Genomic DNA, 57,377 nt, shown 5'->3' with positions numbered 1-57,377 from the left:
AAGCCGCCGCAAGCGTAGGAGCTGCGCGGCGGCCCCGTGCCGCCGTGGGTAGCCGAGGTCTGTTTTTGAGCGGCTACGTACCGGGCAGCCCGGCCGGCCCTTTCATGCAAGCGCCCGGCCTCCACTCTGGGAAACCGGGCACCGGATAGCAATAGGATAGCAGCAGGAGCGGCAACGGCCGCCGGGTTAGTTCAGCCCCAACGCGCCCGACTTGGCTTCGGAGGCCACGGCGGCGGGGCGGTGCTGGTTGAAGTACTTCTTATCGAAGTAAGTAGCGGCCTGCCCGGGGTGCTCATCGAAGACCAGGCCCAGGGTGCGGGCGTTGCGCGAGAGCTGCTTGGTGAGCAGGTCGCGCTCGGCGCGGGTGCCCACGCGGGCGTCGGCCTGGGCCTTCTTCTGCCCGGTCTGCTCCTTCAGGGCGGCCAGCAGTGCGTCGCGGTGCTGGGTGTAGGTGGCCTTGAAGTCGGCTTCGAACTTACTACCCAGCTCATCCAGGGCCTTATCGTAGCGCTCCAGCAGGCCCGGCCACTCGGGGTAGTCGGCTTGGTGGTACTCGGAAGCCCCGTTCGGATAGAACCGCAGGCGCAGGGCTTCGTCCTTGATTTTATACTTAACGTACTCGCGCCCGTCGGTCGTGAGCCACTTGCGCAGGTTCTCGCGGGCCCCCTCCAGCGTCAGCGTGTGCCCCTTGCCGGCGCTGTGGCCGGTACTAGCGTCGCTGCGGTAGCCGAAGTAGGCCGTAAAGCGGGCCTCGGTGGCAGTTAGCAGGGCATCGAAGCGCCCGGCCTCGTTGCCCTTGCGCAGGCGGTCTAGGTGGTCCCGGGTACCCGCTTCCAGGTCCTGGTTGCTGATGACTTCGTCGGCGAACCAGTCACCAAAAATTTTGTCGAACGACAACATAAAAAGATAGTTAGGGGTAGAAAAACTTTCTTCTAGCTACCATTTATCGTTGAGTTTTCCAACCCCGAAAACCTGGAATTCTCCGCCACACCTGTGCCGGACCACCCGAAGTTTCTCGGATGCCCCGCCACAGTCGTTCCGGACCATCCTACCTTTCTCGGGTGCCTCCCCACAGTCGTTCCGGACCGCCCCAAGTTTCTAGGACGCCCTGCCACACCTGTGCCGGACCACCCGAAGTTTCTAGGTCGGCCCGGTACAGGTGTGGCGGGCCACCCGAAGTTTCTCGGGCGCCCCGGAACGGTTGTGGCGGGGTGTCCGGAGTTTCTGGGGTGGATGGGGCCGGTACGGATTCTGTTAGAACGAACAACGCCGCCCGAGTTTCCTCGGGCGGCAAACCTTTTCTAAAGACCAATAGGTGTTGAAAGCTCATATTAATTATGAGCGCCGATATTATTACAACTAAATACAGTTATCAAAAATTATGTACTTAAACAAGTACCTACAACAGTAGAAAGGTGTAAAAACGACAACTCTAATGGTTTAGTTATGTCTATTACCACCGAACTCTTTACTTCTAGGCCTACTTCACGTATTCCAGAATGCAACCAATCAATTGCTTCTCTATAATCTACTGGGGTGGGAACACCAATTTCATTAGAAATACGTTCATGACGTTCGTAGTACGCTAACCCTTCTTTATCAACTCCGACGTTATAAGCTAAATAACTTGCAGACCTAGTACCTTTAGCATAAGCATCAATGACAGAACCCTTTACTCTTGCCAATTTGATAAACGTGCTAGCAAGACTTGAACAAACCATTTTTATGTCATCATCGGTTATAGATGATGGATTTAATGAATCTGATATTGAAAAACCTAAGAGAGCGGCCCCATTTAACACTTTTTCACGATCGGTACTTTCCTCGCTCTCCGAAATACTCCACTCATGAAAGAAGCTTCTTACATGGCTTATGTAATCCATCTTATCTGAAATATATTTATATTTCTCTCTAAACAAACTAATTGCCTGTTCATACTCTTTAGCCAATCTATACGTTTTGCCTAGAGTTGTTATAGGAATCAGACGCTCCTGATCATATTCCATAGCCGCTCTAGCTGCAGCTATAGCTATACTCTCACGCCGATTTTCAGCAAGTTCTGAGGGCAATCCTGTTAATATACGTGGTCCTGCATTCAGAATTACGCCGTATGATCTACTATCATAGTATACATCACGGCCAGCCTCAGCTGTCTGGCGCACTAAACGTGACCAAACTTCTGCGAAGTCTCGGCTTAAGGAATTTTCGGCTTCCACGATAATGGCAGCAGCTACTCTACTGTGGCGCGTAAAGACATGCCCACCACTGTCTACAGTACCTGCCTCGGCTCCTAAGGGCCGTACAACTCGGCTTTGTACCCAATCGCGTGGTACTCCAACTAAATCAGCAAGTACTCTGCCGTCTAACCCAGATACATTTGTTCCATGACATGCTGCAATATAAAGCAAAGCATCTAAGAGTGTACTTGAGTTTGTACTATCTTCTATTGCTATTCCGTCAAGTCTTTTTAAGAACTCAAGTACGTGACTTCGTAACCCATTATCCCCAAACCTTACTGCGAGCAGCCCGCCAAAAAATGAACCATCATATTGTTTGATCCATGGCAACCCTCCTTGCTCTTTTGCTTCATCCCACACTGCATCTATTAACCTCAACGCTCTTTCTGGCACCTTACTAATTGATGACAAGGCTCTTAAACCAGCAGGACCAAATTTACCCCAAGCTTTAACTATTAGTTTAGCATCATCAGAGCTGATACTTCGCAAGAAACAATCTGGCTTTCTAGTAAGCCATTGCCCCAGGGCTTTTTATCTCCTTTGGCACTTCGCCAATCTACGTCTCGAGCAGCTAATAGAAAATGAATGTGTGTCAACCCCAATTCATGTATGCGATTCGCAGCTTCAGCAAGCTGATCGACAATGTTATCAGCATCATCAGCAACTATAAGCCACTGATGATCTTTATTCAGCTTTTCCAGATCAGACAATGACAAACCTTCTGAAGAAGAATTTCTCCATATAACCTTCCATTTGCCAGAGCGAACTATTTCAACAGCGACCTGAAGCAACATAGTAGTTTTACCTTCTCCTCCTGCTGCTCTGATGAGTTGAAGATAGCTTCTATCATTAGTTGATGAGACTTCTACTAGAAAGCTGACAATATTCTTAACATCGCCCCTTTTAGGTATATCTTTTGAAGCAGCATGCCTCAGTGATGGAATAGCTCCATCGAAATAACGAACAGCCTCTTCGGAAGTAAGTTGATCAAGGCTATCTAAATACAAAGGAGTAAGCAGTTGCCAACCCAATAACGGAGAAACATTTTCATTATTGAGCGCAACGGAGCTATAGTTCTTTGAGTTAGCTATATTAGCTGCTATTTCTTCAAATATAGCATGACAATCTATGCCCCCATAAGCATTAAATCTACCTGATATAAGAAGAGGTGATATACGAGAAAATAAAGCAGGGTTACTGCGCTGGATATCTTCGATATTATCACCCCTGAAACACCATAAAACATTAATATCTGTAGCATTATCTTGAACAGCTTCAGCTAAAGCAGCAGCAAAAATATCATCCCATCCGCCGTATGCCACTACGACAAGTGTATGCTTATGCAATATTGATTTGAGCGATTCCTTTAACCGAGGACGAGGCGCAGTTAATTGACCGGGCGTATGCATTGTATCCGTTCCACGCCAATACCCGTGCAAATGTATTACTTCAGTTTGCCCTGCTTGCTTTACATTGTGTGTTAAATTACCATCTGTTAATATAACACGGAGAATAGGATTTCCTCCATTAGCAATAACTGCAAGAGATAATAATGGATCAAAATTAGTTGTCATCAATGGGCCAGGAAATTGCTCCTTGTATTGACATACAAGCCATGCTAATTGATGAATACCTGACGGTATATCCCAATCCTCGGGAACACCATCCTCATTAAACTCCTTCGTGCTTTTTGGTTTACGAGCTTGTAAAACTGCCCTTCTAATAACATTGTTTACAGCATCTTGAAGCAGATACCCTTGCACCCATACCATAGCTGCTTGATAAGCATCGCTACCAGACTTTCCAGATATTTCCGCTTCAAAATTATCCAGCTCCCAGGCCGCTGTTTCAAGAATTTCTTGCCTTATACAGTCAAGAATCTCACTAACACCAGGAACCCCAATACCATTTTCGTTAGATATAGGAGCACCAACCAAGAATGCTATGGGTTTTTTCGCAACCCTTGCTGCTGTAATTAAAGCACCTTTGTTAAAAATTTTCATTATTAGATTGAGGTAGGCTACAAAGAGAAAAGTTTCAAGTTTATATTAAGAAACTACCCCACCTCGGAATCTTCACACCGCATTCCTCGGCTACTTGCTGGACCAGCTAGTAACCCGCATCAGCAGGTCAGAAGACGCCCATGCCGGGGTCAATATGGCAAGCTACTGTTTCGAGACGAATGTCACCCTATTCTCAGAAACAAAAAGCGCCGCCCCGGATACTTGGGGCGGCACTGGAAGCTACTTGTAGCGGCCTGGTCTTAGCAAGGGTAGAAAAACTCTACTCGTTGCAGCTTGCCCTGCTTGAATATCAGGCTTAAAGCGCCTTCTATGGGGGCTCCTTTGTAGGAGTAGCCCAAACTCATTACTTCCCCCGGCTGGCTGGTAGAGGGCTTGTCGGCTTCCTTAGCCGATACCGGGTAGTAGCGGCGGACGTCCTCCAGGGTGGTGTTTTGGTTGAGCACGAGCTGGCCCACCCGGCCCTGGAACTTGCCCGTCGTCACGTCGAAGATAGTAAGGATGGCCTGGTCGCCGGCCACCTCGTAGGTGGTGTTGCCATAGTACCAGAAGTCGCCGTTGGTGTTGTCGGCGGTTTCCAGCTCCCCACCGCACTCCACGGCGCCCTTGGCAATGCTGTCGGGGCGGCCCATTTGGCTGGTCAGCAGCTTGGTGCTCAGCTCGGCCCGCGCCTTCCCGTTGACGGTAATCGTATTGGCTTCAATGTACTCCGGGTTGGCCGCCTCGGCAGCGGCTGAGGCGGGTGAGGCCTGCTCGGTAGTAGCCGGGGCCGGAGTGGCGGGTTCAGTAGTAGCTACGTCCGCATTGGGGGTACTTTGGCAGGAAGCCAGACTTAGCAATACAGGAGCTAGGAAAAGGTATTTCACGGGAATGAGTAAGGTGGTAAATACGGTAAATGAAAGAGTAAATAGAGCGGGAATCAGCTTTCTAGCCAGGCCCCGCCCCCACTGACTATTGCTGCCCGGGAATCTGCACCCCGCGCTCCTGGGCTACCTGCTGGGCCAGCTCGTAGCCCGCGTCGGCGTGACGGAAGACGCCCATACCGGGGTCGGTGGTGAGCACGCGGCGCAGGCGCTCGGCTTTTTCAGGGGTTCCTGTCGCTACTATCACCATGCCGGAGTGGGTGCTGTTGCCGATGCCCACGCCGCCGCCGTTGTGTAGGCTCACCCAGTCGGCGCCGGAGGCGGTGTTGGCCAGGGCGTTGAGCAGGGGCCAGTCGGCCACGGCGTCGGAGCCGTCCTTCATGCCCTCGGTTTCGCGGTTGGGCGAGGCCACCGAGCCGCAGTCGAGGTGGTCACGGCCGATAACGATGGGGGCCGAGACTTCGCCCCGGGCCACGAGGTCGTTGATAACCAGGCCGAACTTTTCCCGCTCGCCGTAGCCCAGCCAGCACACCCGGGCCGGCAAGCCGATGAAGGGCACCTTGGCCTGGGCCTTCTCAATCCAGCGGGCCAGCATCTTGTTGTCGGGGAAGGTTTCGAGCAGGGCCCGGTCTATGCGCAGGATGTCGGCAGGGTCGCCGCTGAGGGCGGCCCAGCGGAAGGGGCCTTTGCCCTCGCAGAACAGCGGGCGGATGTAGCCGGGTACAAAGCCGGGGTAGAGAAATTGTCCGTTTTCGTCGCGCACTTGCAGGCCGCCTTTTTCGGCCTGCCCGCGCAGGTTGTTGCCGTAGTCGAGGGCCACGGCCCCGCCGGCCTGCATGTCGATGATGGCCTGGCAGTGCTTCACGATGGACTGCAGGGCCTGGCGCTTGAACTCCTCGGGGTTGTTTTTGCGCAGCTCCAGCACCTGCGTAATGTCGCCCTCGGGAATGTAGTCCATCAGGTCGTGGGCCGAGGTCTGGTCCGTCACGATGTCGGCCTTGTAGCCGCGGGCCAGCAGCTCAGGCAGCACGGTGGCGGCGTTGCCGGTCAGGCCGATGCTCCAGCCTTTGCGCTCGGCTTTGTACTGCTCGCACAGCTCCAGGGCGTGGTTTAAGTCGCGGGCCTGCTCGTCGAGGTAGCCTTCCTGCACCTTCTGCTTCACGCGGGCATCGATGGGCTCGATGACCAGGCACACGCCGTCGTTCATGGTCACGGCCAGCGGCTGCGCGCCCGACATGCCGCCTAGGCCGGCGGTGATGGTGACGGTACCGGCCAGCGTACCGCCGAAGTGCTTGTCGGCCACGGCGGCGAAGGTTTCGTAGGTACCCTGCAGAATGCCCTGGGTGGCAATGTAAATCCAGGAGCCGGCCGTCATCTGCCCGTACATCATCAAACCCAGTTTATCCAGCTCGTCGAAGTACTCCTGGGTGCTCCAGGCGGGCACGATGTTGCTATTGGCAATGAGCACGCGCGGGGCGTGGGCCCAGGTGCGCAGCACGCCCACGGCCTTGCCCGACTGCACCAGCATGGTTTCGTCGGGCTCCAAGTTCTTGAGGGTCTTAACGATGGTCTGGTACTCCTTCCAGTTGCGGGCCGCGCGGCCGGCGCCCCCGTACACAATCAGCTCATCATACACCAAGCTCACGGCCGGGTCCAGGTTGTTTTCGAGCATGCGCAGGGCCGCTTCGGCTTCCCAAGTTTTGCAGCGCAGCTCCGGGCCGTGCTGAGCTTTGACGGTTTCCTCGGGCTTGTACTCGTAGTACATGGGCCGGGTGGCAGGCTGCTGGTTGGCCTCATCGGAAACGGAAGTGGCTTCGAGGTTGAGTTCGGGGGTATCGGTAGTGGCAGGATGCTGGGACATGGGTGGCAAGTCGGTTTAGCAAATTGGGTGGAGCGGCGAATATAGGATTTTCGGCGCGGGGCGGCGCAGTATTTCACCGGGACCGAATATTGGTTTTACGGCCTAGTCCGGCGGTGCATCTTTGGGGAACAGAAGCTCAAGACTAACTGCAGAAGTAAGCTCAACATTAGAATAGTCTTATCAGCGCTTCAAACAGATGAGCTTAATTATATATTATCAAAAAAATTTTATAAAAGCGGGTTACTAACCGTAGAAGCACAGTATAAAGCTTCCGATACCCCGTTTTGGGGAATTCGTCTCAACCACTCCACCTTACCAAAACCTTTATTCTATCATGAAAAAGACCTTGTTCTTCGCTCTGGCTGCGGCCTCGCTCACTTTCGCCTCCTGCGGCGGCAACAACTCAGAAGGCGGTGCCGGCGGCTCGACCAGCGGCTCGGGTACTGAAGGCACCGGCGCTTCGTCGGATGCTGCTGGCTCGGAAGCTGGGGCTAATTCCGACATGAGCGCCGACACCTCAATGAGCGGCGGCGCGGGTGGTACTACGGCTGGTACTGGCACCGGCACGATGTCGGGCAGCAGCACCGAAGGTAGCACCGGCGGCACCACGGGCTCGACGGGCGGCGGCAGCACCGCTGGCGGCACCGGCAGCACGGCTGGTGGTAGCACTTCCGGCAGCGGCATGGGCGGTTCGACGGCTGGCGGCGGTTCCACCGCTGGTGGCGGCACCACGGCTGGTGGCAGCACGGGCGGCGGCAGCACGGCTGGCGGCACGGGCTCGACCGGTGGCACCACGGGCGGCCTGTAAGCCAACCCCCTCGCCTATGAAGAAAGCCTCCCGTTTCGCGGGAGGCTTTTTTTGTGGCAGGCGCTGCTGTTTAGCTTGGGAAATATTCTTCCAAGGCAGCACGAAGCCCGAGCGTTACAACCGAAAAAATCCGGCAAGCCTATCCTCCGGCTGGAATTATGCGTAATCCTCTTTCCGTCCAATCAATTCGCCTGTTCCATGAAACAAGTAGCCCCTGGTATTCACCAGCTCACTATTCAACGCTTTGTCAATCTGTACTTCGTCGAAACCGGCCGGCCCGGTGAGTGGGTACTGGTTGATACGGGTCTGCCGGGCGCGGCCAAGGACATCATTGCCGCCGCCAACAAGCTGTTCTACCCCGGCACCCATCCCGAGGCCATTATTCTGACCCACGGCCACATGGACCACGCCGGCAATGCCCGCGAGCTGGCCGAGCACTGGAAAGTGCCGGTGCTGGCTCACCCGCTGGAGCTACCTTTCCTGACGGGCAAAGCGGTGTATCCACCCGCCGACCCCACCGTGGAGCGGGGCGGAACACTGGCCTTCGTAGCGCGGTTTTTCCCGCCCCAGTCGTTTCAGCTTAGCGACATCGTACAGGCCCTGCCTACCACCGACGCCGACCCGCCTTTTCTGCCCGATTGGCAGGTAATCCATGTACCGGGCCACGCCCCGGGACAGATTGCGCTGTTCCGCGAAAAAGACCGCACCCTGCTCGGGGCCGACGCTTTTGCCACGGCCAACCACGAATCGGTGCCCTCGCTGCTCATGCAGGTGCCGTGCATCAGCGTGGCCGGAGCCCCATTCAACTACAACTGGACCGAGGTGCGGGAGTCGGTGCAGAAGCTGGCGGCGCTACGGCCCGAGCATATCGGCTGCGGCCACGGCCCGGTGATGCAGGGCGTCGAAGCCACGGAAGGCCTGAGCGCCCTGGCCCGCGAATTTCCGATGCCAACCCGGGGCCGCTACGTGCAGCAACCGGCCCGCCTCGACGAAAACGGCGTGCAGTTTGTGCCCCCAGCCGCCGTCGATACGCTGCCCACGAAGCTGGCCTTCATCGGGGCCGGCGTGGGATTGGCCATTACCGCCGCGGCTCTGCTGGCAGGTAAGAACAAGAAGGGCAGGAAGGCAGGCCGCCGGAAGAAAAATACTGGCTACGGCTACGCCAACAGCTTCGAAAATGCCGATTCGTACAGCACCGGCTACGGTGAGCGGGAAGATGGCACCATCGTAGGCCCCGGCCCGAGCCGCCCGGAATGGCGCAAAGGTGGCGTCGGCGACTAACCGACGGGTAGTAGTTGCGGCCCAATAACTTCTTTATAAGACAAAGCCGTGCCAGCAGTTGCTGGCGCGGCTTTGTGCTTTTCAACTCGTAAGGTTTTACAGCTGGGTGAGCTTGATGCTACCCTTGGTGGTTACGGCTTTGAGCGGAGCCCCACCCTGACCGAGCGTAGCCGTTACCACTTTCTGGAGGGTGGCTGAGCTGGTGACGGGCAGCTTGCCGGCGCTGATGGTGCCAATGGTGGTGGCGGCAAACAGCCGGGCCGAGTAGTTTTTGGGCAGGTCCCAGGTGATGCTGCCGTTCTGGGTTTCTACGTCGAGGCCCTCTCCTACCCACTTGGGGCCGGCCAGCTTGATTTTCACCCCGCCGTTGACGGTGCGTCCCTTCACGCTGCCGCCCACGTTGACGAGCGAAATACCGCCGTTGGCCGCCTCAAAAGTAACCGGGCCCAGCAGGTCGCTCAGGTTGATGCCACCGTTGAGCGTGCGCAAGGTCAGGGGCATGGAGCGGGGCACGAATACCTCATAGCTCACGGCCCAGCCCAGCTCCCCGGGCTGGGAACTCTCGGCCCGCAGGGTGTAGTCTTTGGCCATAATCACGACGCTGCGGCCCAGCTGCCGGGCCTCCTCGTCGTTTTTGCCCCAGGCCAGAATCTTGGCCCGCACCCGGATGTCTTTGCCGTCCCAGCCCTTGACGGTGATGCCGCCATTGGCGCGCCCATCGATGGTAATGCCCTCGGCCGGGGCGGGCAGGATTTTGTCGCGGGTTTCGCAGAAGCGCTTACTGCTGCTGCTGGTGAAGGTGCCGTCGCCGCAGGTGGTGGTGAAGACGGGCGCGGTTTGGGCCTGGGCGGCGTAGGTAGCCACACTCAGGAGCAGGCCGAGAAACGGAATTTTCATGCGGGGCAAAGCGAAAAAAGCAGCGGCCAGCAGCAGGCCGTTTTGCCCACAAGCCGAATTGGGCGGGAATAGTTGCCGGCCGGGCTGATTTGGTGCTTATAAAAGCAAAAAGCGGCCCCAGCCGAAGCTAACGCCGCTTTGAAAGCCGGACGTACGGTACTATTCCCGGTTGACCTTGATGCCGCCGTTGACCGTTACGGCCCGCACCGGAGCACCGCCCTGGCCGAGGTTGGCCGCAATTTCCTTGTGCATAAAGCCCGACTTGGTAACCGTGAGGTTATCGGCTTTGATGGAACCCATAGTAGTGCTGGTGAACAGCTTGGCCGAGTAGTTTTTGGGCACGTCCCAGGTAATGCCGCCGTTGGTGGTTTCCACGTCGAGCCCCTCGCCGTTCCACTTGGTACCGGCCAGCTTGATGTGCAGGCCTCCGTTGACGGTGCTGCCCTTCACCTGCCCACCTACATTGCTCAGGTTTACGCCCCCGTTCACGGCCGAGAACTTAACGCTGGAATCCAGGTCCTGTAGGTTGATGCCGCCGTTGACGGTATTCAGGGCCAGGGCCGTGGTACGGGGAACAAATACCTCGTAGCTCACCGCCCAGCCCTGGTCGTTTTGGCTGGGGCCGTCGGCGCGCAGCTTGTTGCCTTCGGCCTTCACCGTAACTTTTTTGGCCAGCTGCTCGGCGTCGGCGTCGGTTTTGCTCCAGGTGCTCACCCTGGCCCGCACCAATACCTGGTTGCCGTCCCAACCCTTGACGGTAATGCCGCCGTTGGCCTCGCCATCAATAGTTAGGGTCTGCTTGCCGGGACTGGGCATGGTCAGGTCGCGGGTTTCGCAGTAGCGCTTGGTGCTGTTGGGACTGGTGTAGGTGCTGCCTTCTTTGCAGGTCGAGGTGAAGGCGGGCGTAGTTTGGGCGTAGGCTGACAAGGAGGCCAGGGTCAGCAGCAGGGCCGTGGAGAAAGATTTCATAGCTCAGAAACGTAACGTGGTGAACAAGTGAAGTAGCCGCCGGAGCGGCAGCAACATGGTAGAAGCAAGTCAGCGGCAAACCGTTGCCTGACCGGCTTGAAAAAGACGGGTTTACTCGGCGCGGCGCACCGAAATGCCGCCGTTGGTAGTCACGGCCTTTACCGGCACCCCGCCTTTGCCCAGGCGCACGGCAATGTCGCGCCCGATTTTGCCCGACACGGAGTTGCCAAAGTCGGTATCGACTCTGCCGTTGACGGTGCTGCTGATGAGCTGGGCAGAGTAGTCGGCGGGCAGCTTCCACCGAATGGAGCCGTTTTGGGTGGTCAGGTCCAGACCTTTGCCTTCCCACTTTTTGCCGGCCAGGGTGATGTTCAACGAGCCGTTCTGGGTGCGGCCTTTCACGTCGCCGCCCGAGCCACTGACCGTCACCGAGCCGTTCAGGGCCGCGAAAGTCACCGGGCCGCGCACGTCTTTGAGGCTGATGCTGCCGTTGTGGGTTTTCAGGTCAAGGGCCATTTTCTCGGGCACGAAAATTTCGTAGCTCACGGCCCAGGTGGTTTCGCCCTCGGTGGTGGGACCATTGGCCTGTAACCGGCTGTTGATAGTAGAAATCTGCACGTCGGCCGACTTGGCCTTGGCAGCGGCTTCATCGGGGCCCCAGGTCGTGACGCGGGCCCGCACCCGTACATCCTTGCCGGCCCAGCTTTTCACGCTGATGCTGCCGTTCTGCTGCCCATCCACTACCAGCGGCCCCGATTTCGGCGCGGCCACTACCAGGTCACGGGTTTCGCAGTACCGCTCCTGCCCGCTGTTGTAGTACTTACCGTCGCTGCAAGTGGAGGTGAACGTGGGGGCCGTTTGGGCAGTGGCCGTCAGGGAAGCGGCGCTGAGCCAGAGGATGGGTAGGAGCTTTTTCATGGTGCGGAAGGTGGTTGAAAGTTGATGCAGTGCCCAAAGGACGAGGCCCGAAGGGCAACCGCTGCGCAACCAACGAAATATTTCGTAGTTAAACACGAATTATTTCGTACTTCTCGCGAATAAAATCACAACTATCTAATAAACAGCGGCCAAAAACTAACAGATATCTACTTTTCTTTCGCCACGCCGGTCAGGAACGCAGTAATGATGGTAGCAGCCAGGCGAGCCGTCTGGTTGTCGCGGTCAAACACCGGGTTCAGCTCTACTACTTCGAATAAGCGCACCTGAGTTTGGCAGCCGGCCAAAAAAGCCGCTTCCACAGCCTGTCGGGGCGTAAATCCATCGGCGCTGGGCGCCGACACGGCCGGGGCAAAGGCTTCGGCGCACCCATCAATGTCGAAGCTGACGAAGGCCGGCCCCTGGGCAATAGCCCGCTGCAGGGCCCGCTCCATAAACAGCGGCATGCCATTTTGCTGCACGTGGGCCAGGGGCACAATGGTAGCGTGCTGCTGGTGCAGAAAGTCGATATCTTCCTTGGTATTGAGGTTGGAATGCAGCCCCAGCTCGGTGAAGCGCGGGCCGGCCAGCACGTTTTCCCGCAGGAGCTTGCCGAAGGGTGTGCCGCTGCTGATAACGGCGGGCTTGTCTTTCACGTCGGCGTGGGCATCGAGGTTGATGCCGCCCACGGGCTGGGAGCCGGTGGCGTCGAAAAGGCCGCGCACGGTGCTGTAGGTGCCATCGTGGCTTCCGCCTAGCACCACGACCCGCGGGTACTGCGCCAGCAGCTCGCCCAGGCGCTGCCGGATGGTGGCGTGGTTCGCGGTATGGTCCGGCTCGTGCAAGCCCAGGTTGCCGGCATCGGCGATACGCAGGCCGGAAAGGTCCACGTTGTGCTCCAGGTTGTAGGTTTTGTGGTAGCGGCGTAGCTCCCGCCGAATGGCGTCGGGGGCGTGAACGGCTCCGGCCCGGCCGCCTTCCAGCACGGTACCAAAGTCGAGGGGCAGACCTACCAGGCAGACATCGGCTTGGGGCAGCTCGGTGGCGGGGCGGATTAATTCGCGCAAAAACGTGGGCATGGCAGCGGGCAAATTGGGTAAGCAACGGGGTAGAAAACGGCGAAATGTAGCTTGATCTTTGCATTTGCGCCCGACTTGCTGCCCTGGCGCGGCCTCACCTTCCGTTGTATCTTGCCCCAATGATGTACCGTTTTCTTTTGCTCGGCGCTACTACCCTGCTGCTGCTCAGCGGCCCGGCCGCCCGGGCCCAGCAGCCCGCGCCGGCTCCGGCCGCGGCCAAGCCTCCCGTGCTCAGCGCCTCGTTTTTCACGTCCTACACCTACCTCTCCTACTCCATCGTCGACAAGGAAACCAGCGCCAAGCCCATGGAAGCCAAGGGCGTGGGTGGCACCCTGACCCTGCACCCCGACGGCACCTACCAGAAACGCCTGCAGCTCTCGGGCAACGGCGGGGTGATAAACTTCAACCAGGATGGCCGCTTCACCTTCTCCGGCGACCAAATCACCTTTAGCTACACCGACAGCAAAGGCCAGCCCCGCGTGGACCAGGGCGCTTTCCGCTTCCAGCCCAAAGCCCGCACCCTGACGCTCACACTCATCGGCTACCCAGCCGGCAACAAGGGCATCTACACGCTACGGGCGGATTAGATAGTGAAATGATGAGTTTGTGAAATGGTGAGTTTGCGACTTGCAGTAGTTTCCGGGCTACCCATTTACCTACTTCACTAATTGCGCCCGGCCGCCCTTTCTGCTAACTTGCGGCCCCTTTCTGAGCCTAGGCTCACCCAACAACAACTCACCACATCACCATTTCACAATTTCACATAGATGGGAAGAGCATTTGAATTCCGCAAAGGCCGGAAGATGAAGCGCTGGGACAAGATGTCCAAGGACTTTACCCGCATCGGCCGGGAAATCGTGATGGCCGTGAAGGAATCGGGCCCTAACCCGGATACCAACTCCCGCCTGCGCACGGCCATGCAGAACGCCAAGGGCGTCAACATGCCCAAGGACCGCGTGGAAGCCGCCATCAAGCGGGCTAGCAGCAAGGAGGAAAAAGACTACCAGGAAGTGGTGTACGAGGGCTACGCGCCCCACGGCGTGGCCGTCGTAATCGAAACCGCCACCGACAACCCGACCCGCACCGTAGCCAACGTGCGCATGTACTTCAACCGCGGCAACGGCGCCCTGGGTACGGCCGGCTCCTCCGACTACACCTTCACCCGCAAGGGCGTGTTCCGCCTCGCCGCCGAGGGCCTCGACCTCGACGAGCTGGAGCTGGAGCTCATTGATGCCGGCGCCGAAGACGTGTACGCCGACCAGGAGGAAGACGAGCACGGTGCCGTAAAAGACTTCATCGTGGTGGAAACCGCCTTCACCGACTTCGGCCAGATGCAGAAAGCCCTGGAAGAAAAAGGTCTCAACGTGGTATCGGCCAACCTGCAGCGCATCCCCAACACGACCGTAACCCTGGAAGGCGAGCAGCTGGAAGAGGTGATGAACCTGATTGAGAAGTTCGAAGAGGACGACGATGTGCAGGCCGTGTACCACACGCTGGGCTAGACCACGGATTGGTTACGCCGGCCTTCGTTTCGACGGATGCTGAGGACTAGTCAGATTTCGTAGCCGATTCGCAGTTCTGTACGTGCGGGCCGCCCCAGTTGGGGCGGCCCGCTGTGCTTTTTGGCTACCTTCGGCTTCCGGTCAGCATTCCGTCTACTTACTCCTTATGCAGCTCCAGGCCACGATTACCGAAATCAGGGAAAGTCTAACCACCACCTTTGCTAGCCTGAGCCAGTGGTTTGACAAACCAGCCGAGCTGCGCGCCTACCGCCCGCAACACGGCGGCTGGACCATAAACGAAATACTGGAGCACATCGGGCTGACCAATCATTACCTGCTCATTCTTATTACCAAAGCCACCCGCAAAGCCCTGCTCAATGCCCCCGGCGCCGACTTGGCAGCCGAGGTGGGCAGTCACGTTTTTCAGCGGGAAAAGCTGGCCGATATTGGCCGGCACCAGTCCTTTGCCTGGGTGCGGCCCGAGCACATGGAACCCACCGGCACCCGGCCGCTGCCGGAAGTGCGCGCTCAGCTACAGGAGCAACTGAGCCAGTGCCTGACTAGCCTCGACCAGCTAAAAAATGGGGAGGGCGTGCTGTACAAAACCACTATGTCGGTCAATGACCTGGGCAAAATCAACGTGTATGAGTACCTCTATTTCCTGGCCCAGCACGGCCAGCGCCACCTGACGCAGATGGCAAAGAACGAAGTGGAATTTGCGGCTCAGCCCCACTAGCCTAGCTTGGTTGCCACCTCACTTGCCCTAACCCGCTGCCCCGGATGCTGCCCGTTCTGCTGCTTGCGCTGCTTATCTACCTGGTAGGCGGCATCGTTTACTTCGGTTTTCGGCGGCCGGGCTACTCGCACCTGCGCCACACCATCAGTGAGTTGGGCGAAGATGGGGCCCTACACCGCCGGGCTGTAAGCTGGGGGCTGTTTTTTCCGGTCGGAGCGGGCCTGGTGCTGGGCGCCTTGCTGGCCGATACTGCCGCATTGGGGGGCCTGCTGCTGTGTCTGGGTATTGGCTACGTGGTAGCGGCGGTATTTCCCTGCGACGTTGGCTCACCTTCCAGCGGCTCGGCCAAGCAGGCCGTGCACAACCTGGGCGGGGCGGTGGAATATATCGGCGGCATTTTCTTTCTGCATCAAACCCAAAGCGCACTGCTCTTTCAGGCCGTGGTGCCGGCCAACGTGCAGCTCGGCCTGCTCATTGGCTGCCTGCTGGCTTTGTCGGTGCCGGGCTTTCCCGGGCGCGGCCTGGTGCAGCGCGTAGCCGAAGTGCTGCTCTTTGGACAGGCTCTTTGGCTTAGCTTCCACTAATATTGTCCTTTACTATCCTTATTACCCCGGGCCCGAGTGGCTGCTTATGAAAACTCTCCTCACGCTGGCGTTTCTGCTTTGTTCCTTCATTGCCACGGCCCAGCAAGCCGAGCTGCAAGCCCTGCTCAAGCGTGAAAACGTCACCGGCCTGCAGCTGATCTACACCAAAAAGAGTGAAACCAAGCAATACAGCATTGGGTTGCGCCAAGCCGGCACCGCCCAGGATATGACGGCTACGACTACTATGCAGGCCGCTTCCCTGGGAAAAGTTGTGCTGGCCTACACCGCTCTGCGCCTCCACGACCAGGGTCGCTTCGACCTCGACAAGCCTTTGCTGACCTACGCTCCCTATCCGCGGGTAGCAGACGAGCCTCGGGCTGCCAAGATTACGGCGCGCATGGTGCTGGGCCACACCACCGGCCTGCCCAACTGGGCCGACTACCCCCTAGCCGAGAGCTGGAAAAACTCCAAGCTCACCCTGAAATTTGCGCCCGACAGCTGCTGGAGCTACTCCGGCGAAGGCTATGTGTGGCTGCAGCGTACCCTGGAGCACATTACCGGCAAAACCCTCGACCAGCTGGCCCAGCAGGAAGTATTCGGCCCGCTGAAAATGCCCCACAGCTCCTTTACCTGGCAGGCCCGCTTCGACCAGAATGCCGCCTTCGGCCACGATAAAGCCGGTAAGCCCACCGACATCAAGCGGTTCCCGGCGCCCAATGGCGGCTTCAGTCTGCTCACCACCGCCGCCGACTACAGCCGCTTCGTGCGGGCCCTGATGAGCGGGCAGGGGCTGAAACCGGCTACGGCCAAGCTGCTCACCACTGCCGCCAACCCCGCCACCCGCTGCACCACCCCCCTTACCCCTACCGATGCCAATATTGCGTGGGCCTGGGGCCTGGGGTTGGCCACCACCAGCCACGGCCCGGCCCAGTGGCACTGGGGCGACAACGGCGACTTCCGCGGCTTCTTCATGACCTTCCCCGAAACCAAGGAAACCCTGCTCCTGCTCACCAACAGCGCCAACGGCCTCAAGCTCGTTGATGAAGTGCTCCGGCTGTTCGTGGGCCCCGGCCAGTACCAGGCCATGCAGTGGCTAGCCGAGGAGAACTAGCGCCGGTAGCGCGAAGCTCCGGCTTCGCGCTACTTCCCCCAACTTTACTCACTATGCTTGCCGAACAAGAAATAGAATCTGACGAAGTCGTTGCCCACCGCCACTTTATCGTCCACAAGCCTTTTGGCTACATGAGCCAGTTTGTGTGCGAGCTGAAAAAGAAGAAGCTGCTGGGTTTGCTCCACGACTTTCCCGTCGGCACCATGTCCATCGGCCGCCTCGACGAAGCCAGTGAGGGCCTGCTGCTGCTCACCACCGATGGCAAAGTCAGCGAACGAATCCGGGCCAAATCGGTGGAGAAGGAATACTACGCCCAGGTCGACGGCCTGATAACCGATGAGGCCGTAACCCAGCTCCAGCAGGGCGTTGAAATCGGGCTGCACGGCGACAAGTACCAGACCCTGCCCTGCCGGGCCTTCCGCCTCGAAACGGCACCCAACCTGGGGGCCCGGGGCCGCAAAATTCGCGACGACCGGCACGGGCCCACCAGCTGGGTTTCCATCATCGTCACCGAGGGCAAATTCCGGCAGGTGCGCAAGATGACGGCCGCCGTGGGCTTCCCCACGCTGCGCCTGGTGCGGGTCCGCATCGGCGACATTCACCTCGGCGAGCTGCCCGCCGGCGAAGTGCGCGAAGTCGCGGGCTTTTTCACCGACGCGCCCGTGCCCACCGTCGTGCCGCTGTAGCGCCCAAAGTCAGCCTTACCGCTACTTCAGGCCTGGCTATTAACTTCCGTACGCTACATTCGCCTTTCGCCTTAGCACGAATAATCTCTTATAGCTATGAAGACTATTGGCCTCATCGGCGGCATGTCGTGGGAAAGCTCGGCGGTGTACTACCAGATTATCAACCAGCGGGTACAGGCCCATCTGGGCGGCGTGCATTCGGCCCAAATCCTGCTCTACTCGGTTGATTTCGGCGAAATAGCGCAGTTGCAGCACGCCGGCAACTGGGAGCAGCTCACCGAACTCCTACTAGACGCCGCGCACCGGCTGGAGCGGGGCGGCGCCGACTTTCTGGTTTTGTGCACCAACACCATGCACAAGCTGGCCGCACGCCTGCAGGAACGCAGCTCCCTGCCCCTGCTCCACATCGCCGACGCCACCGCTGCAGCCGTCCGCCAGCGGGGCCTGCGCAAGGTGGGTCTGCTGGGCACCCGCTTCACGATGGAAGAGGAATTTCTGCGCGGCCGCCTGAATCTGCATCAGCTCGACGTACTGGTTCCCGACGAGCCCGACCGCACCATCATCCACAATGTCATTTACGAGGAGCTGGTCAAAGGCAGCATCCGGGAAGAGTCGCGCCGGGAATACGTGCGCATCATCGGCGCGCTGACGGCGGCTGGGGCCGAAGGCATCATCCTGGGCTGCACCGAAATCGGCCTGCTCGTCACGGCCCAACACACTGACGCGATTCTGTTTGACACGACCCTGATCCACGCCGAACAGGCGGCCGCTCTGGCCCTGGCCGACGCCAATGTCTACGCCCGGCACTGGGCCTCCGCCCCGGTTTCTTAGCCCATTCTACTTCTCACCCAGCCTTTCCTACCATGTCACCGCTTTCACGCTTCTTTCGCACTGGCTTATTGCTCCTAAGTCTGGGCAGCTTCGCCTGCACCCAGCAGGCTAAAAACGACTCTACGGCCTCCGCTTCCGCCACGTCATCGGCTACTGCTACTTACTTCCAAAGCCAGGAAGAAGGCGTGCAGGATGGCGGCGTCAAGGTTATTCCCATTACCACACCCAAAGGCCAGTTCAACGTCTGGACCAAGCGCTTCGGCAACAACCCGCGCATGAAAGTGCTGTTACTCAACGGCGGGCCCGGCGCCACCCACGAGTACTTCGAGTGCATGGAAAACTTCCTGCCCAAGGAAGGCATCGAGTTTATCTACTACGACCAGCTCGGCTGCGGCCTGTCCGATAACCCCAAGGACACCAGCATGTGGAGCCTGCCGCGCTACGTGGAGGAAGTCGAGCAGGTGCGCAAGGCCCTGAACCTGAGCAAGGATAACTTCTACCTGCTGGGCCACAGCTGGGGCGGCATCCTGGCCGCCGAATATGCCTTCAAGTACCAGCAAAACCTCAAAGGCCTCATCATTTCCAACATGATGATGAGCTGCCCCGACTACGGCCGCTACGCCGACGAGGTGCTGGCCAAGCAGATGAAGCCCGAAGTGCTGGCCGAAATCCGCCAGATCGAGGCCAAGAAGGACTTCAGCAACCCGCGCTACATGGGCCTGCTCGAACCCAATTTCTACGCCCAGCACCTGTGCCGCGTCGTGCCCAACCCCGAGCCCGTGACCCGTGCCATGAGCAAGATCAACCAGTCGCTCTACGTCACCATGCAGGGTCCCAGCGAGTTTGGCATTTCCGGCAAGCTCACCACCTGGGACCGGGTCCGTGACCTGCCCAAGCTCTCGGTACCCGTCCTGAGCATCGGCGGCAAGTATGACACCATGGACCCCGAACACATGCGCATGGTAGCCCAGAAAGTGCAACACGGTACCGCCCTTATTTGCCCCGAAGGCAGCCACATGAGCATGTACGACGACCAGCAAACCTACATGAGCGGCCTGGTCAAGTTCATCCTCGGCGTGGACAAGGGCGAGAAAAAGGTGGCACTGTAGATACTAAGTCTATTCCTTACCGACTACTATTTCTAGCTGTTATGAGGTATATGTTAAGCCTATCGATGCTGTTTCTAATGGGTTGTCAGCCAACAGCCAATTCCGTTGCAGACGCCGCGCTGGGGAATTTACGCCAGGAAATTGCCCGCAAGAATGACAGCCTAGTATTGCTTACCAGCCAGCTCGCCCAAGCCCAGGCACTGACACCCACTACAACATCAGTTGTAGCCGCAGCAGCGGTTCCAGTAACTGCAGTTGCTGACGATCAGCCCACGCCGCAGCTGTACCGGCAGCCGGTAATAACGCCTCTCTCTACCGAATTGGCGGAAGTACTAAGCCTAATTGACTCCACTACTACGTTCGCAGCCGACAACTACAGCATCAGGGCCTCCCGCGCCTGCAACGGTCCCAGCGACCAAGAGCTGGATTACTGTAACTGCTCCAATTTCATCTACCTTTCCCTCGATACCTACAACATGCCCTACGAATATAAGGCTTACCGTATCGGCCCCTTTTACGAGGCAGAATTCAAGGGTTGGAAGGGCACCAAAGCGCGGGCTGACCTTCAAATTTCCCACAACGTGAAGGGCCAAAAGCGGGTGAACACTTTCCGGATTTCCTGGGCCGGTGTCCAACAGCTTTAAGCAGAGCCGGCTCCAAACAGCATACCTTGCGGCTTGCTACGAGGCTTTGGCCCAGCGAGCCGCTTTGTATTAGTTACTACTTGCCGCCAGTTGCGTATCCATTTCCCCCAACCAAGATGTCCGTTCCCTACCGTACCCTCTTCTTCCTCGACAACGCCACGACCAGCATCGTCGAAATCAAGCGCCTCGACCTGCCCGACGAAGCCGACCGGAGTGAAATCTACGCCTGGCTCTTCTTCGACAAAGCCGCCCGCACCCTCACCAAGCTCGAATTCCTCTCCATGAACTCCTTGCCCCAGGCCGAGGAGCGCGAGTTTGAGCAAGGCAGCCTCCGCTTCGACCAGCACACCGGCATCTACACCAGCGCCACCACCCGCGCCACCCAGCAGCTGGCCGCCAGCCGCCACGCCGAGCTGCCCCAGTCCCTGGCCACCGCCGTCAGCAGCTATTTGCAGGGCCTGTAGCACCCTGCCCCCCCCAACTCCCGCCCTAAGGCAAAACACCTCCGCCTTAACCCAAAACACTCCCGCCCGGACTCGAAACACCCCCGCCCCAACCCAAAATACCCCCGCCCTAACCCGAAACACTTCCGCCCGAATCGAAAACACTTCCGCCCTAACCCGAAACACCCCGGACCTGAGGAAAAATACCTCCGCCCTAACCCGAAACACTTCCGCCCCAAGGCAAAACACCTCCCTCCCAATTCCCGCGCTCCACGCCACCTGCCAGCCCGCTTCTGCGTAACTTGCAGGCCCGCTTGCCACCTCGGCCGGCGGTTACACCTTTGTTGCCCGTTGCCTTATGCCTAGTTCCGACACTACCCGCCTCAATAAATACATCAGTGAAAGCGGGGTCTGCTCCCGCCGCGAGGCCGACCGCTTCATCGAGCAGGGTACCGTCTTCGTCAACGGCAAGCGCGCCACCATCGGCACCCAGGTCAGCAGCAAGGACAAGGTCGTCGTCAACGGCAACCTCATCGAGCCCCGCGCCCCCGAAGACGCCATCTACATTGCCTTCAACAAGCCCCCGGGCATCACCAGCACCACCGAAACGAGCGTCAAGGACAACATCATCCGCTACATCAAGCACAGCGAGCGGATTTTCCCCATCGGCCGCCTCGACAAAGACTCCCAGGGCCTGATTCTGCTGACCAGTAATGGCGACATCGTCAACAAGATCCTGCGCGCCGGCAACCGCCACGAAAAGGAGTACATCGTGATGGTCGACAAGCCCATTACCGACCAGTTTATCGAGGGCATGCGCAACGGGGTGCCCATCATGGGCATCATGACCCAGAAGTGCGAGGTCAGCAAAGAAACCAACTACATCTTCCGCATCACCCTCATCCAGGGCATGAACCGCCAGATTCGGCGCATGTGCGAGCATTTCGGTTACGAAGTGGTGCAGCTGGAGCGCATCCGGGTCATGAACATCAGCATCAAGGGCCTCGGCGTGGGCGACTGGCGCGAACTGACCGATAAAGAACTGGCCGGCATCATGGAAATGACCGCCAAGTCGTCGGGCACCAAGGAAGCCTCCCTGCCCAAGAAGCGCGTGGGCTCACCGGCCACCAAGTGGAGCAGCCGCCCCGCCCGCTTCAGCGAAGACTTCGACGGCGACGCTCCCAAGCCCGCGAAGCCCGGCCGCAAGCCCACTGGAGCCGCCCGCCCCGGCCGCCCCACTACCGGCGGCGCCAAACCCGTGCGCAAGCTGGCCAATGGCAAGCCCGCCTTCGAGGGCGACAAACCCTTTAAGTCGGCCAGCCGCCCCACCGGCCCGGGCTCCAAGCGCAAGCCCGCCGCCAAAACCCTGAACCGCGCCCCCAAAGGCAACTCCGGCAGTCGGGGCAGCAGCCGCACCAAGCGCTAAAGATGCCCCACTGTGGCGGCTTCATCCGTCACAGCAGCCCGGCTCAATAACAGCAATTTTCTATGTTCAAAAAGTCCGTTGGAGCACTGGCTTCAACGGACTTTTTTTGTTATCAAAAGTCTATTTACACGCATTAGAGCAGGTTTTCCACAACTTCTGACAGAAAAACAGGGCGCTTTGAACCTCGTTTCAAAACTCTAATTATGCGCGAAAATACTGCTGTGCCTGCCAACGAGGCAGCAAACTTATGAGTAGGTTTGAATGCCTTAGTTGGCAAATCAACCTCTTTATTCTTCTACCTATTCTCCTTTTTGCAATGAACTCAAAACCCTCCAATGCCTTTATCGGCGCCTCCTGGGTGGCCCTGCTCGCCGGTATGGTGGCCTACAACGTGGGCCTGTGGAACGCCACGATGCCGCTCAACGAAAAAGGCTACTACTTCACCATTCTGCTCTACGGGCTGTTTGCCGCCGTGTCGCTGCAAAAGACTGTGCGCGACCAGCTTGAAGGTATTCCCATTACTAACATCTACTACGGTTTGTGCTGGTTTGCTACTCTCTCGGCCGTACTCCTGCTAACCGTAGGTTTGTGGAATGCCACGCTCACGCTCAGCGAAAAGGGCTTCTACGCCATGGCCTTTATGCTAAGCCTGTTTGCCGCCATTGCCGTGCAGAAAAACACCCGCGACAGTCGGCTAGGCGGCTCCACAGCAGATACCGCAGCTGAGTCGCCACTGCCCCGCCTGGAGTAACCGGCCCGGCATGTCACAATAAAAGCAACTATGACCTAGGATTCTATATTCAGCTTTCCTTATCATTGCCGCATCCATTCACTTATTTCAATTCTCAATCTTACCTATTATGAAAAAGTTAGCTGTTTTCGCGCTTCTCCTATTCGCCGGTACTTCCTGCTCGAAAGAAACTGCCGCTCCGGCCCCCGTAACCACCCAGGCCAGCGCCAACGCCAAAGGTGACGACTACCAGTGTCTCGACGTGTACGACCCGGTGTGTGCCAACGGCGTAACCTACTCCAACGCCTGCTATGCCGCCAAAGCCGGCGTGACGACCTACACCCGCGGCGCCTGCGGCGGTGGCGGCGAAATCTAGTCCCCTTGCTTTCAGACCATAAAAAAGGCCCCGCCGGTATCGGCGGGGCCTTTTTTATTAAACGAGCAGCGGGTCGAGGGAGTCTTACTTCACGTTCACGAGCAGGCCCAGGTAGGCCAGGCGCCCAATCTGCGGACCGCCGATGATCTGGGTGTTATTCGTGTCGAAGAGGTTCGACACCCCGGCTTGCAGCGTAGTAGCCAGTTTGGGCAGGGTGTAGCCCAGGTAGGCATCGGTGGAGCTATAGGTGCGCACGAAGCCGCGGGCGAAGGGCAGTTCCTGGTCGTGGCCTTGTACCCAGCGGTAATTCACAGAGTAGCTCAGGTTGTGCAGCACGGTGCCGCCCACGTTGAGGTTGTACTTGTGCTTGGGCGTGTTGAAGTACGTGCGGAAATTGGCGGGCAGGTTGCTGCGGTCCAGCACGTTGAGCGAGTAGTTGCCGCCAATGTTCAGCCCTTTGTGCAGGTAGTAGGTGATGCCCAGCGTGGCCCCCTGCGTCCGGACTTCCTGGCTGTTGTTGTGCGCGGCAAAGATGATGCGGGTCGGTGAAGCGCTGGCGTCGGTGAAGTTGGAAGCCAGACCGGCATTTACCTGGGCCGAAGTAGGACGGGTGCCATCCACGTTGCCCAGGAAGGCCATGCCCCCGATAAAGTCGTTGTAGCGCGAGCGGAAGTAGCTGGCATCCACGTACACATTCGGGATAATAGCGCCTTTGTAGCCTACCTCATAAGTACTGACCTTTTCCAGCTTGAGCTTGTGCACACTCAACTCGTAGCCGGACAGCGAGGTGCCGGGGGTGTACGACTTACCGTTGGCATCAGTGAAGTTGTAGCCCTCGAAGCCGTTCAGGTTGCCCAGCAGGATAAAGGTCCGCACGTCGGAGTTCAGGTACTGGTCGGTTTGAGAAGGGCTACGGAAGGCCTGCCCGTACGAAGCGCGGAAGTTATGCTTCTTGTCTTCCCCGAAGGAATACACGGCCGAAGCGCGGGGCGAAAACGACGGGTCAAAGTTCTTGAACATATCGACGCGGGCCGCTAAAGCCAGCTTGAGGTGGTCCTGCAACAGCGTCTGGGTCAGCTGGGAATAGGCCCCGTACTCGTAGTTGCGGATGCGCTGCCCGTCGGTGTCCGAGAACAACTTGCCGCCCGAGCCCAGGCGGTATTCGCGGTATGCCCCGCCCACAATCAGGTCAGTACCGGCATCCGATATGCGGAAGCTACGCTGGGCGCTGATGTCGTTCAGAAACGAGTTGAAGTTCTGCTGGGCGCCGCGGCCCGGCTGGTCGTCGGCAATAATCTGGTTGCGCAGCTGCGTGAAGCGCGGGTCCGAGGACTTGAGCTGGATAGCATCCGCCGCGGCCTTGGCGGCAATCTGGGCATCCGCCACGCTGAGCTTATTCACCTCCCGCGCCTGGGTGTAGGCCTGGTTGAAGGTGTAGAAATACAACTGGCTATAGCGCGTGGTGCCTCCTTCCGTGGTCGGCGAATTCTGCAGCAGGCCGCTGAGCTGGGTAAGCTCGTAGCTGTTGCCGGTGAAGTCCTCGGTGGAATAGGCCCGGATAAAGCCCTTGGCGCTTTTCAGCTCGGCCCGGTACTGGTTCGTGCCCAGGCCCTTGATGCGGAAGCGGCTCTGGTTCTGATAGGTAGAAGTTCCTTCGCCACGCTTGGCTTCCAGGGTCAGCTTCAGGTCATCCTTAATCAGGTACGACAACGCGCCCTGTACCCGGTAGGACTTGGTTTTCTGGTCGGGGCCAATGAGTTCCTGCTCCGTGAAGCCGGGCATGTACACCGTCTTGCCGTAGAGTTCAGAGTTAACCTTGTAGGCCGGCGTGGTGCCGGTGGCTGGCCGGTTCTGGAAAGGCGAATACAGGTTGCTCAGCTCGCCGTAGCTGCTGACGGCATCGTAGCCCAGGGGGGAGTCGGCCGCGTTGGTCGAGAAGCTGGCCGCCGCGCGGTTGTCGGCAATCCAGTCGTTGGCCTGGAAGGCACTGGCGTTGAGCTTCAGGGCCCACTTGTCGCCCAGCTTGTGGGCGTAGCGCACTTGCCCGTCGAGCAGGCGGCGCTGCCCGCCGCGCAGGCGCACGCTCAGCCCCTCGTAGACAAACGGGTCCTTGCTGTTGAACAAGACCACCCCGCTCAAGGCATTGGCCCCGTACAACGCCGAGGCCGGGCCGTGGATGAGCTCGATGCTTTCCATGTCCAGCTCGGGTATACCCACCAGGTTGCCCGGGCTCAGGTTCAGGCTCGGCAGGGCCGTGTCCATGTAGTCCACCAGCTGGATGACACGTTCACTCTTGGCCGTGTTGAAGCCGCGGGTGCTGACGCTGGTAAACAGCATCGAGGCCGAGTTCACGTCTACTCCGGGCAGCTGCCCCAGCCCGGCCAGCACCTCCGGCGTGCTGAGCCGCTCAATCTGCCGGCTCGTAACCTTGTCGATGGTCACGGGGGCGCGCAGGATGTTTTCTTCCACTCGCGAGGCCGATACTACGGTTTCATTCAGCAGCAGCGTGGCGCTGGGCGCCATTACGACGCTCAGCAGGTTGTCGCCCTTGGCGAGCTTAATCAGCTGGCTTTCGTAGCCTACGTAGGCCACCAGCAGCTCCACCGGGCCGTTGTCGAAGGTAGCGTTCAGGCTAAACTTGCCGAGCTGGTCGGTGCTGGTGCCAATGAAGGTGCCCTTGATAAAGATGGTGGCGCCGGGCAGCGGTTCGCCGGTGTTGGTGAGCACCACGCCCCCCACGGTAGCTTCGGCCGGGTCGGGTGCGTTGGTGAGGGGTTTGGGAGCGGCGGACTTGCGCTTGGCCGTCGCTTTGGTAGTTGCAGGGCGGTGCGGCGTTTCGCCCCCGGTTGGGGTGGCCGTAGCGGGTGTGGCGGGCAGCAGGGCGGCCGCCAGCAGAACGGGATAAATTTGTTGCATTCGGTGAGGAGAACTGTAGATCAGAAAGATCAAACCTACTGCCGGAGCGGGCCCCGGAAGGCAGCCATTGGACGAAGGGCGCGGTTTTACTGGCTGAACAGTAGTCTTCCCTAGCTGAACGGAAATCAGCGGGCGGGCAAAACGGCGGGATTTTGCGGCGCTGGGCCCGTCGCGGCGCGGATAATCGGCTTCTCGCGTAACTTGCGGCCCCAAGCGCCACTTTTCACCGGCTTACCACTGCCCATTCGGGCCCGCCTTTCTCTCCCCATCCAACCGAACTTTCCCGCCATGCTCCGTACCGACTGGACCCTCGACGAAGTAAAAGCTATTTATTATCAACCCGTTCTGGAACTTGTGACCCAGGCCGCAGCGGTACACCAGCAGCACCAGGCCACCGGCGAAGTGCAGGTCTGCACCCTGCTCAGCGTCAAGACCGGCGGCTGCCCTGAAGACTGCGCCTACTGCCCTCAGGCGGCCCGCTACCACACCGGCGTGCAAGCTCACAAACTGCTGCCCGACGCCGAGGTACTAGCCGCTGCCCAGCGCGCCAAGAATTCGGGCTCGACCCGCTTCTGCATGGGCGCCGCCTGGCGCGAAATCCGCGACAATCGTGACTTCGACCGGGTGCTAGGCATGGTGGAGCAGGTAAACGAGCTGGGCCTGGAGGTGTGCTGCACCCTAGGCATGCTCAATGAGTACCAGGCCGAGCGCCTCAAGCAGGCCGGCCTCTACGCCTACAATCACAACCTGGATACCAGCGCCGAGCACTACTCCGAAATCATTACGACCCGCACCTACGACGACCGGCTCAACACCCTGGAGCACGTGCGCAAAGCCGGCATTTCGGTGTGCTCCGGCGGCATCATTGGCCTGGGCGAAACCGACGAGGACCGAATTGCCATGCTCCACACCCTGGCTACGCTGCCCGCTCACCCCGAAAGCGTGCCGGTGAATGCCCTGGTGCCGGTGGAAGGCACGCCCCTGGCCGAGCAGCCCCGCGTGAGCGTGTGGGAAATGCTGCGCATGATTGCCACAGCCCGCATCCTGATGCCCGGCACGATGGTGCGCCTTTCGGCCGGCCGCCAGGAAATGCCGGTGAGCGAGCAGGCCCTGTGCTTTTTGGCCGGTGCCAACTCCATCTTCTCGGGTGAAAAGCTGCTGACCACGCCCAACCCCGACTTCGACGCCGACCGCCAGATGTTCGACCTGCTGGGCCTCAAGCCCCGCAAAGCCTTCAAGGATGTGCCCGAAGGGGCTACCGTGCTGGGCAAGCAGCTGGCGTAATCATTGGACCATCATTTTGACTAGCGGGAGACATCTCGCGTGCAGTAGTAATCAGGTTACTCTGCCAACGTCAGCACGCAGGATGTCTCCCGCTAGTCGAAATGATGGTCTGTTTTAATACAACGAAGCAATAAAGAACCTTCGGCTGCACCGACGCTATACCGAAGCCAGTCATTTCGCCTCGACGCACTGTCGCCTTTTTACTTCAGCCCTTTCCCCAATGAACATCCAATTCGACCTAAACCTTGACCATGCCTACGCCGAAGCCCTGCGGGAGCAGCATGGCTCCATCAAGGCCCAGGACCTGATTACCGAGCTGGAAGACCAGATTGGATCGGCCGTAAACCTGGTGGTGCAACGCCACGGGGTGCTGCCCGCCGTGGGCGACCGGGTTGAGGTCGACTTTGAGTGGGTCGTCATTACGGGCCGCACTTTTGGGCAGGACGGCACGGTATGGCTGTCAGCCGACCGGTTTTCAGTTTAGCATCAAGGTTTCCCATTGATGGCTGCTTCTGCTTCGCCCCTGCTCACGCGCCTGGCCCAGCATCTGGCCCAGCGGGCGGCTGAAGGCACTCGGCGGCAGCTCACGGTAGCCCCGCCCGGCCGCGTCGACTTTAGCTCCAACGACTACCTGGGTCTGGCCCGTTCCGGCGCCTTGCACGCGGCCCTGCGCCAGATGCTGGCGAACGAAAGCCGACTGGCCGGCAGTACCGGCAGCCGCCTGCTCACCGGCAACTCGGCCGCTACGGAGGCGCTGGAAATCCAGTTGGCCCGCTTCCACCGGGCCGAGGCGGCGTTGCTGTTCAACTCGGGCTACTCGGCCAACCTGGGCTTTTTCCAGGCCGTGCCCCAGCGCGGCGACACGATTCTCTACGACTCGGCCAGTCACGCCTCGGTCAAGGACGGTATCCGGAGCAGCTTTGCCAGCAGCTACAGCTTCCGCCACAACGACCTGGCCGACCTGGAAAAGCGCCTGAACCGCGCCACGGGCGAAGTTTTCGTAGCTGTAGAAGCTCTGTACTCCATGGACGGCGACCAGGCCCCGCTGCCGGAGCTGGCAGCTTTCTGCACGGCGCGCAGCTTGCATTTGGTCGTCGATGAGGCGCATACCAACGGAATCTACGGGCCCAACGGGGAAGGCTTAGTGGCGGAGTTGGGCCTCGAAAACCAGGTTTTTGCCCGCATTGTCACTTTTGGCAAAGCCCTGGGCAGCCAGGGGGCGGCGGTGGTGGGCCCCGAGGTGCTGCGCGACTTTCTGCTCAATACCAGCCGGCCCTTCATGTTTACCACGGCCCTGGCTCCGTTGTCCATTGCCACGCTGCAAGCCGCCTACGACCTGCTCCCAACCCTGCAGGCTGAGCGGCAACAGCTGTTTCACTTATCCAACCTGCTCAAAGCCAAGCTGGACGCCGTGCCCGGCGTGCGCGTCGGGGCCCACAGCCACGTCATTCACCCCCTTTTTCTCTCCGAAGCCGGCCCCGAGCGGGTGCGAGCCGTAGCCGTGGCCGTGCAGCAGGCGGGCTTCGATTTACGGCCCATCGTGGCGCCCACCGTACCCAGCGGCACTGAGCGGCTGCGCCTGATTTTGCACAGCTACAACACTGAGGCCGAGTTGGATGCCCTGGCGCAGTGCCTGATGCAGGTAGGGCCGAGCTGAAGATTATGGCTTCCGGGCCTAAACAAGCGGCCCGTCAGCCGGTATTTCCTGATTGTATGAGTTCTTTTCCTACCCTATCCCAGCGGCTGTTTGTCACCGGTATTGGCACCGATGTGGGCAAAACCGTAGCGGCGGCCATTCTCACCGAAGCCCTGCAGGCCGACTACTGGAAACCCGTGCAGGCCGGCCTCGAACCGACTACCGACACGGCCACGGTCCGCAGCCTGGTGCGTAACCCCAACTCGGTTTTCCACCCCGAAACCTACCGGTTGCACCTGCCCGCCTCGCCCCACGCGGCGGCGGCGGCCGAGCAGGTAACGATTCGGGCAGCGGCCTTCCAGCTGCCGCGTACCGATAATCACCTGGTCGTGGAAGGAGCCGGCGGTCTGCTCGTGCCCCTGGCTTCCGGCCTGCTGCTGGTTGATGTAATTCAGCAGCTCGGCTTGGAGGTCGTCGTCGTGTCGCGCAACTACCTGGGCAGCATTAACCACACCCTGCTCACCCTGGAAGCCCTGCGGCAGCGCGGCATCCGGGTGCGCGGTCTGCTCTTCAACGGGGAGCCCACCCCAGCCACCGAGGACTTTATTGCCCAGCACACCGGCGTGCCCGTTATGCCCCGTCTGCGAACCGAAAGCGTGGTTTCAGCCGAAACGGTCAGTCGCTACGCCGCCGAATTCCGCCAGTGGTTTGGCCTCTAGTTTCCTTGCGCGGCCATTCCGCGCAGCAAGCGGCATCAACCCGTCCTGGGCGCAGCACGACCCATTCTGACCCCACAAAGCCCTTTTCGCCAGTAGTAACAGGGCTTGTCACCAAAGAGAGCAACGCACATTTCAGCGGACGGATTGCTTTGCGCTGCGCCTCGTAAGGCCAGCCAATTAGTGCATTACCCACCTTAGCACATCAGCCCATCAAATATGAGTCTAGCCGAACGAGACCACGCCGTGCTCTGGCACCCTTACACCCAGATGCAGACCGCGCCCCTGCCCATTCCGATTGTGCAGGGCGAAGCCAGCTGGCTGATAGCCGAAGACGGTACCCGCTACCTCGACGGTATTTCTTCCTGGTGGGTCAACCTGCACGGGCATGCGCATCCGCACATTGCGGCCCGCGTGGGCGAGCAGCTCCGCACCCTGGAGCACGTGCTGTTTGCTGGCTTCACCCACCCTGCGGCCGTCGAGCTGGCCGAGCAGCTGCTGACCCTACTGCCCACCAACCAGGCCCGGGTATTCTACTCCGACAATGGCTCGACGGCCGTGGAAGTGGCCCTGAAAATGGTGCTGCAATACTTCCACAACCTGGGCCAGCCCGAGCGCCGCACCTTTCTCTGCTTCCAGAACTCCTACCACGGCGACACCTTTGGGGCCATGGCCGTGAGCAGCCGCGGGGCCTTCACTCAGCCCTTTTGGCCCCTGCTCTTCGATGTTGAATTCCTCGACGTGCCCGTGCCCGGCCACGAAGCCAAAACCCTGGCCCAGCTCGACGCCCTGCTGCAGCGCCCCGACGTGGCCGGCTTCATCTTCGAGCCCCTGGTGCTGGGCACGGCTGGCATGGTGATGTATGAGCCCGAAATCCTGAGCGAAATGCTGCGCCGCTGCCACCAGCATGGCATATTGGCTATTTCGGATGAAGTCATGACGGGCTTTGGGCGCACCGGGCCGCTGTTTGCCTCCGAGCTGCTCAGCGAGCAGCCCGACATCATGTGCTTTTCCAAGGGCCTCACCGGGGGCACCCTGGCCATGGGCCTGACGACGTGCTCGGCGCCCATTTACGAGGCATTCCTGAGCCAGGACAAGATGCGCGCCCTCTTCCACGGCCATTCTTACACCGCCAACCCCGTAGCCTGCGCCGCCGCTCTGGCTAGTTTGGAGCTGACCCGGGCCGAGCTCTGCACCGAGCAGCGCCAGCGCATTGCCCGGGCCCACGCCGCTTTTTGCCACGAAATCGAGGGCCAGCCGGGTATTCGGGCGGTGCGGCACCGGGGCACCATTCTGGCCGTGGAGTACGACCCGGGCGAGGGTACGAGCTACTTCAGCCGCCTGCGCGACGCCTTCTACCAGCTGGCCCTCGACCACCACGTCGTGCTACGCCCCCTGGGCAACGTGGTCTACCTGCTGCCGCCCTACTGCACCACCGACGCCGAGCTGGAGTTGCTCTACACCGTGCTGCGTCGGATGCGCGAGCTGGTCCTCGACTTTACGCCTGCTCCCAATCTGCCCGAAATCCTACATGACTAGCGCCCCTTCCGATTCCCTGATTATCATTCGCGGTCGGGGCCGGGTGTCGGCTCTGGGCACGGCTCTACCCAACCCCGAGCCGCTGGAATCACCGTTCCAAACCCGGGAGCTGCAAGACCGCCTAGTGGCCGTGGGCAGTGTGCCACCCGCCGTGGAGGATGCCCTGCAGCACCTACGCCGCCACGACGCTCCCTACCGCCAGCTCGACCGCACCGTGCTGCTGGCCCTGCTGGCTGCCCGCCAAGCCACGGCCGAAGCTGGCTGGCTACCGCAGCCCGGCAGCCCGGCTTCTTCCCTGACAGCTGACAACCAACCACCAGCACCTACCCTCTCGGTCAGCATCGGGTCCTCCCGCGGGGCCACGGGCCGCCTGGAGCAGTTTCACGAGGAATTTCTGAGCGGGGGTGCCGTGGCCGCTGCTGCTTCACCCCTCACTACGCTGGGCAACGTCGCCAGTTGGGTAGCCTACGACGCGGGCACGACCAGCGGCGGCGCCCTAAGCCATTCCAGCACCTGCAGCAGCGCCTTTCAGGCCCTGGGCAACGCCGTAGCCTGGCTGCGGGCCGGTATGGCCGAGCGGTTTCTGGCCGGCGGCACCGAGGCTCCTCTCACCGACTTTACCCTGGCTCAGATGCAGGCCCTGGGCATTTATTCCCCCTTCGCCGCCGCCGAGTTTCCCTGCCGGCCCGGTGCCGGCCGCCCATCCACCTTCGTGCTGGGCGAGGGCGCAGCGGTATTTGCGCTGGAAAAAATCTGCCGGTCCGCTCTGGCTGCGGAACGGGCTGGTCAACCCCATGCGCCCGTTTTCTGTCTGGAAGGCGTGGGCTTTGGCTTCGAAGCCATTGGCAGCAAAACCGGGCTTTCCCCCGACGGTCAGCACTTCCAAACTGCCATGCGCGAGGCCCTGCGCCAAGCCAACGTAGCGGCCGAAACGGTAGACGCCGTGGTGTTGCACAGCCCCGGCACTCCCGCCGGCGACGCGGCCGAGCGGCAAGCCTTGCGGGCCGTATTCGGCCAGAATCTTCCTGACCTGGTATCCAACAAGTGGTGCCTTGGGCATACACTGGGTGCCTCGGCGGCCCTTAGCCTGGACTTTGCCTGCCACATTCTCACTACCCAGGTCTGGCCGGCCCCGTCCTTCGCCACCGACCTCACACCGACCCCTTCCCGGCCCATCCGGCGGGTGCTGATTAATGCGGCGGGCTTCGGAGGCAACGCGGCCAGCGCCTTGGTGTCTGTGGTGTAAGTTTTCGGCTCCCGGCCGTTTTTAAGCACCAGGGCCGTACTTTTCGTACTGAATTTCCACCGCGGCTATTTCGCCCTGTTCTGCTTTTGCCTTTCCGCTCCATGAATCTACGTTTCGCGCTCTTGCTGGCCGCCAGCCTTACTCCTGCCTTCGTTTCTGCCCAAACCAGTTCTGCGCCGACGCCGGCGCCCGACCCAGCCATCAAGCAGATGGTGGAAGCCATTTCGGCTAAAAACCTGGAAGAAGACATCCGTAAGATGGTTTCCTTCGGCACCCGCCACACCCTGAGCGACACCAAAAGCAAGAAGCGCGGCATCGGGGCGGCCCGCAACTGGGTTGAAAGTGAGTTTCGCAAGTACAGCAAGGCCAGCGGAGGCCGCCTCAAAGTGGAGCAGGATACCTTCCTGGTGAAGCCCGACGGCCGCCGCATCGACAAGCCCGTCATCATGGCCAATGTCATGGCCACCCTGCCCGGCACCGACCCCACCGATACTCGTGTGTTCATCGTCAGCGGCCACCTCGACTCCCGCGTGACGGACGTCATGAACGCCACGGCCGACGCGCCCGGCGCCAACGACGACGCCTCAGGCGTGGCCCTGGTTATGGAAATGGCCCGCGTCATGTCGCAGAAGCAGTTTCCCTGCACTCTAATTTTCGTGGCCGTGCAGGGCGAAGAGCAGGGCCTTTACGGCTCGACCCACTTGGCCAAGCGGGCCAAAAAGGAAAACTGGAACCTGGTGGGCATGCTCAACAACGACATCGTAGGCAACTCGAAAGGCTACGACCCGGAGATTTCCGACAACAAGCACATCCGCATCTTCAGCGAAGGAGTGCCCGCCACCGAAACCAGCGACGAGGCCAAGCTGCGCCGCACCCTGAGCAGTGAAAACGACGCGCCGAGCCGGCAGCTGGCCCGCTACAGCAAAACCGCCTGCGAGCAGTACGTGCCCGACTTTGGCGTGCTGCTGGAGTACCGCCCCGACCGTTTCCTACGTGGCGGCGACCATACGCCCTTCAACCAGCAGGGCTTTGCAGCGGTGCGCTACACGGAGGTCAACGAGAACTTCAACCACCAGCATCAGGATTTGCGCACAGAAAACGGCATCCAGTACGGCGACCTGCCCGAGTTTGTCGATTACGAGTACCTGCGCAAAAACACCGGCGTCAACTTGGCTACCATGGCCAGCCTAGCCCTGGCTCCCAGTGCCCCCGAAAATGTGGGCGTGCTCACGGCCAAGCTCACCAACCGTACCGAGCTGAAGTGGGACGCGCCCAAGGTGGGTGAAAAGCCGGCTGGCTACGTGGTATTGATGCGCGAAACTTCCTCGCCAGTGTGGCAGCAGCGCTTCCCCGTCACGACTACCACCGCCGACTTGCCCCACAGCAAGGACAACTACATTTTCGGAGTTGTGGCCGTAGATGCCGAAGGCCACGAGAGCCTACCGGTGATTCCCAAGCCCGTGCGGTAAGGACAAGCTGGGTTGAGCAATTTCATGAGCAAGATTCTTTCTTTGCTGGTACTCACCGCAGTTTTCAGCTGCAACGGCCCTACCCAGCCGCCGGAAACCGCGGCCCCGGCGGCTACCCCGCCGCGCGCCGCCGCCGCTGACACGGCCACCGGGCCGGTTCGAACGGCCCGGCGCTACGTGAGCTGGTACGCGGCCCACTACAAGGATTTGTCCAACGGCTTTATTCTGAATGACGACGGGCAAGACAGCACCAAGTTCTACACCGTCGACTTCCCGGATACCGAGGACTGGCTGCGCCGGGTGCAGAGCAGCGGCACTGTGTCGGCAGTATACCTGGCGGGGTGGCGCACCTATTTCCGCCGCTACGACGACACCTTGCGCCTGCACCCGCAAAACGACGGCCCACCCGCCGGCTTCGACTACGACTTTCTGATGCTTTCCCAGGAGCCCGACACCAAGGTAGCCGACCTGCAGGTCGGCACCTTCACCATGACCCGGCGGCAGGGCTCCTACGCCCACGTGCAGGCCCGCGGACCCAAGCACGAAACCTGGCAGGAAGGCCTGGACTTCGACCTGACGCAGCAAGCCGACGGGCGCTGGCTGATTGATAAAGTTGCCGTGCCTGACCCTGCTCTGTAACCCTTGCAAAAGCCCGGACGCATCCTGCATTCGGGCTTTTTTGTGAGTTTTTGGTTACTCGTTCGGTAGTAAAGAGCAACGCATCAGCCGTTCCCGCAAGGCTGCTGCCGACCAGCTTTCTACCTCCAGCAGGGCTTCGTACGGATTGCCAGTTAGCCCTAACAGCTGGGCAAAGGCCGGCTCCGTCTTTATTCCCTGCTGCTTTAGCTGCTTTACCGCCACCCGCCACGCCTCGCCACCAGCCGCCAAAATGGCGTGCTCAATCACCAGGTGCCGCACCGCATTTTGCCGCGCCGTGGGCAGATTCTGGCCAAACACTTCCACCGCCACCCCCGCCGCCCGGAAGCCGCAGACAATGGACTCCTGGCCGCCTACCAGATGCTGACGCAAGGCATACTCCGGCAGCCGGCCGTAGTGCTGCTCCAGCAGGGCGCGGAACTGCCCCTGCGCTTCGGGCCTGACTTCACAGATAATATCCAAGTCACTATCCGGCAGATCAATAGCCAACGGCACCGTACCGGCCAGCACCGGGTCGAATTCGTTCAGCACCGACCAGATACCTAGTTCCTGCAGCACGACGTAAGCACGTTGCTGGCGGCTGTTACCGGCCAGTAGGTACTGCGGATTTTTCCAATCGGGCGTCGAACCAAGCAGCATGTAGGGAGTTCCGGCACCGGGTTTAGGTTGGGCCAAAGTGCGGTTAAAACAAAGCTAGCAGCGAAATGAGAAATTGACTTGCAAGCTCGGTAAAGAAATTTTGCGGCCCGAATGCTGGTAATTTCCAATTCCTGCCCGTACTTGCAGCCGCAAACTCCCGCCCCTGGCACGTTGCCGGGGCTTCCTTTCGCACATGCAGACGTCTGGTTTCGGTTTTTCTTCGACATTTTCGGTGGCTTCGGCTGGCCGTACCGTCGTGACCAAACCCTTGGCCGCTAATTTCATGATGCTGAAGAAATGCTTCAAACGGCCCTCGACCTGACCGTCGCACTTCTTCATGCTCCTTCCCCATAAGCATCAAGCGCCGGTCCTCCCCAGACCGGCGCTTTTTGTTGGTGGTTTTGTTCCAGCCTCTCCGCCCCGTTCATTTTTTGGTTAACCCCATTTTTCACTGATGAAAGTTTTAAAGTTTGGCGGCACTTCCGTCGGTTCGGCCGAGCGCATGCGCGCTTTGCCCGCACTCATTCAGGGCTCCGAGCCCCGCATCGTGGTTTTGTCGGCCATGTCCGGCACGACCAATGCTCTGGTCAACATTGCCAAGCTGCTGTATGAGGGCGAAACCACGGCGGCCACGTACCAGACCGAGATTCTGCGCCAGCACTACCTGATTGTGGCCCGGGAGCTGCTCACCGAGCCGGAAGTAGCCGCCGAGGCCATCACCCACCTCGACTCGGCTTTCAAAACCATCTTCAATCTGACCCGTCACCCGCTGTCGGCCTCCGGCGAGCGGGTGATTCTGGCCCAGGGCGAGCTGCTGAGCACCTTGCTGTTTCACCGCTACTACACCCGCATGCTGGGCGAAGAGGCGGTGCTATTGCCCGCGCTGGACTTCATGCGCCTCGACAAAAACGACGAGCCCGACGCTGATTTTATCGAAGCCCACCTGGCCCAAACCCTGGCCCCGCACGCCGGCCAGCAGCTCTTTATCACCCAGGGCTACATCTGCCGCAACGCCAACGGCGATATCGACAACCTCAAGCGCGGGGGCTCCGACTATTCCGCTTCGCTGATTGGGGCCGCCGCCCACGCCGAGGAAATCCAGATCTGGACCGACATCGACGGGCTGCACAACAACGACCCGCGGGTGGTGGAAGGCACCTACCCGATTCGGGAACTGTCGTTTGATGAGGCCGCCGAGCTGGCGTATTTCGGGGCCAAGATTCTGCACCCTAGCTCCATTTTGCCCGCCGCCAAGCACGGCATTCCGGTGCGCCTGCTCAACACGATGCAGCCCGAAGCGCCCGGCACGCTGATTTCGACCCGCACCGGCGACGAGGCCATCAAGGCGGTAGCGGCCAAGGACGGGCTGGTAGCCATCAAGATTAAATCGAGTCGGATGCTGCTGGCCCACGGCTTTTTGCGCAGCGTGTTCGAGGTTTTCGAACGGTACCGCACGCCTATCGACATGATTACCACTTCGGAAGTAGCGGTGTCCTTAACCATCGACGACTCCACTCACCTGGCCGAAATCCTAGAGGAGCTGCGCAGCTTTGGCACCGTAGAAGTGGATGAGCAGCAGACTATTGTGTGCCTGGTCGGCAACCTGATTCAGGAAAACAACGGCTCAGCCTGGCTGGTATTCAACGCCCTGAAGGACATTCCGCTGCGCATGATTTCCTACGGCGGCTCGCCCAACAACATCAGCATCCTGATTCACACCAGCAACAAGCAGCGGGCCTTGCAGGCGCTGAACGAGGGTCTGTTTCAGCAGCAACGCGCCGTGGCGCAGTAGTTTTTCACGCAGGGCCCGGCCGTGAAAAATCACCGGCTCCGCAGTGGCTTTTTAATATCTGATACATGAGTTTTGCCCTTCCGGCCGATGCCGCTTCCCGGTCGACGCCTTTTTACCTTTACGACCTGGCCTTGCTAGACCGTACCCTGACGGCCGTGCAGCAGGCCGCCCGCCCGCGCGCCATTCACGTGCATTACGCCCTGAAAGCCAATGCCAACGCCCCGATTCTGGAGCGGATCCGGCAGCACGGCCTGGGCGCCGACTGCGTGAGCGGCCCCGAAGTGCAGCGCGCCCTGGACACTGGCTTTGCGCCCCAGGATATTGTGTTCGCCGGCGTAGGCAAGTCGGATGCGGAAATAAACCTGGCTTTGGCCGCCGACATCTGGTGCTTCAATGCCGAGTCGGTGGAGGAGCTGGCCGTGCTCAACGAGCTGGCCGGTGCTCAGGGCCAGCGGGCCCGGGTGGCGCTGCGCATCAACCCCAACGTGGATGCCCACACCCACCACTACATTACCACCGGCCTGGAAGCTAACAAGTTCGGTATTGGCCTCAACGACCTGGGCGGCGTTATCGACCAGTTCGGCAGCCTGCCCAACCTGGAATTGGTGGGCTTGCACGCTCACATTGGCTCTCAGATTACCAACCTGAGCGTGTTTGGGGAGTTGAGCCGCAAGCTTAATGAGCTGCAAACCTGGCTCGAAGGCCGCGGCCACTACCTGCCCCACCTCAACGTGGGCGGCGGCCTGGGCATCGACTACCACAACCCCGACACCCAGGCTATTCCCGACTTTGAGGCCTACTTCCGCATGTTTGAGCAGCACCTTGTGCGGCGGCCGGGTCAGCAGGTACACGTGGAGCTGGGCCGCTCCATCGTGGCCCAGTGCGGGGCGCTGGTAAGCAAGGTGCTGTACGTCAAGCGCAGCCAGCAAACCAACTTTGCCATTCTCGACGCGGGCATGACCGAGCTGATCCGGCCGGCCCTCTACGGCAGCTACCACCAGATTCAGAACGTGAGCAGCCAGGGTTCCAAGCAGCTCTACGACGTGGTGGGGCCGATCTGCGAGTCGTCGGATACCTTCGGGCGGGAAGTAGCCATGCCCGAAACCCAGCGCGGCGACCTGGTCGTGATTCGCTCGGCCGGGGCGTATGGCGAGGTCATGGCCTCGAACTACAACCTGCGCGAAAAAGCCGCCGCAGTGTACGTGGGATAAGCTTTTCTTTGCAAATAAAAACGTCATGTCTCCCGCTGGTCGACATGACGTTTTTATTTGCCCTACTACCAGCTCCGGTAATAAATCGTCCAGGGGCCGAAGTGCTCCTGTTGGGGAAAGTAGGGCAGCATCCAGGCCCGGTAATCTTCCAGCTCACCGCGCACGACCAGCACCGGATTTTCCCGCAGTAGCCGCCGCACGTACACCTGCCGGCTGGAATCATTGGCGTTAACGAGCACCTGTTGCCAGCTGGAATCGGCTTCAAACTGCGTTTCCCGCTTCAAGTCGTCGTTGTCGTGGACCAGGGTGATGGGCATGCGGTTGAGCTCAAAAGCCAGGGAAGGAAGCATTTCGTCGTAAACCAGCACCGGGCGCTGGTCGAGTCGATGGGCGCGCAGCCACTCGGCCAAGGGCCGCATACTGCCGCCAGCCAGCTGGTTTTGGTGCAGAATAGGCTTGGCCGTGAGCAGCAGCGTGAGGGCAAAAATAACGGTGAGGGCCAGCAGCCGGGGAGCGACCCGCACCTGGGTCCAGAGCACCTGTTGCAGCACCAGGGCCACGATGCCGGCCGCGGGCCACAGGGATGTCAGCGGGCTGATTTCGGCGGCAATGCCCAACGGCCCGGCCAGGGCAGGCAAGAGGCAAAGTCCGGCCATCAGCAAGGCCAGCACGGCGCTCATCACCACGTACCAGCGGTAAAGCACGGCGTCGGTGAGCTGACCCAGGTAGTATACCGTGAGCAAGGCCAGACCAGGGAAAATAGGCAGCAGGTAGAGCAGCAGCTTGGATTTGGCCAAAGAGAAAAATACCAGCGGCACTACCACCCAGAAAAGCAGCACGTTGCGCCACTGCTGCGGCAGGGCGGCCCAGCGCGTCCGGATGCCCTGCACCAGCAAGGCAACCACCCACGGCAGACTCCCCACGGGCACCAGGGCCAGGTAAAACCACCACGGCTTAGCCCGCTTGAAGGCGTCGGCGTTGGCAAACCGCTCAGCCGTTTGCTTCCACAGGAAATAGTCGAGAAACGCCTTGTTTTCGGCCACCAGGTACACGTACCAGCTCAGGCCGATGCCCAGCAGCAGCCCCAGGCCCAGCAGATGGTGAATCGTGAAGGGCCGCCGGGGCTGGGATTGGCGGAAATAATGACCGGCCACCACCATCAGCGGCAGCACCGCCCCTACCGGGCCCTTGGTCAGAAAAGCCAACCCCAGACTCACCCAAAACAAGTAAAACCACCGCCAACCGCCCCCGTGCAGGTAGCGCAAGATGCCGTAAGCCGCCGCCAGCTCCCAAAGCATCAGGTAGGCGTCGGTGGTAACGTTGAGGGCCGAAATCAGCACCACTGGGAAAGTGCCATAGAGAATGGCGGCGGCCAGGGCGTGGCGCGCATCGCCGCGGAACAGCAGCTTGCCCAGCCCAAACACCAGCACTACCTGAGCCAGCACGGCCAGCACGGCCGGAACCCGGACCCCGATGGGCGTGGGACCAAAGGCGGCAATGCCGGCCGCCGTCAGCCAGTACGTCACCGGGGGCTTGTGAAAATGCTGGATCCCGAGCAGGCGCGGGTGCAGCCAGTCACCGGAGGCCAGCATTTCCCGACTGATTTCGGCGTAGCGGGCCTCACTGCTTTCTACCACGCCCCAGCTACTTAGCCCCACCAGCAGCCCCGCACCTAGCGCCAGAACAAACAACCAAAGCCAGGTACGGGAGGAAAGCAAAGCGGACATAACGCGGCACAGAAGAAAAGCAGGAATTACAAAGGTAGCCGGAAAGGCCGGGGCCGCTAGCGTTAACTAAAGCTGACGGCCGGGGTTGTAGTAGCGTATTCCCGCTCCCTCTTAGCCCCGCCCTATGAAAATCCTGCTCACTGGTGCCAACGGCTACATCGGCCGCCGCCTGTTGCCCTTGCTGGTAGAAGCCGGCCACGACGTGGTATGCCTGGTGCGCGACCCACGCCGCTTCGAGCTGCCCGAGTGGCTGCGGGCCAAGGTCCAGGTGGCGTCCGGCGACCTGCTGCAGCCCGAAAGTCTGCGTGAGTTGCCCCGCGACATCGACGCAGCTTACTACCTGGTACACTCCATGAGCGGGCACGACCATGACTTTTTCCGGGCCGAGCAGCTTTCTGCCCAGCATTTCACCGACTACCTCGACCAGACCACGGCCCGGCAGGTAATTTACCTCAGCGGCATTGCCAACGACCGGAATTTGTCGGCCCACCTTCGCTCCCGCAAGGCCGTGGAGAAAAACCTGCGAAAGGCCCAGCACGCCGCCGTGACGGTGCTGCGGGCCAGCATTATCATCGGCTCGGGCTCGGCTTCGTTCGAGATTATCCGGGATTTGGTTGAGAAGCTGCCGGTGATGATTACCCCGCGTTGGCTTAACTCGCGCTGCCAGCCCATCGGTGTCCGCGACGTGATGCACTACCTCACGGCCGTACTCGACCACCCCGACTGCCTGGATGAAACCTTCGACATCGGCGGGCCCGACGTGCTGACCTACAAGCAGATGCTGCTGGGCCTGGCCGCCGAGCGGGGCTACCGGCGCTACATCGTCACGGTGCCGGTACTCACGCCGCGGCTTTCGTCGTGGTGGCTGTTTCTGGTGACGCGCACCACGTTTTCTTTGGCCCAGAGCCTGGTAGAAAGCCTGCGCAACGACACGATTGTCTCGCTTAAACGCAGCATCACGCAGGTACTGCCGCACCAGTGCATGAGCTACCGGGCGGCCCTGGCGCTGGCCTTTAGCCGCATCGAGCAGAACGAGGTAATCAGCAGCTGGAGCGACGCGGTGAGCAGCGGCGTTGTCGAGAAAAACTACATGGACTTCGTCCAGATTCCGCAGCACGGCATGCTCACCGACCGCCAAACGCTGCGCTTTACCCGTGCCCCGGAGGAAGTACTGCAGAACGTCTGGAGCATCGGCGGGCAGCGGGGCTGGTACAAGGTCGACTGGCTCTGGCGCATCCGGGGGCTGATGGACAAGGCCGTGGGCGGCGTGGGCTTGCGCCGGGGCCGCCGCTCCCCGACGCGTCTGCGCCCCGGCGACCCGCTCGACTTCTGGCGGGTGCTGGTGGCCGACCGCGCCGGGCGCCGCCTCTTGCTGTACGCCGAAATGAAGCTACCCGGCGAGGCCTGGCTGCAGTTCCGCATCCTCGACAACCCCGACGGCTCGCACACGCTCGAACAGCTGGCCGCTTTTCGTCCCGAAGGGCTGGCGGGCCGCCTGTACTGGTATTCGCTGGTGCCCTTTCACTTCGTGATTTTCAAAGGCATGATTGAGAACATCGTGCAGTATGGCAGCGCAGCTGCTCCGGGCCCAGCGCAGCCGGAGGAATTACCGGCGGCCAGGGGTTGATATCAGAGCACTTTGTGCGAATTTTTCCTGGGCTCAAAAGTCAAAATCACGCATTATAATTATTTTAAAAACAGGTACTTATCACCAAAAAAACTTAATTACTATAGTCTATTATTTCCTAAAGTTCGGTAGGCTTGGGGCCGGTGACCCTCTATGTTAGCAGCAGTAAGCAGCGTTGCTTGCTACCATCTACCTACTATCGACTGATTATGCATCGTTTATCCCAACTTTCCTGGGGCTTGCTAACGGCCTTGCTACTTACCGGCGCGGCCCAGGCTGCTACGCCTGACTCGGTGCGTACAGCTCCCGCGCGCCAGCCTACCACGACCCTTATTATAGGCGGCTTAGCGGGTACCTCCCGGCAGTACTACGATTTTTCTTCTTACGCCCGTCCCTCGGTAGACCAGCCGGGCACGTACCGGCAGCGCTACCAAATGGCAGCGGTTGGCGTGGCCCGCACCTGGCCGATTCTGAAGCACAGTGTGCTCACGCTGGAACTACAGGCCGCCGTGGGCAACACCCGGTTTTCGGAAGCTACCATTGAGGCCACTACCTCCCCGCTTTACGCTTTCAGCCCCTATCTGGAAATCAGCCAACCCCGCTACTTCCGCTTCGGGCTGGGTGCCGATTTGGGCAACGTCGGCTACGATTTTGTGTACCGCCCCATGGATTTAGGCCGCACGCGCCCGAAAGTATTGCTGGAAGCGGGAAGCCTGTCCCGGCTTTATCTCCACCTTAGCTACGGCCACAATATGCTCGGCTTGGGCAATGGTACCGGCATTCTGGGGCTGGGCTCAGGCTTCGGCAATGAGCGGCAGCGGCTGGTGCTGGGCGCCGCTATGGTCAACAGTGAAGTCAATGCGGGCCTGCTGACCCGCACTACCTCTTCCTTTATTCCGGTGGTGCAGGCCCAGGTGTGGGTTGGTCCCAACTGGCTGCTGGAGCCCCACCTGGCCAGCAACTTTGAGAATGTGCACCAGCTTCGGCTTCAGGCCCGCTACCGCCTGCCCGACCGCACCCGCTAAGCGCCTGGTCGCTGCTTCTTTCGCCTTTGGCTTTCCTACTTATGCCCTCTGATTTACTCTCGACTATCCTGCTGCCGTCACCGCTGGCGCACGATTATTACTCGTTGTTTTATTTGCTGGGCTTCGCCGTGGCGGGGGCACTGCTGGTCTGGGAAGGCTGGCGGCGCCAGTATCCGCTGCGGCCCTGGCTGCTGGTAGTAGCCGGCTCTTCGCTGCTGCTGATTGTGGGCACCAAGCTCATTACCCTTTCCGGCCCCGACTGGCAGCATCTCTGGCAGCATGGGCTGAGCCAGAGCCAGGGGCAACGCTCGGTGCTGGGCGGCTTGGTGGGCGCTACGCTGGCCCTGGCTGGGCTGCGGCGCTGGCTCGGGTTTGGCCGCGGTATCTTCGATGCCTTTGCCCTGCCTTTTATCATCGGGCTGGCCGTGCAGGGCGTGGGCTGCCTGCTTACGGGCTGCTGCTTCGGCACGGCTGCCCCCGAGCACCTGCCGTGGGCTGTGGCCTACGCGCCCGGTACCCTGGCCTTCCTGCTGCAGGTCGACCAGGGCCTGCTGCCCGCGGGGGCCGCGCATTCACTGGCCCTGCACCCGGCGCAGCTTTACCAACTGCTGCTGTGCCTGGGTATTGCCGGGGTACTCTTCGGCACGCGGCACCGGCCGTGGCCGGCGGGGGTGCGCTTTCTGCTGATGCTGGGTTTGTACGCCGCCGGCCGGTTTGGCCTGGAATTCTGGCGGGCCCCGCTCGGCGACGTTGTGGGGGCCGGCAGCTGGCACGGTTTGAAGCCTGTGCAACTGGCCTTGCTGCTGGCGGCCGGGGCGCTGCTGGGGTACTGCGCCTGGGTCGTACACCGGCCACGGGCTGCTACAATGCCTACGGAAGTGGTGCCGGCCAGCCAGCCGGCCCGTACCCTGGCCGGCGCGGTAGCACTGCTAACCCTCACGGCCGCTCTGGGCCCGCAGTGGCTGGCTTTGCCCGAACAGCTGGTAGTAAAAGCGTTGCTCTTACCGGTAGTAGTACTCGAACTGGGCTTGTTGCTGCTGCCTTCCCTCACTGGCCGGGCTCAGCTCACGCTGCGGGCCGGACTAGCGGCCCTGTTCATGCTACTGACCAGCCAGGTCCCCGCCCCACCCGATTCTGCCGGCGCCACGCCCCGGCAAGCCTACACCACCATAAGCGTCGGCGGCACGGTGGGCAGCTCTACGCAGTTTTACGAGTCGCCTGACTATGGCTGCTCCGGCACCACTTACCCGGTTAGCAAGTACCGGCAACGCTACACTGTCGGTTCCCTGGGCGTGGCCCGCACTCTGCCCGTGAGACGCAACGGTACGCTCACGCTGGGCCTGAATGCCAGCTTCGGCCGTAGTCAGTTTCAGCCTTTGCAGGACACCATTGTGCTTGTTAATGGGCGTGGCGACTTCAACACCCGGCCTTTCGAACAAGGTCACGCCCGCCTGTATGCTTTTAGTCCTTACGTGGAGCTGGCACACCCGCGCTACCTACGCCTGGGACTGGGAATGCACCTGGGCGACGTGGCCTATGACCAGGTGTACAAACCAGGTAAACTAATCCGGAGCCGGGGACAATTTGTATTCGAAATCGGGAAGTTTTCGGTTTTATACTTCCATTCCAGCCTCAACTACGGTCTTCTGGGCTTGGGCGATGGAACCAGTACCGTCGGCATTGGCTCCGGGTTTGGGCAGAAAAACTTCCGGCTGGCGGGCGGCTGGGCTCTAATCAATAGCCAATGGAGTGGGCTCGACAATGCCCATCCCGAGTCGAAAACGACATTAGGCTTTATCCACTCTTCAATGCTGCTGCACCAACGGTGGGAAATTGAGCCCGTCTTCGTCACCAACCTGGCCGACGTGTATCGCTTTTCGCTCCAAACCCGCTACCGCCTGCCCAGCCGGGCCCGCTAGCTGCCCAGACGTCGCACCAACCACATGAGCAGGCTGAGCAGCAGGCTTAGAAGCAACATGGATATCAGCGGGGCGTAAAACCGAAAGCCGGGCCGCTCGACGCGGATGTCGCCGGGCAAACGGCCAAACCAGCTGAACAAACTGCCGCCGCCCAGCCACACCACGGCACCCAGCACAATCAGGGCCAGGCCAGCCAACACCAGAATTTTACCGAAAGAAGGAGGCATAACCTACTGTTGTAATTCATGTTTATCCGGCCCGTATACGCAAGCTCCCTATTCGCGGCGCCCAAACCAGCGCAAGCAGGCGGTGAGCTCAGATGCGCGTTACGGCTAGGGCAATATCGGTTACGAACGGCGGTACCGGAAGCTGTAGCCAGCCGGCCGCATCTGGAGTAGCGGTGAACTGCCCCACGGCCTGGCCCTCCCGAGTATCCCAGCAAGTAACGTGGTAATGGCCAGGACCCAGGCCCGGCACCCGAACCTGGACGGCCACGGCCGGCGCGTTTTTGGGAACCAGCCGCTGCCTGTCGCGCCGGTCTTGCCGCAGCAGCCACACCACGGCCTGGGCCTTGTCGCCGCAGGCAAAGCCCGCTACGGCCGACGTCGACAGCACGATTTCCGCGTTGAGGTTGCGCCGCCGAAACTCAGGCCAGTTGATGAGCGCCGTGAAGTCGGCCAGGCTGCGCTGGGCGGCCCGCATGCCGTGAGTCAGCACGTGCGGGTGACGGTTGGGCCAGCGCATGCCCCCTCCCGCCCCACCCGAAGCCAGGTGAGCCCACTGCATATGGCGGAAATACTCGTCGTCGAACGGCTCGGGCAAGGTACGCTTCCGGTCTTTGAAGAGGTGAATAGGGCCGTGCTCGGAGTCGAAAAACGGGCGCTTGGAGTCGAGGTGGGTTAAAGCCTCGCGCACCAACCGCCCCGTGCACACGGCCGGAGTCACCGTGTCCCGCGGATTGTCGATAGTGGCCTTGTCGTAGAAATGGGTAGAGGCAAAATCCAGCTGCGGATGCCGGAATATCACCTCCGACACGCCCGGGTGCTGGCCCAGTACGGGCCCGAACAATGACACAGTTTGGGGATGACTACGCCCGTGCAGCCGCACTTCCTCCCGCCGCAGGTGGGTGCCGATATCGTGGATGAACTCGGCGAAAACGGCCGTGTCATTGCCGGCGTGGGCCGGGTGAATCTCATTCCACAAGTCCCAGGCAAACAGCACTCCGCTCCCACCCCACCGCTCAGTGGCAAAGCTCAAGCGGTTTTTAATGGCCTGCCGCGTAGCCGGGCACAGCAGCCACTGCGAGCGGCGTCGGCAGGGCCCGCCCCGGCCCTGATTATAGGGATGATGCGCCCAGCGCCGCCACATCCAAAACGTGTCGTAGGGCGTGAGCAGCAAACGCAGGCCGTGTTTAGCGCACAGGGCAAACAAGTTGTCCCAGAGCCGGACCATATTGGGTTGAAAATGCCCGGCCGGCCGCTCCAAATAGCGGTTTTCCGTCTGGCAGTACTCCAGCATAAAGCGTAGGCAGGTTACGCCCTGGGCCGCCAGCCAAGCCAAGTGCCGGTCGACGGCCGCCAGGTCGCGGTGCCGGAACAGGCCCGCAAAGTCGGGCCAAGTCACAGCGTCGTTCTGGCCGATGGGCGTCCACGATTGGCCTTGGTCGGTGACGAAATACGGGGCACCCGGCGCCACTTGCACCCAGGGCAGCACGGATGCGGACAACTGGCCGCTCGGCTCCGCAGCGCGGGCTTTACTCAACGGGTTGCGCATGCGCTTGTTCCTACTGCCAATAAGACACCGCTATGACGATGACTACTACCAGCAAACTATACACGCCCAGCGCCAGCCACTCCTCCCGGTTCTTGAAGTCGTAGGGAAACCGTTTTTGGGCCGCCTGCTGCAGCTGCACCGAGAAATACAGCCCCGCCGTACTCAGGAGCAACCCTACCCACTGCGGTGCCGCCCGCCGAAACAGCAGCAGCATTCCAAATATAGGCAGCAGGCCCACGGCGTAGCCCAAAAAGCGCGCCTTGAACAGGGCCCCAGCCGGTGGTGGGGGCAGCGGAAGCTTCGGCGGGGATTTTGGGACTTTAGTAGCCATAAAGGGCCTGGTAAGAAGTCTGGAAGGATGTGGGGAATTAGTAACGTGCTACAGTCACAGTGTACTGTTCGCCCAGGGCCCGAAGCATCGGGGCTTTTAGGTAAATGCCCCTACCCCCAATCGTTAAATCAGGTAAAGGGATGCTCAGCAACCCAGCCCCACGAACAAGAGAAGCTACGGCAAGTGATGCCCCTGAGTCATATCAGGTAGTATTTTATTCCCTAATGGTAAGCGCCGCCCATGGTCCGACGACTTGTACGACAACGTAAACGAGTTTGCCGGGCTTAGTTGTGAAGCATCCTTATTTATAAGCGGCTTCAACTTCTTGCAGCATCTGCTTTAAGGCTTTCTGGTCAAACCATTTGCCTTTTAACATCACGCCCGCAATAGATTTTGTATTTCTAATATCAGTAAGCGGATTCTTACCTAACAAAACGAAGTTAGCGTTCTTCCCCTCGGTAATTGTACCTTCCAGAGGATATGTATTTAAATATCTAGCCGGATTAACGGTGCTGGCTAGCAATATATCATAAGGCTTCAGGCCAGCTTCTTGCAGCAGCTCAAACTCCTTATGCAAAGAGAAACCAACGATAACCATTCCGTACGTGTCACTTCCCGTTAGCAGATTAACTCCGTTGCTGGCCATTGTTCGGGTAAAGTCCTTCATCCAGGCGTAATAGCTACTAAATAATACGGGAGCTTTTACACCCTCGAATTCCCGGTTTTTCAGTTTACGGTAGTCGTTTCTTTCGGTAAGAAAGTTTTTTCTTTCTTCTCTAACCAGGTATTTGGTTAACTCACTTTTTTGCAGCGCTGAGAATTTAGTATCATCTAGGCAGTTGTTGATAAAATCAAATACGACCAGGGTAGTGCCAACGTAAACGCCACTAGCCTTTATTTGCTGGGCCACCTCCTGTAAGTCGGCGGCACTTTGCTTTAGGAGCGGGTTGCTGTTGTCGTCCGATAAATACACAAACTCCTCAACGTGCTCAATGGACTTCATGCGCAGGGAATACTCCAGGGGCAGATTTCGTTGCGCATGTCCCACTACCGGTACGTGGTTAGCCTGGGCTTCGGCTAATAAAGTCAGGTATAGATCTTTGGGCAGATTGTCGGCCAGCTTCAGGAAATTGTACCCCTTTTCCCGATGCGCTTTCACCACGTTGCTTACCTGCGCGCTGGATGCCAAATCCCGAGCCTGCAGGTAAGGCCCGCTGGTAAAATAATTAAGCCCCAGCAGCTCTCCCGACGCGGTTTTACGCCGGATGTCAACCTGGTTTTGTCCATCAAATTCGGCCATATTGCGCACAGTCGTAATGCCGTTGGCTACCAGCAGCTTTAAGTCACTCTCAATGTCTTTGCTACGCCAGTGGTAATGCATTTCGGACAACCCCGGAATCAGGTACTTACCGGTACCGTCAATGATCTGCGCTACCTCGTAAGTCCGAGGAGACGAGGTCGGTTCTATTTTTAAAATCCGTCCGTCTTTTATAAATACTCTTTGGTTGCTCAGCACCGTTTCCTGAGTCATAGGAATCAGATTAACATTATCAATGGAGATAATGCCACTGGTTTGCCCCAGCACCCGGGATACTGTCACTATAAATAAGAAAGCAAGAATAGTAACCGGCTTGTGCATGCGTCGACGCCTACTGGCGCAGGTAATGAAGAGTGATTTTCGCGGCGCAAAGGTCGTTAGGGGCGGCTGCTTCTACAATCACCTCTTTTTCACCACGCGGCGCCACGGCTCCCCTGGCTTGGCAGGCAGTATCCGGGCGGTGCGCCCCGTGCAGAGCAGTCCGGATACTGCCTGCCCACCCGCTATTGACGTTGGCTCGGCTCAACGAATTTCGGCTTTCCTTATCCTTTATCAAACACCGGCTCAATCCGGCCTTCCCCATTCACCTGCAAAGCCGCCTCGTAGCGGTTGCCGGTTTTGGGGGACACGAAGCCGCGGATGACGCTGGTTTTGCCCTTGCGCAGGAGCTGGTTCATCTGGGTTTCGGTCAGGGTTTTGCCGCCCCATTCGAAGGGAGCCCGGAACTGGCAGTCTTCGCGGAAACGGGAGCAGCCCCAGGCCGCCTTGCCGCGCAGCATGGTGCCGAGCTTGCACACCGGGCAGGGAATGATGCCCGGGTCGACGGGCGTGGTGGGCTTGCTTTCGGCGGCCCGTACCAGCTCCAGCCCGTGCTGGGGCGTGAGGCGCACGGCGGCATCAAACTTATTGCCCAGGTCGTCTACGTAGCCCTTGATAACCGGTGTGCGGCCTTTGGCAAGCAAGGCCGAAACCTGCTTGTCGGTCAGGTTCTTGCCTTCGAACTGAGCCGGGAGACGGAACTGGCAGTTCTCGCGGAAACGGGAGCAGCCAAACGCCGTTTTGCCCTTCAGAATATGGCCCGACTTACAGGCCGGACACGACCCCAGGCTGCCGGGAATGGCGGGCGTAGCCGCCGCGGGCTTGATGGGCAGCACGGCCGCTGGGGTAGCGGCCGAAATGCCGGCTCCAGCTACCGTAATCGAGCGGCGGGAGCCGTCCTGCTTGACTTCCTGCACCATTTCCCGCACCAGCATCTTGAGCTCGTCCAGGAACAAACCCGAGTCGAGGTTACCCGACTCAATCTGGCGCAGCTTCCGCTCCCACTGCCCCGTCAGCTCGGCCGACTTCAGCGTGGGGTTGCGGATCAACCCAATCAGCTCGACGCCGGTAGGCGTGGGCACAATTTTCTTTTTGTCGCGCCGGATGTAGCCCCGCTTAAACAGAGTTTCGATGATGGCGGCGCGGGTGGAGGGGCGGCCGATGCCGTTTTCCTTCATGGCCTGGCGCAGCTCCTCGTCGTCCACGTTGCGGCCGGCCGTTTCCATACCGCGCAACAGCATGGCCTCGGTGTAGTCGCGCGGGGGCTGGGTTTGCTTCTGGTCGAGGCGGGGCTTGTGGGGGCCACTTTCGCCCTTTTCGAAGGACGGCAGCACGGTGTTTACCATGTCGTCGTCGCCCTCCCCGGGCTTGGCGGTGCTGGGGGCCTGCTGCTGGGTCGGGTCGCCGTAGACGATGCGCCAGCCGGGGTTGAGAATCTGTCGGCCCCGGACGCGGAACGGGTGCGCGGCCGCCTCGGCCGTAACGGTCGTGTTCGAGACTTCGCAGTCGGGGTAAAAGGCGGCCAAAAAGCGGCGCACGATAATGTCGTACACGTTCTGCTCGTGCCCACCCAGGCCGCCGGCTGAGGCCCCGGTGGGGATGATGGCGTGGTGGTCGGTGACTTTGTTGTTGTTAAAGACCTTGGTGCTCTTCTTGATCTTGGCGGCCAGCAACGGCTGCGTCAGGCTATGATACGCGCCCAGGCCCTGCAGAATCCCGGGAATCTTGGGGTACTGGTCGTCGGGCAGGAAGGTAGTATCCACGCGGGGGTAGCTCACTACTTTCTTCTCGTACAATGCCTGCACGGTCTTGAGCGTGTCCTCGGCCGAGAGGCCCAGCTGGTTGTTGCACTGCACCTGCAGGGAGGTCAAGTCAAACAACGAGGGCGGCGACTCCAGGGCCTTTTTGATTTCGACGCCCGTCACGGTCAGGGGCACGTCCTTTACGGCGGCCATGGCCACATCGGCTTCTTCCTGGCTTACGAAGTAGCCGCGGGCCTTGAGGCGGGCTTTTTCATCGGGCTCATCATCATCCTTGCCCTTTTTGGCCAGGGCCACGTGGCTGAACATGGTGCCCCGGTACTCGGTGCGCAGCACCCAGTACGGCTCGGGCCGGAAGTTCTGAATTTCGTGGTAGCGGTCCACCAAGAGAGCCAGCGTGGGCGTCTGCACCCGTCCGATGCTGAGCACCTGCTTCTGCCCGGCGGCGTACTTGAGGGTAAACAATCGGGTGGCATTCAGGCCCAGGAGCCAGTCGCCGGCGGCCCGGCTTTTGCCGGCCTGGTAGAGGTTGTCGAATTCGGCCCCGTCGCGCAGATTGGCGAAGCCCTGGCGAATAGCGTCCTCGGTCAGGGACGAAATCCAGAGGCGCTTGAAGGGCTTGCGGTACTTGGCTTCCATCAGCACCCAGCGTTGAATCACCTCCCCTTCCTGGCCCGCGTCGCCGCAGTTGATGACCTCGTCGGCGGCGGCCAACAGGTTTTTGATTACGTTGAACTGGCGTACTACGCCATCATCCCGACGCATGAGCTTGATGCCGAAGTTGTCGGGCACCATGGGCAGGTCGTGGATGCTCCAACGCTTCCACTCGGGGCGGTAGTCTTCGGGCTCCCGCAATTGGCAGAAGTGCCCAAACGTCCAGGTGACCTGGTAGCCGTTGCCCTCGAAGTAGCCATCCATTTTGCGGCTGGCACCCAGCACCTGGGCAATTTCACGGGCTACGCTGGGCTTTTCGGCAATACAAACAATCACAGATTCTCGCTGAGGTTAACGCTGATTTTTGCCGGCGCGGGCCGGCAGGGAATCAACAAAGATACGGCGGGAAAAGGTCGTTTTGCGCAGCCCCCTGTAACTGCGTCAGCGCCCGGCGTATGAGCCCAAAAAAGCCCCGCATAGGGCTATGCGGGGCTGGGCGTTGGCGGTTAAGCAAGCAGCGGCTTACTGCCTGGAAGCCGGCATTTCCTCGGGACGGGTCAGCAGACCGGCCAGCAGCCCGAAGGCCCCCAGAAACAAGAAGGCGTTGCGGGCCCGCCGGTTGCGGGCAAAGCCAAACAGCCAGGGCGCCCCGGCAGCCAGCACTCCGTTGGCTACGTCCAGGGCTAGATGGGCCTTGAAAGGCATTTTCTTGAAACCACCCCACTCGGCGCGGGTAAACAGGCTGGACAGGCCCACGTTGCCGGCTAGTACCTGGGTCAGGGCTACGGCTTTTTTGTCGTGCTCGAAGCCGGCCAGCTTGGGCATGGCCAGGGTCAGAGGCAGGTAGGTGTAATCGGTAAAGCCGTGCTGCTGACGGGAAAGCGGCTGATTCATAGCGTACATTGTTACGAGTGACAGAACCCTGTAGCATACTCCGGCCGACGGCGCAGAGTTATGGCGGAGCTTGCAGTAACTACCACATTACCAGCAGCCCGGCAGTCTTCACAACAGGCAGTACCCGGCAGTAAGAAGCACGGCTTATGCCGTTTGCCTCACTGTTCCCGGACAAAATATTTCCTAGGCGGGCAACGGTTGAAAAGCATGAAACATCCTCTGTACAGTGCTTTCAATCCTAAAGTAATATAGCTTAACTTTATTATTATAGTACCTTGCTTTACAAAGTACTATATCATACGTTTGTCGGGCACATCACGCTGTAAGAGTCCTTGCTACCAGTTTCTCCCCTAATCCGTGTGGCCCGGCCTTTTGCCTTCTTTCATCCCTATTCTCTTCCCCCTTTCACGCATGAAAACAGCTCTTACTGCCCTGGCTTGCCTGCTGAGCACCGCGGCTCTGGCCCAACAAGCTCCTGCCGCCCGCCCCGAAAACTCAGCGCTGAAGCTCTACCGCGCCGCCGACACGAAAGTCAACGCGCTGGTGCATACCAAACTGGCGGCCGGCTTCGACTACGCCAAGCGCCACCTCAACGGCAAAGCCTGGCTCACGCTCAAACCCCATGCCTACGCCACCGACTCCCTACGCCTCGACGCCAAGGGCTTCGACATCAAGATGGTGGCCCTGGTCAACGGGGAGCAGCTACAGCCCTTGAAGTACACCTATGCCGACAAGACCAACCTGCGTATCAACCTGGGTAAGACCATTGCCCCGGGCACGCCTTACACCGTGTATATCGAGTACACGGCCAAGCCCGACGAGTTGCAGGTGAAGGGCAGTATGGCTATTTCGGACGCCAAGGGCCTGTATTTCATCAACCCCGACAGCGCCACCAAGGGCAAGCCGGTACAGATCTGGACCCAGGGCGAGACGGAAGGCAGCTCCTGCTGGTTCCCGACCATCGACCGGCCCAACCAAAAGACGACTTCCGAAATCAGCCTGACGGTGCCCAGCAAGTACGTCACGCTCAGCAACGGGCGCATGACAAGCTCCACGCCGGCCGGGGCGGGGCTGCGCACCGACACCTGGAAGATGGAATTGCCCCACGCGCCCTACCTGTTTATGCTGGCCGTGGGCGACTTTAAAGTTGCCAAGGACACCTGGCGGGGCAAGGAAGTGAGCTACTACCTGGAGCCCAAGTATACGCCTTTCGCCAAGCAGATTTTCGGCAACACGCCCGACATGCTGGAGTTCTTCTCCAACCGCCTCGGCGTGGAGTACCCCTGGAACAAGTACGCCCAGATTGTGGTGCGCGACTACGTGAGCGGGGCCATGGAAAATACCTCAGCGACGCTGCACGGCGAGTTCGTGCAAATGACCGACAAGCAGCTCACCGACCGCGACTATCAGAATGAGTCCGTCATTGCCCACGAGCTGTTTCACCAGTGGTTCGGCGACTACGTGACGGCCGAGAGCTGGAGCAACCTGACCGTGAACGAGTCGTTGGCCGACTTCTCCGAGGGCCTCTACGCCGAGCACAAGTACGGAGCCGATGCCGCCGACTCGCACAAGAATCGCAACCTGCGCCAGTACCTGCGCAGCACCCCCGACGCGGCCAAGCAGCTTGTGCGCTTCCACTACGCCGACAAAGAGGACATGTTTGACGTGGTGACCTACCAGAAAGGCGGGGCCATTCTGGATATGCTGCGCACCTACCTCGGCGACGACGTATTCTTTGCCGGCCTGCAAAAATACCTCAAGGACAACGCCTTCGGCAACGGCGAGGCCCACCAGCTGCGCCTGGCGATGGAAGCCGTGTCGGGCCAGGACCTGAACTGGTTCTACAACCAGTGGTACTTCGGCACGGGTCACCCGGTGGCAACGGTAGACTACGCCTGGGACGCGGCAACCAAGGTGCAGAGCGTGACGGTGAAGCAGACCCAGCCGGGCCAGGTGTTTCAGTTGCCCTTCGCCATTGACTATTACGTGAACGGCAAGGTGCAGCGCCAGCGCGTGGTGATGACCCAGGCCACCCAGACCTTCACCATGCCCCTGGCGGCCAAGCCCAACCTGGTGGATGTGGACGCGGAAAAGACCCTAGTGTGGCAGCACACCAACAACATGCCCCTGGCCGACTTCGCCTACCAGTATGTCCACGCCCCCCTCTACCTGGCCCGCCGCGAAGCCCTGCTGGCCGCCGACGCCAAGCAGCTGACCGACCCGGCCGCCCTGAAACTGCTTATCAGTGGCCTCAACGACAAGTTTAATAACCTGCGCATGGTAGCCGCCGAGCGGCTCAAGCTCCAGGATAAAACCGTAGCCAAAGCCGCCGCTCCGGCCCTGCGCAAGCAGGCTGGCCAGGAGAAAGACCCGCACGCCCTGGCTACCCTGCTCACGGCCTTGGCCAAACTGGAAGACAAAAAGGATGAGAAGCTCTTTGCCCAGCAGCTAGCCCAGAGCCCCTCGTACACGGTGCAGGCCGCAGCCTTACAGGCCCTGGCTACGGTGAACCCCACCCGCGCCCTGCAACAAGCCCAGGCCCTGGCCGGCACAGACCAAACCAACATTAGCCAGGCCGTGGTGGCCGTGTACGCCAAGGCTGGTGGCCCGGCCCAGTGGAGCTACGTGCGCGACAAGTTTGACGCGGCCGGTACCCAGGACAAGTTTGGCTACTTCGAGAATATGGGTGCCATGCTGCCCCGCCTCCAGGACCCCAAAGCCTTTGCCGAAGACGTTGACCGCCTCAAGGGTCTGGCCATTCAGTACAAGCGCTACGGCGCCGACCAGCCCATCATCGGGATGCTGCAAGCTGCTGCCAAGCAGCAGGCCGCCACACCCAACCAGGCCCTGGCCGACAAAGCCGTAGCCGAAATCCAGGCCGCGCAATAGACCGGGTATAGTTCCCAAAAAAGGCCGTAACCCACTCGGGTTACGGCCTTTTTCGTGTTCGGTAGGCAGCACAGTATCGCCTGGTACTATCCGCTGGGGGGCTAACCCTCGTATTCTCAGTTACTCCTGTATCCGGACTTATTTTCTCAAGTAGTATGTGGATTGTTTTTTCGTTGCTGGCGGCTCTGTCCGCCGCCGTCGTCGTGACCTTGTCCAAGCTTGGCGTCAAAAACGTGGAGCCCAGCGTGGCCTTCGCCGTGCAGTCGGTGCTGATTATCATCGTGGCCTGGAGCGTGGTGGCCTACAAGGGCCTGCTGCCCACCGTGGCCCAGATTGAGGGGCGCACCTGGGGCTTCCTGGTGGCGGCGGGCATTATTACCTGCCTCTCGTCCCTGTTTTCCTTCCAGGCCCTGAAGCTGGGTCAAGCCTCCCAAACCTCCTCCTTCGACAAGATTTCCCTGGTGTTTGCCATCATCCTGGCCGTAGTATTCCTGAAGGAGAAAGTCACTTGGCAGCTCGTGCTGGGCGCCGCCCTCATGGCCGGCGGCGCCATCCTGATTGCCTTTTCCAAGCCCGAAGCAAGCTGAAAAATATCCCGGCAAGCAGCGGCTTAATATTCGCTTATATAAATACTTAAGTAGACTAGAACTTTCTATCTTAGAAGCTCACCTGTTCTTACCCAATGCTATGACAAAATCAGACAAAGTGCAGCGCGTGGAGAGTATCTCGCTGGTCATTGAAAAGAAATTGCCGCCCATCCTGGTTATTCAGGCTACGGGCACGGTGCCCACGCTTGGCTACACCAATGTGCACTTGGAGCCCTATATCTATATCACGCCCCCAGCCGATGGGTTTTACGAGTTCACCTTCCGGGCCACCGCACCCGATGGTCCCGCGGGCGAGGTGGTTACAACCGTGGAAGCCACGTTTCCGTGGGAGGACTACCCCCAGGCTACCTTACGCGGCGTGCGTATCTACGCCGAGCAAAACGAGCGGGAAGAAAAGCTCTAGCTCCCGGTTCGTTTCAGCCCGCAAAGCTTGCCCCGCGCCCACCGGCCGGGGCTTTTTTGTGACCGTTACATCCAACCAACATTTCTATCTCAACCAGCGCGGCCCCACCACTGTCTAAAACTGCTCCCCGATCAGCTCATGGTTGAGCATGGCCCCGGCCTTATTGCCGGCGGCTACAGCGGTAGCCACGGCGCGCATGGGCGTAGTGGCATCGCCGGCAGCGTAGATGCCCGGCACCGAAGTGCGCTGCATCTCGTCCACTTGCAGGTGGCCCATTTCGGTCAGGGTGCAGCCTAGCTCCAGGGGCAGCGGGCAGTGCAGTTCGAAGGGCATACGGGCAAACAGCGCAGTGAGCGGCACGGGTGCGCCGGTGGCTAGCTCCACGCTGCGCAGGTAGCCCGCTGCGTGGTCCAGGCGCTGGATTTCGGCCTCCACGATGCGGATTCCGTGGTGGTGCAGGCGCTGGGTTTGCTCGGAGGTTAGGGTGGCGGGCCCGTTGGTAAAGAGCGTGAGTTTGGGGCTCCAGTGGTGAATGAGCCGGGCAAACTCGAAGCCCATGTCGCCGTTGCCGAGCACGCCCAGGGGCTCGTCGCGCACCTCGTAGCCGTGACAGTACGGGCAGTGCAGCACCGAAATTCCCCAGGCCTCGGCAAAGCCCGGCGTGGCCGGCAGCAGGTCACGCACACCGGTGGCAAAGATCAGCTTCCCGGCCTCAATCGTTTCTCCTGCTGCCGTACTCACCACAAAGCCCGCTCCCTGCCGCGCTGCCGCCACGGCCTCCCCGGCCAGCAGGGTCACGGTCGGGTAGGCCAGCACCTGGATCCGGGCCTTGCTCCGGATAGCTTCGGGCGTTTCCCCATCCTGAGTCAGAAAGTTGTGGGAGTGGGGTGTCTGCTGGTTGCAAGGCCGCCCACTATCCAGCACGATTACCCGCCGCCGGGCCCGCCCCAACGCCATAGCGGCGGCCAGTCCCGCGTAGCTACCCCCAATAATTAAAACCTCGGCTTGCTGCTGTCGCTCCATCATTTTCAGTTCTAAAAGGAGTCGACCGGCCCGCTAAAAGTACCGCGCTACCGACCAACTCGGGTGAAAAACAAACGAAGGTAGTTATTTGCAACAATGTTGCAAATAACTACCTTCGAAAGGTGCCAGTTCAACCCGGTGGAGGCGTCATCCAGGCCTGGAAAAACGACGTCAGCACATCATTTCTCTACTTCACTCGGAATGGCGTGCTGGTTTTCCGGGAAGAGGGCTGTCTGCTTCGACTTCGCTCAGCATGACCATTCTGTTTATGTTGCCTACTACCTCGCCGTCAGCACGCGGGATTCCTCGCCAGGCTTGGAATGACGTTTTTTACTGCACCCCTACTCTACCGTCAGCACGATTTTACCGGCGACGCGGCCGGCTTCGCTGAGGCGGTGAGCGGCAGCCGTTTCGGGCAGCGGAAAGGTTTGGGCAATGATGGGGCGCAGGGCACCGGCCTGGAGCCAGGCCGAAATCAGGGCCAAGTCGGTGCCGCGGTTGGCGGCCACGAACAGGCTCATCTTCTTGTTGGAGAACACCGAGGCCAGGACTCCGGCCGCCATATCTTTGGGGTCGGGGGCAGTGGTCACGTAGCGGCCGTTGCGGCGCAGGGCGGCTTTGCTGGCCAGGTAGCTGCTCTTGGCCACGGCGTCAAAAATTAGGTCGTAGCGGCTGATTTCTTGGGTAAAATCCTGCTCGTGGTGGTTCAGAACCCGGTCGGCACCCAGGCTGCGGACTAGCTCGGCGTTGTCGGGGCTGCAAACACCGGTTACTTCGCCCGCGCCCAAGGCCTTGGCCAACTGCACGGCAAACGTACCGACCCCGCCCGAGGCCCCGTTGATCAGGACCCGGTCGCCGGAGAGCAGCTGGCCTTTGTCGCGCAGGCCTTGCAGG

The 57,377-nt window shown here is 60.1% G+C and carries 52 protein-coding genes (2 of these 52 cut by a window edge); 32 read left to right on the top strand and 20 right to left on the bottom strand.

The features are described 5' to 3' along the window. Positions 1-18, top strand: the final stretch of a protein-coding gene (locus MUN80_RS13995; RefSeq protein ID WP_244713853.1) for a Crp/Fnr family transcriptional regulator. The gene continues 594 nt to the left of window position 1, outside the view; 18 of the gene's 612 nt are visible here — the last part of the coding sequence; the start codon falls outside the window, past its left edge; it ends in the stop codon at positions 16-18. 168 nt (positions 19-186) lie between these two features. On the opposite strand, the gene MUN80_RS13990 is transcribed toward MUN80_RS13995, so the two are convergent. The 5 genes from MUN80_RS13990 to hutU form a co-directional block, all read right to left on the bottom strand. Next, complete coding sequence (locus MUN80_RS13990; RefSeq protein WP_244713850.1) at positions 187-900, bottom strand: hypothetical protein; 714 nt, start codon at positions 898-900, stop codon at positions 187-189. A gap of 479 nt (positions 901-1,379) precedes the next feature. Then, entirely contained in the window at positions 1,380-2,726 is a 1,347-nt protein-coding gene (locus tag MUN80_RS13985) for a hypothetical protein (RefSeq protein ID WP_244713847.1), read from the bottom strand. Beyond that, the gene (locus MUN80_RS13980; RefSeq protein ID WP_244713845.1) at positions 2,693-4,240 is read right to left on the bottom strand and encodes a P-loop NTPase; all 1,548 of its coding nucleotides are present in this window, start codon (positions 4,238-4,240) and stop codon (positions 2,693-2,695) included. The genes MUN80_RS13985 and MUN80_RS13980 overlap by 34 nt, the downstream gene beginning before the upstream one ends. Positions 4,241-4,500: 260 nt before the next feature. Continuing rightward, positions 4,501-5,124: a hypothetical protein gene (locus tag MUN80_RS13975; protein WP_244713842.1), complete on the bottom strand. Its 624-nt coding sequence runs from the start codon at positions 5,122-5,124 to the stop codon at positions 4,501-4,503. Between the two features lie 85 nt (positions 5,125-5,209). Next, on the bottom strand, positions 5,210-6,982 hold the full coding sequence (hutU, locus tag MUN80_RS13970; protein WP_244713839.1) for a urocanate hydratase: 1,773 nt from the start codon (positions 6,980-6,982) through the stop codon (positions 5,210-5,212). Between the two features lie 334 nt (positions 6,983-7,316). Here hutU and MUN80_RS13965 point away from each other — a divergent pair, with 334 nt between their 5' ends. Beyond that, positions 7,317-7,790, top strand: coding sequence for a hypothetical protein (locus MUN80_RS13965; RefSeq protein WP_244713837.1), 474 nt, complete (start codon positions 7,317-7,319; stop codon positions 7,788-7,790). Between the two features lie 198 nt (positions 7,791-7,988). Next, positions 7,989-9,071, top strand: a complete 1,083-nt coding sequence (locus MUN80_RS13960; RefSeq protein ID WP_244713835.1) for an MBL fold metallo-hydrolase — start codon at positions 7,989-7,991, stop codon at positions 9,069-9,071. Between the two features lie 96 nt (positions 9,072-9,167). On the opposite strand, the gene MUN80_RS13955 is transcribed toward MUN80_RS13960, so the two are convergent. From MUN80_RS13955 to MUN80_RS13940, 4 genes are all read right to left on the bottom strand, one after another. Beyond that, positions 9,168-9,968, bottom strand: coding sequence for a DUF4097 family beta strand repeat-containing protein (locus tag MUN80_RS13955; RefSeq protein WP_244713833.1), 801 nt, complete (start codon positions 9,966-9,968; stop codon positions 9,168-9,170). A 159-nt stretch (positions 9,969-10,127) separates the two neighbouring features. Further along, positions 10,128-10,937: a DUF4097 family beta strand repeat-containing protein gene (locus MUN80_RS13950; protein WP_244713831.1), complete on the bottom strand. Its 810-nt coding sequence runs from the start codon at positions 10,935-10,937 to the stop codon at positions 10,128-10,130. Positions 10,938-11,048: 111 nt separating this feature from the next. After that, positions 11,049-11,855 (bottom strand): DUF4097 family beta strand repeat-containing protein, encoded by an 807-nt coding sequence (locus MUN80_RS13945; RefSeq protein ID WP_244713829.1) that lies wholly within the window; start codon positions 11,853-11,855, stop codon positions 11,049-11,051. Between the two features lie 167 nt (positions 11,856-12,022). After that, positions 12,023-12,931, bottom strand: coding sequence for an arginase family protein (locus MUN80_RS13940; RefSeq protein ID WP_244713827.1), 909 nt, complete (start codon positions 12,929-12,931; stop codon positions 12,023-12,025). A gap of 119 nt (positions 12,932-13,050) precedes the next feature. On the opposite strand from MUN80_RS13940, the gene MUN80_RS13935 reads away from it, so the two are divergent. The 13 genes from MUN80_RS13935 (at position 13,051) to MUN80_RS13875 (ending at position 23,109) form a co-directional block, all read left to right on the top strand. Further along, on the top strand, positions 13,051-13,518 hold the full coding sequence (locus MUN80_RS13935; protein ID WP_244713825.1) for a copper resistance protein NlpE: 468 nt from the start codon (positions 13,051-13,053) through the stop codon (positions 13,516-13,518). A gap of 180 nt (positions 13,519-13,698) precedes the next feature. Further along, positions 13,699-14,433 (top strand): YebC/PmpR family DNA-binding transcriptional regulator, encoded by a 735-nt coding sequence (locus tag MUN80_RS13930; protein ID WP_135393494.1) that lies wholly within the window; start codon positions 13,699-13,701, stop codon positions 14,431-14,433. Positions 14,434-14,599: 166 nt separating this feature from the next. Beyond that, positions 14,600-15,169: a DinB family protein gene (locus MUN80_RS13925; protein ID WP_244713823.1), complete on the top strand. Its 570-nt coding sequence runs from the start codon at positions 14,600-14,602 to the stop codon at positions 15,167-15,169. Positions 15,170-15,213: 44 nt separating this feature from the next. Next, the gene (locus tag MUN80_RS13920; protein WP_244713820.1) at positions 15,214-15,753 is read left to right on the top strand and encodes a DUF998 domain-containing protein; all 540 of its coding nucleotides are present in this window, start codon (positions 15,214-15,216) and stop codon (positions 15,751-15,753) included. A 46-nt stretch (positions 15,754-15,799) separates the two neighbouring features. Beyond that, a complete protein-coding gene (locus tag MUN80_RS13915; protein WP_244713817.1) occupies positions 15,800-16,864 on the top strand; it encodes a serine hydrolase domain-containing protein in 1,065 nt (354 codons plus the stop codon). A 53-nt stretch (positions 16,865-16,917) separates the two neighbouring features. Further along, positions 16,918-17,550 (top strand): pseudouridine synthase, encoded by a 633-nt coding sequence (locus MUN80_RS13910; protein WP_244713815.1) that lies wholly within the window; start codon positions 16,918-16,920, stop codon positions 17,548-17,550. A gap of 96 nt (positions 17,551-17,646) precedes the next feature. Continuing rightward, positions 17,647-18,381, top strand: coding sequence for an aspartate/glutamate racemase family protein (locus MUN80_RS13905; protein ID WP_244713813.1), 735 nt, complete (start codon positions 17,647-17,649; stop codon positions 18,379-18,381). 32 nt (positions 18,382-18,413) lie between these two features. Next, entirely contained in the window at positions 18,414-19,490 is a 1,077-nt protein-coding gene (locus MUN80_RS13900; protein WP_244713811.1) for a proline iminopeptidase-family hydrolase, read from the top strand. A 50-nt stretch (positions 19,491-19,540) separates the two neighbouring features. After that, entirely contained in the window at positions 19,541-20,134 is a 594-nt protein-coding gene (locus tag MUN80_RS13895) for a hypothetical protein (RefSeq protein ID WP_244713809.1), read from the top strand. 116 nt (positions 20,135-20,250) lie between these two features. Continuing rightward, positions 20,251-20,598, top strand: coding sequence for a hypothetical protein (locus tag MUN80_RS13890; protein WP_244713807.1), 348 nt, complete (start codon positions 20,251-20,253; stop codon positions 20,596-20,598). A 337-nt stretch (positions 20,599-20,935) separates the two neighbouring features. Further along, positions 20,936-22,003, top strand: a complete 1,068-nt coding sequence (gene rluF / locus MUN80_RS13885; protein WP_244713805.1) for a 23S rRNA pseudouridine(2604) synthase RluF — start codon at positions 20,936-20,938, stop codon at positions 22,001-22,003. Positions 22,004-22,319: 316 nt separating this feature from the next. Beyond that, positions 22,320-22,754, top strand: a complete 435-nt coding sequence (gene yiaA, locus MUN80_RS13880; protein ID WP_244713803.1) for an inner membrane protein YiaA — start codon at positions 22,320-22,322, stop codon at positions 22,752-22,754. Between the two features lie 109 nt (positions 22,755-22,863). Then, the gene (locus MUN80_RS13875; protein WP_244713800.1) at positions 22,864-23,109 is read left to right on the top strand and encodes a Kazal-type serine protease inhibitor family protein; all 246 of its coding nucleotides are present in this window, start codon (positions 22,864-22,866) and stop codon (positions 23,107-23,109) included. Positions 23,110-23,193: 84 nt separating this feature from the next. Here MUN80_RS13875 and MUN80_RS13870 read toward each other — a convergent pair whose 3' ends face one another. After that, the gene (locus MUN80_RS13870; protein ID WP_244713798.1) at positions 23,194-26,025 is read right to left on the bottom strand and encodes a TonB-dependent receptor; all 2,832 of its coding nucleotides are present in this window, start codon (positions 26,023-26,025) and stop codon (positions 23,194-23,196) included. Positions 26,026-26,313: 288 nt separating this feature from the next. On the opposite strand from MUN80_RS13870, the gene bioB reads away from it, so the two are divergent. From bioB to MUN80_RS13830, 8 genes are all read left to right on the top strand, one after another. Further along, complete coding sequence (bioB, locus tag MUN80_RS13865; protein ID WP_244713795.1) at positions 26,314-27,309, top strand: biotin synthase BioB; 996 nt, start codon at positions 26,314-26,316, stop codon at positions 27,307-27,309. 220 nt (positions 27,310-27,529) lie between these two features. Then, the gene (locus tag MUN80_RS13860; RefSeq protein ID WP_244713792.1) at positions 27,530-27,793 is read left to right on the top strand and encodes a hypothetical protein; all 264 of its coding nucleotides are present in this window, start codon (positions 27,530-27,532) and stop codon (positions 27,791-27,793) included. An 18-nt stretch (positions 27,794-27,811) separates the two neighbouring features. Next, a complete protein-coding gene (locus MUN80_RS13855) occupies positions 27,812-28,966 on the top strand; it encodes an aminotransferase class I/II-fold pyridoxal phosphate-dependent enzyme (RefSeq protein WP_244713790.1) in 1,155 nt (384 codons plus the stop codon). 56 nt (positions 28,967-29,022) lie between these two features. Next, on the top strand, positions 29,023-29,664 hold the full coding sequence (gene bioD, locus MUN80_RS13850; RefSeq protein WP_244713787.1) for a dethiobiotin synthase: 642 nt from the start codon (positions 29,023-29,025) through the stop codon (positions 29,662-29,664). Between the two features lie 216 nt (positions 29,665-29,880). Beyond that, positions 29,881-31,200 (top strand): adenosylmethionine--8-amino-7-oxononanoate transaminase, encoded by a 1,320-nt coding sequence (bioA, locus tag MUN80_RS13845; protein WP_244713785.1) that lies wholly within the window; start codon positions 29,881-29,883, stop codon positions 31,198-31,200. Further along, a complete protein-coding gene (locus MUN80_RS13840) occupies positions 31,193-32,446 on the top strand; it encodes a beta-ketoacyl synthase N-terminal-like domain-containing protein (RefSeq protein WP_244713783.1) in 1,254 nt (417 codons plus the stop codon). Before bioA ends, MUN80_RS13840 begins: the two co-directional genes overlap by 8 nt. A gap of 101 nt (positions 32,447-32,547) precedes the next feature. Next, entirely contained in the window at positions 32,548-33,915 is a 1,368-nt protein-coding gene (locus MUN80_RS13835; RefSeq protein WP_244713781.1) for a M28 family metallopeptidase, read from the top strand. Between the two features lie 24 nt (positions 33,916-33,939). Then, a complete protein-coding gene (locus MUN80_RS13830; RefSeq protein WP_244713779.1) occupies positions 33,940-34,554 on the top strand; it encodes a hypothetical protein in 615 nt (204 codons plus the stop codon). Between the two features lie 54 nt (positions 34,555-34,608). On the opposite strand, the gene MUN80_RS13825 is transcribed toward MUN80_RS13830, so the two are convergent. Next, on the bottom strand, positions 34,609-35,247 hold the full coding sequence (locus MUN80_RS13825) for a DUF4269 domain-containing protein (RefSeq protein WP_244713777.1): 639 nt from the start codon (positions 35,245-35,247) through the stop codon (positions 34,609-34,611). A gap of 418 nt (positions 35,248-35,665) precedes the next feature. Here MUN80_RS13825 and MUN80_RS13820 point away from each other — a divergent pair, with 418 nt between their 5' ends. Both MUN80_RS13820 and lysA read left to right on the top strand, forming a co-directional pair. After that, on the top strand, positions 35,666-37,003 hold the full coding sequence (locus MUN80_RS13820; protein WP_244713775.1) for an aspartate kinase: 1,338 nt from the start codon (positions 35,666-35,668) through the stop codon (positions 37,001-37,003). Between the two features lie 65 nt (positions 37,004-37,068). After that, positions 37,069-38,214, top strand: coding sequence for a diaminopimelate decarboxylase (lysA, locus tag MUN80_RS13815; protein ID WP_244713773.1), 1,146 nt, complete (start codon positions 37,069-37,071; stop codon positions 38,212-38,214). Positions 38,215-38,279: 65 nt separating this feature from the next. Here the strand turns inward: lysA and MUN80_RS13810 are convergent, their stop codons facing one another. Continuing rightward, entirely contained in the window at positions 38,280-39,941 is a 1,662-nt protein-coding gene (locus tag MUN80_RS13810) for a glycosyltransferase family 39 protein (RefSeq protein ID WP_244713770.1), read from the bottom strand. A 124-nt stretch (positions 39,942-40,065) separates the two neighbouring features. On the opposite strand from MUN80_RS13810, the gene MUN80_RS13805 reads away from it, so the two are divergent. The 3 genes from MUN80_RS13805 (at position 40,066) to MUN80_RS13795 (ending at position 44,512) form a co-directional block, all read left to right on the top strand. Further along, the gene (locus tag MUN80_RS13805; RefSeq protein WP_244713768.1) at positions 40,066-41,568 is read left to right on the top strand and encodes an SDR family oxidoreductase; all 1,503 of its coding nucleotides are present in this window, start codon (positions 40,066-40,068) and stop codon (positions 41,566-41,568) included. 209 nt (positions 41,569-41,777) lie between these two features. Beyond that, entirely contained in the window at positions 41,778-42,593 is an 816-nt protein-coding gene (locus tag MUN80_RS13800) for a hypothetical protein (protein WP_244713765.1), read from the top strand. Positions 42,594-42,634: 41 nt separating this feature from the next. Further along, positions 42,635-44,512 carry a prolipoprotein diacylglyceryl transferase gene (locus MUN80_RS13795; protein WP_244713763.1) on the top strand — a complete coding sequence of 626 codons (1,878 nt, stop codon included), beginning with the start codon at positions 42,635-42,637 and terminating at the stop codon, positions 44,510-44,512. Here MUN80_RS13795 and MUN80_RS13790 read toward each other — a convergent pair. From MUN80_RS13790 to MUN80_RS13765, 6 genes are all read right to left on the bottom strand, one after another. Continuing rightward, entirely contained in the window at positions 44,509-44,739 is a 231-nt protein-coding gene (locus MUN80_RS13790) for a DUF2905 domain-containing protein (RefSeq protein ID WP_244713761.1), read from the bottom strand. The genes MUN80_RS13795 and MUN80_RS13790 overlap by 4 nt on opposite strands. Positions 44,740-44,827: 88 nt before the next feature. Continuing rightward, complete coding sequence (locus MUN80_RS13785) at positions 44,828-46,285, bottom strand: glycoside hydrolase 5 family protein (protein WP_244713759.1); 1,458 nt, start codon at positions 46,283-46,285, stop codon at positions 44,828-44,830. Between the two features lie 10 nt (positions 46,286-46,295). Beyond that, on the bottom strand, positions 46,296-46,616 hold the full coding sequence (locus tag MUN80_RS13780; RefSeq protein ID WP_244713757.1) for a hypothetical protein: 321 nt from the start codon (positions 46,614-46,616) through the stop codon (positions 46,296-46,298). Positions 46,617-46,917: 301 nt separating this feature from the next. Next, positions 46,918-48,255, bottom strand: coding sequence for an amidohydrolase family protein (locus MUN80_RS13775; RefSeq protein WP_244713755.1), 1,338 nt, complete (start codon positions 48,253-48,255; stop codon positions 46,918-46,920). A 221-nt stretch (positions 48,256-48,476) separates the two neighbouring features. Next, positions 48,477-51,002, bottom strand: a complete 2,526-nt coding sequence (locus MUN80_RS13770) for a type IA DNA topoisomerase (protein ID WP_244713753.1) — start codon at positions 51,000-51,002, stop codon at positions 48,477-48,479. Positions 51,003-51,188: 186 nt separating this feature from the next. Beyond that, positions 51,189-51,560, bottom strand: coding sequence for a hypothetical protein (locus MUN80_RS13765; RefSeq protein ID WP_244713751.1), 372 nt, complete (start codon positions 51,558-51,560; stop codon positions 51,189-51,191). 411 nt (positions 51,561-51,971) lie between these two features. Here MUN80_RS13765 and MUN80_RS13760 point away from each other — a divergent pair, with 411 nt between their 5' ends. From MUN80_RS13760 to MUN80_RS13750, 3 genes are all read left to right on the top strand, one after another. Next, a complete protein-coding gene (locus tag MUN80_RS13760) occupies positions 51,972-54,449 on the top strand; it encodes a M1 family metallopeptidase (protein WP_244713749.1) in 2,478 nt (825 codons plus the stop codon). A gap of 155 nt (positions 54,450-54,604) precedes the next feature. Next, a complete protein-coding gene (locus tag MUN80_RS13755) occupies positions 54,605-55,036 on the top strand; it encodes an EamA family transporter (RefSeq protein ID WP_244713747.1) in 432 nt (143 codons plus the stop codon). Positions 55,037-55,136: 100 nt separating this feature from the next. Then, on the top strand, positions 55,137-55,460 hold the full coding sequence (locus MUN80_RS13750) for a hypothetical protein (RefSeq protein WP_244713744.1): 324 nt from the start codon (positions 55,137-55,139) through the stop codon (positions 55,458-55,460). A 114-nt stretch (positions 55,461-55,574) separates the two neighbouring features. Here MUN80_RS13750 and MUN80_RS13745 read toward each other — a convergent pair whose 3' ends face one another. Both MUN80_RS13745 and MUN80_RS13740 read right to left on the bottom strand, forming a co-directional pair. After that, complete coding sequence (locus MUN80_RS13745) at positions 55,575-56,486, bottom strand: NAD(P)/FAD-dependent oxidoreductase (protein ID WP_311136240.1); 912 nt, start codon at positions 56,484-56,486, stop codon at positions 55,575-55,577. A gap of 338 nt (positions 56,487-56,824) precedes the next feature. Next, on the bottom strand, positions 56,825-57,377 hold the 3' portion of the coding sequence (locus MUN80_RS13740; RefSeq protein ID WP_244713742.1) for an NAD(P)-dependent alcohol dehydrogenase. The gene runs 392 nt beyond the window's last position; the window shows 553 of its 945 coding nt (coding positions 393-945); the start codon falls outside the window, past its right edge; it ends in the stop codon at positions 56,825-56,827.

Origin of the sequence: Hymenobacter cellulosivorans (assembly GCF_022919135.1) — a bacterium.
In the GTDB taxonomy this organism is placed as follows: Bacteria; Bacteroidota; Bacteroidia; order Cytophagales; family Hymenobacteraceae; genus Hymenobacter; species Hymenobacter cellulosivorans.
The sequence above is the reverse complement of the archived record's forward strand: the minus strand, read 5'-3'. Positions and strand labels throughout refer to the sequence as shown.

Coding starts and splice junctions, on each gene's coding strand:
- MUN80_RS13990 (WP_244713850.1), bottom strand. CDS start 900: ATGTTGTCGTTCGACAAAATTTTTGGTGACTGGTTCGCCGACGAAGTC.
- MUN80_RS13980 (WP_244713845.1), bottom strand. CDS start 4,240: ATGAAAATTTTTAACAAAGGTGCTTTAATTACAGCAGCAAGGGTTGCG.
- hutU (WP_244713839.1), bottom strand. CDS start 6,982: ATGTCCCAGCATCCTGCCACTACCGATACCCCCGAACTCAACCTCGAA.
- MUN80_RS13965 (WP_244713837.1), top strand. CDS start 7,317: ATGAAAAAGACCTTGTTCTTCGCTCTGGCTGCGGCCTCGCTCACTTTC.
- MUN80_RS13960 (WP_244713835.1), top strand. CDS start 7,989: ATGAAACAAGTAGCCCCTGGTATTCACCAGCTCACTATTCAACGCTTT.
- MUN80_RS13955 (WP_244713833.1), bottom strand. CDS start 9,968: ATGAAAATTCCGTTTCTCGGCCTGCTCCTGAGTGTGGCTACCTACGCC.
- MUN80_RS13950 (WP_244713831.1), bottom strand. CDS start 10,937: ATGAAATCTTTCTCCACGGCCCTGCTGCTGACCCTGGCCTCCTTGTCA.
- MUN80_RS13945 (WP_244713829.1), bottom strand. CDS start 11,855: ATGAAAAAGCTCCTACCCATCCTCTGGCTCAGCGCCGCTTCCCTGACG.
- MUN80_RS13940 (WP_244713827.1), bottom strand. CDS start 12,931: ATGCCCACGTTTTTGCGCGAATTAATCCGCCCCGCCACCGAGCTGCCC.
- MUN80_RS13935 (WP_244713825.1), top strand. CDS start 13,051: ATGATGTACCGTTTTCTTTTGCTCGGCGCTACTACCCTGCTGCTGCTC.
- MUN80_RS13930 (WP_135393494.1), top strand. CDS start 13,699: ATGGGAAGAGCATTTGAATTCCGCAAAGGCCGGAAGATGAAGCGCTGG.
- MUN80_RS13925 (WP_244713823.1), top strand. CDS start 14,600: ATGCAGCTCCAGGCCACGATTACCGAAATCAGGGAAAGTCTAACCACC.
- MUN80_RS13920 (WP_244713820.1), top strand. CDS start 15,214: ATGCTGCCCGTTCTGCTGCTTGCGCTGCTTATCTACCTGGTAGGCGGC.
- MUN80_RS13915 (WP_244713817.1), top strand. CDS start 15,800: ATGAAAACTCTCCTCACGCTGGCGTTTCTGCTTTGTTCCTTCATTGCC.
- MUN80_RS13910 (WP_244713815.1), top strand. CDS start 16,918: ATGCTTGCCGAACAAGAAATAGAATCTGACGAAGTCGTTGCCCACCGC.
- MUN80_RS13905 (WP_244713813.1), top strand. CDS start 17,647: ATGAAGACTATTGGCCTCATCGGCGGCATGTCGTGGGAAAGCTCGGCG.
- MUN80_RS13900 (WP_244713811.1), top strand. CDS start 18,414: ATGTCACCGCTTTCACGCTTCTTTCGCACTGGCTTATTGCTCCTAAGT.
- MUN80_RS13895 (WP_244713809.1), top strand. CDS start 19,541: ATGTTAAGCCTATCGATGCTGTTTCTAATGGGTTGTCAGCCAACAGCC.
- MUN80_RS13890 (WP_244713807.1), top strand. CDS start 20,251: ATGTCCGTTCCCTACCGTACCCTCTTCTTCCTCGACAACGCCACGACC.
- rluF (WP_244713805.1), top strand. CDS start 20,936: ATGCCTAGTTCCGACACTACCCGCCTCAATAAATACATCAGTGAAAGC.
- yiaA (WP_244713803.1), top strand. CDS start 22,320: ATGAACTCAAAACCCTCCAATGCCTTTATCGGCGCCTCCTGGGTGGCC.
- MUN80_RS13875 (WP_244713800.1), top strand. CDS start 22,864: ATGAAAAAGTTAGCTGTTTTCGCGCTTCTCCTATTCGCCGGTACTTCC.
- MUN80_RS13870 (WP_244713798.1), bottom strand. CDS start 26,025: ATGCAACAAATTTATCCCGTTCTGCTGGCGGCCGCCCTGCTGCCCGCC.
- bioB (WP_244713795.1), top strand. CDS start 26,314: ATGCTCCGTACCGACTGGACCCTCGACGAAGTAAAAGCTATTTATTAT.
- MUN80_RS13860 (WP_244713792.1), top strand. CDS start 27,530: ATGAACATCCAATTCGACCTAAACCTTGACCATGCCTACGCCGAAGCC.
- MUN80_RS13855 (WP_244713790.1), top strand. CDS start 27,812: ATGGCTGCTTCTGCTTCGCCCCTGCTCACGCGCCTGGCCCAGCATCTG.
- bioD (WP_244713787.1), top strand. CDS start 29,023: ATGAGTTCTTTTCCTACCCTATCCCAGCGGCTGTTTGTCACCGGTATT.
- bioA (WP_244713785.1), top strand. CDS start 29,881: ATGAGTCTAGCCGAACGAGACCACGCCGTGCTCTGGCACCCTTACACC.
- MUN80_RS13840 (WP_244713783.1), top strand. CDS start 31,193: ATGACTAGCGCCCCTTCCGATTCCCTGATTATCATTCGCGGTCGGGGC.
- MUN80_RS13835 (WP_244713781.1), top strand. CDS start 32,548: ATGAATCTACGTTTCGCGCTCTTGCTGGCCGCCAGCCTTACTCCTGCC.
- MUN80_RS13830 (WP_244713779.1), top strand. CDS start 33,940: ATGAGCAAGATTCTTTCTTTGCTGGTACTCACCGCAGTTTTCAGCTGC.
- MUN80_RS13820 (WP_244713775.1), top strand. CDS start 35,666: ATGAAAGTTTTAAAGTTTGGCGGCACTTCCGTCGGTTCGGCCGAGCGC.
- lysA (WP_244713773.1), top strand. CDS start 37,069: ATGAGTTTTGCCCTTCCGGCCGATGCCGCTTCCCGGTCGACGCCTTTT.
- MUN80_RS13810 (WP_244713770.1), bottom strand. CDS start 39,941: ATGTCCGCTTTGCTTTCCTCCCGTACCTGGCTTTGGTTGTTTGTTCTG.
- MUN80_RS13805 (WP_244713768.1), top strand. CDS start 40,066: ATGAAAATCCTGCTCACTGGTGCCAACGGCTACATCGGCCGCCGCCTG.
- MUN80_RS13800 (WP_244713765.1), top strand. CDS start 41,778: ATGCATCGTTTATCCCAACTTTCCTGGGGCTTGCTAACGGCCTTGCTA.
- MUN80_RS13795 (WP_244713763.1), top strand. CDS start 42,635: ATGCCCTCTGATTTACTCTCGACTATCCTGCTGCCGTCACCGCTGGCG.
- MUN80_RS13790 (WP_244713761.1), bottom strand. CDS start 44,739: ATGCCTCCTTCTTTCGGTAAAATTCTGGTGTTGGCTGGCCTGGCCCTG.
- MUN80_RS13785 (WP_244713759.1), bottom strand. CDS start 46,285: ATGCGCAACCCGTTGAGTAAAGCCCGCGCTGCGGAGCCGAGCGGCCAG.
- MUN80_RS13780 (WP_244713757.1), bottom strand. CDS start 46,616: ATGGCTACTAAAGTCCCAAAATCCCCGCCGAAGCTTCCGCTGCCCCCA.
- MUN80_RS13775 (WP_244713755.1), bottom strand. CDS start 48,255: ATGCACAAGCCGGTTACTATTCTTGCTTTCTTATTTATAGTGACAGTA.
- MUN80_RS13765 (WP_244713751.1), bottom strand. CDS start 51,560: ATGAATCAGCCGCTTTCCCGTCAGCAGCACGGCTTTACCGATTACACC.
- MUN80_RS13760 (WP_244713749.1), top strand. CDS start 51,972: ATGAAAACAGCTCTTACTGCCCTGGCTTGCCTGCTGAGCACCGCGGCT.
- MUN80_RS13755 (WP_244713747.1), top strand. CDS start 54,605: ATGTGGATTGTTTTTTCGTTGCTGGCGGCTCTGTCCGCCGCCGTCGTC.
- MUN80_RS13750 (WP_244713744.1), top strand. CDS start 55,137: ATGACAAAATCAGACAAAGTGCAGCGCGTGGAGAGTATCTCGCTGGTC.
- MUN80_RS13745 (WP_311136240.1), bottom strand. CDS start 56,486: ATGATGGAGCGACAGCAGCAAGCCGAGGTTTTAATTATTGGGGGTAGC.